The sequence below is a fragment of the Sphingomonas sp. S2-65 genome, assembly GCF_021513175.1.
GTDB lineage: Bacteria > Pseudomonadota > Alphaproteobacteria > Sphingomonadales > Sphingomonadaceae > Sphingomonas.
Genome location: NZ_CP090953.1, coordinates 3677251 through 3732369, shown reverse-complemented (window position 1 = coordinate 3732369; position 55119 = coordinate 3677251). Strand labels below are relative to the sequence as shown.

The 55119-nt window shown below is 66.6% G+C and carries 61 protein-coding genes (2 of these 61 cut by a window edge); 27 read left to right on the top strand and 34 right to left on the bottom strand.

Going from position 1 to position 55119, the window contains the following annotated elements:
* Nucleotides 1-220 carry the end of an ABC transporter substrate-binding protein gene (locus LZ586_RS17735; protein WP_235077619.1) on the top strand. The gene continues 1265 nt to the left of window position 1, outside the view, so only the last 220 of its 1485 coding nucleotides appear in the window; the start codon falls outside the window, past its left edge; the stop codon is at nucleotides 218-220.
* A 22-nt stretch (nucleotides 221-242) separates the two neighbouring features.
* Entirely contained in the window at nucleotides 243-647 is a 405-nt protein-coding gene (locus tag LZ586_RS17730; protein ID WP_235079849.1) for a DUF4112 domain-containing protein, read from the top strand.
* Here the strand turns inward: LZ586_RS17730 and nadC are convergent.
* From nadC to leuC, 13 genes are all read right to left on the bottom strand, one after another.
* Nucleotides 634-1479 (bottom strand): carboxylating nicotinate-nucleotide diphosphorylase, encoded by an 846-nt coding sequence (nadC, locus tag LZ586_RS17725; protein WP_235077618.1) that lies wholly within the window; start codon nucleotides 1477-1479, stop codon nucleotides 634-636. The genes LZ586_RS17730 and nadC overlap by 14 nt on opposite strands.
* 31 nt (nucleotides 1480-1510) lie before the next feature.
* Nucleotides 1511-3385: an APC family permease gene (locus LZ586_RS17720; RefSeq protein ID WP_235077617.1), complete on the bottom strand. Its 1875-nt coding sequence runs from the start codon at nucleotides 3383-3385 to the stop codon at nucleotides 1511-1513.
* A gap of 107 nt (nucleotides 3386-3492) precedes the next feature.
* Complete coding sequence (gene nadA / locus LZ586_RS17715) at nucleotides 3493-4497, bottom strand: quinolinate synthase NadA (protein ID WP_235079848.1); 1005 nt, start codon at nucleotides 4495-4497, stop codon at nucleotides 3493-3495.
* Nucleotides 4498-4569: 72 nt separating this feature from the next.
* Nucleotides 4570-5277 carry a DUF4230 domain-containing protein gene (locus tag LZ586_RS17710; RefSeq protein WP_235077616.1) on the bottom strand — a complete coding sequence of 236 codons (708 nt, stop codon included), beginning with the start codon at nucleotides 5275-5277 and terminating at the stop codon, nucleotides 4570-4572.
* Nucleotides 5259-6116, bottom strand: a complete 858-nt coding sequence (locus LZ586_RS17705; protein WP_235077615.1) for an MBL fold metallo-hydrolase — start codon at nucleotides 6114-6116, stop codon at nucleotides 5259-5261. The genes LZ586_RS17710 and LZ586_RS17705 overlap by 19 nt, the downstream gene beginning before the upstream one ends.
* Nucleotides 6117-6257: 141 nt before the next feature.
* Nucleotides 6258-7871: a M56 family metallopeptidase gene (locus LZ586_RS17700; RefSeq protein WP_235077614.1), complete on the bottom strand. Its 1614-nt coding sequence runs from the start codon at nucleotides 7869-7871 to the stop codon at nucleotides 6258-6260.
* A complete protein-coding gene (locus LZ586_RS17695; RefSeq protein ID WP_235077613.1) occupies nucleotides 7868-8236 on the bottom strand; it encodes a BlaI/MecI/CopY family transcriptional regulator in 369 nt (122 codons plus the stop codon). Before LZ586_RS17695 ends, LZ586_RS17700 begins: the two co-directional genes overlap by 4 nt.
* Nucleotides 8237-8689: 453 nt before the next feature.
* Entirely contained in the window at nucleotides 8690-9022 is a 333-nt protein-coding gene (gene grxD / locus LZ586_RS17690; RefSeq protein ID WP_235077612.1) for a Grx4 family monothiol glutaredoxin, read from the bottom strand.
* A gap of 6 nt (nucleotides 9023-9028) precedes the next feature.
* Nucleotides 9029-9268, bottom strand: a complete 240-nt coding sequence (locus LZ586_RS17685; protein ID WP_235077611.1) for a BolA/IbaG family iron-sulfur metabolism protein — start codon at nucleotides 9266-9268, stop codon at nucleotides 9029-9031.
* A gap of 1 nt (nucleotide 9269) precedes the next feature.
* On the bottom strand, nucleotides 9270-9593 hold the full coding sequence (locus tag LZ586_RS17680; RefSeq protein WP_235077610.1) for a DUF1476 domain-containing protein: 324 nt from the start codon (nucleotides 9591-9593) through the stop codon (nucleotides 9270-9272).
* Between the two features lie 63 nt (nucleotides 9594-9656).
* Nucleotides 9657-10691: an NADPH:quinone oxidoreductase family protein gene (locus LZ586_RS17675; RefSeq protein WP_235077609.1), complete on the bottom strand. Its 1035-nt coding sequence runs from the start codon at nucleotides 10689-10691 to the stop codon at nucleotides 9657-9659.
* Nucleotides 10654-11283 (bottom strand): 3-isopropylmalate dehydratase small subunit, encoded by a 630-nt coding sequence (gene leuD, locus LZ586_RS17670; RefSeq protein ID WP_235077608.1) that lies wholly within the window; start codon nucleotides 11281-11283, stop codon nucleotides 10654-10656. The genes LZ586_RS17675 and leuD overlap by 38 nt, the downstream gene beginning before the upstream one ends.
* Nucleotides 11284-11457: 174 nt before the next feature.
* Nucleotides 11458-12900 (bottom strand): 3-isopropylmalate dehydratase large subunit, encoded by a 1443-nt coding sequence (gene leuC / locus LZ586_RS17665; protein ID WP_235077607.1) that lies wholly within the window; start codon nucleotides 12898-12900, stop codon nucleotides 11458-11460.
* Nucleotides 12901-13053: 153 nt separating this feature from the next.
* Here leuC and LZ586_RS17660 point away from each other — a divergent pair, with 153 nt between their 5' ends.
* A complete protein-coding gene (locus LZ586_RS17660; RefSeq protein WP_235077606.1) occupies nucleotides 13054-13194 on the top strand; it encodes a hypothetical protein in 141 nt (46 codons plus the stop codon).
* A 320-nt stretch (nucleotides 13195-13514) separates the two neighbouring features.
* Here LZ586_RS17660 and LZ586_RS17655 read toward each other — a convergent pair whose 3' ends face one another.
* Nucleotides 13515-14132, bottom strand: a complete 618-nt coding sequence (locus tag LZ586_RS17655; protein ID WP_235077605.1) for a TetR/AcrR family transcriptional regulator — start codon at nucleotides 14130-14132, stop codon at nucleotides 13515-13517.
* A gap of 62 nt (nucleotides 14133-14194) precedes the next feature.
* On the opposite strand from LZ586_RS17655, the gene LZ586_RS17650 reads away from it, so the two are divergent.
* A complete protein-coding gene (locus tag LZ586_RS17650; protein WP_235077604.1) occupies nucleotides 14195-15394 on the top strand; it encodes a 4-hydroxybenzoate 3-monooxygenase in 1200 nt (399 codons plus the stop codon).
* 399 nt (nucleotides 15395-15793) lie between these two features.
* Here the strand turns inward: LZ586_RS17650 and LZ586_RS17645 are convergent, their stop codons facing one another.
* From LZ586_RS17645 to LZ586_RS17635, 3 genes are read right to left on the bottom strand one after another with little or no spacing between them, the layout of a single operon-like run.
* Complete coding sequence (locus tag LZ586_RS17645) at nucleotides 15794-16447, bottom strand: CoA transferase subunit B (RefSeq protein WP_235077603.1); 654 nt, start codon at nucleotides 16445-16447, stop codon at nucleotides 15794-15796.
* Entirely contained in the window at nucleotides 16447-17508 is a 1062-nt protein-coding gene (locus tag LZ586_RS17640; protein ID WP_235077602.1) for an HAD family acid phosphatase, read from the bottom strand. The genes LZ586_RS17645 and LZ586_RS17640 overlap by 1 nt, the downstream gene beginning before the upstream one ends.
* Nucleotides 17505-18212: a CoA transferase subunit A gene (locus LZ586_RS17635; RefSeq protein ID WP_235077601.1), complete on the bottom strand. Its 708-nt coding sequence runs from the start codon at nucleotides 18210-18212 to the stop codon at nucleotides 17505-17507. Before LZ586_RS17635 ends, LZ586_RS17640 begins: the two co-directional genes overlap by 4 nt.
* Before the next feature lie 103 nt (nucleotides 18213-18315).
* Here LZ586_RS17635 and LZ586_RS17630 point away from each other — a divergent pair, with 103 nt between their 5' ends.
* Nucleotides 18316-19965, top strand: a complete 1650-nt coding sequence (locus tag LZ586_RS17630) for a thiamine pyrophosphate-dependent enzyme (RefSeq protein WP_235077600.1) — start codon at nucleotides 18316-18318, stop codon at nucleotides 19963-19965.
* A gap of 38 nt (nucleotides 19966-20003) precedes the next feature.
* Nucleotides 20004-20243, top strand: coding sequence for a hypothetical protein (locus tag LZ586_RS17625; protein WP_235077599.1), 240 nt, complete (start codon nucleotides 20004-20006; stop codon nucleotides 20241-20243).
* 59 nt (nucleotides 20244-20302) lie between these two features.
* Here LZ586_RS17625 and LZ586_RS17620 read toward each other — a convergent pair whose 3' ends face one another.
* The 3 genes from LZ586_RS17620 to thiS form a co-directional block, all read right to left on the bottom strand.
* Entirely contained in the window at nucleotides 20303-20473 is a 171-nt protein-coding gene (locus LZ586_RS17620; RefSeq protein ID WP_235077598.1) for a CsbD family protein, read from the bottom strand.
* An 87-nt stretch (nucleotides 20474-20560) separates the two neighbouring features.
* Nucleotides 20561-21337: an alpha/beta hydrolase gene (locus tag LZ586_RS17615; protein ID WP_235077597.1), complete on the bottom strand. Its 777-nt coding sequence runs from the start codon at nucleotides 21335-21337 to the stop codon at nucleotides 20561-20563.
* Nucleotides 21337-22344: a sulfur carrier protein ThiS gene (gene thiS / locus LZ586_RS17610; protein WP_319938020.1), complete on the bottom strand. Its 1008-nt coding sequence runs from the start codon at nucleotides 22342-22344 to the stop codon at nucleotides 21337-21339. Before thiS ends, LZ586_RS17615 begins: the two co-directional genes overlap by 1 nt.
* A gap of 80 nt (nucleotides 22345-22424) precedes the next feature.
* On the opposite strand from thiS, the gene aroQ reads away from it, so the two are divergent.
* The 13 genes from aroQ (at nucleotide 22425) to bfr (ending at nucleotide 35562) form a co-directional block, all read left to right on the top strand.
* Nucleotides 22425-22859: a type II 3-dehydroquinate dehydratase gene (gene aroQ, locus LZ586_RS17600; protein ID WP_235077596.1), complete on the top strand. Its 435-nt coding sequence runs from the start codon at nucleotides 22425-22427 to the stop codon at nucleotides 22857-22859.
* A gap of 65 nt (nucleotides 22860-22924) precedes the next feature.
* A complete protein-coding gene (gene accB, locus LZ586_RS17595) occupies nucleotides 22925-23383 on the top strand; it encodes an acetyl-CoA carboxylase biotin carboxyl carrier protein (protein ID WP_413777348.1) in 459 nt (152 codons plus the stop codon).
* Between the two features lie 2 nt (nucleotides 23384-23385).
* The gene (gene accC / locus LZ586_RS17590) at nucleotides 23386-24738 is read left to right on the top strand and encodes an acetyl-CoA carboxylase biotin carboxylase subunit (RefSeq protein WP_235077594.1); all 1353 of its coding nucleotides are present in this window, start codon (nucleotides 23386-23388) and stop codon (nucleotides 24736-24738) included.
* Nucleotides 24735-25070 (top strand): arsenate reductase (glutaredoxin), encoded by a 336-nt coding sequence (gene arsC / locus LZ586_RS17585; protein ID WP_235079846.1) that lies wholly within the window; start codon nucleotides 24735-24737, stop codon nucleotides 25068-25070. The genes accC and arsC overlap by 4 nt, the downstream gene beginning before the upstream one ends.
* 10 nt (nucleotides 25071-25080) lie before the next feature.
* Nucleotides 25081-26523 (top strand): phospholipase D-like domain-containing protein, encoded by a 1443-nt coding sequence (locus tag LZ586_RS17580; protein WP_235077593.1) that lies wholly within the window; start codon nucleotides 25081-25083, stop codon nucleotides 26521-26523.
* 26 nt (nucleotides 26524-26549) lie between these two features.
* On the top strand, nucleotides 26550-27383 hold the full coding sequence (locus tag LZ586_RS17575; RefSeq protein WP_235077592.1) for a TIGR00266 family protein: 834 nt from the start codon (nucleotides 26550-26552) through the stop codon (nucleotides 27381-27383).
* Between the two features lie 98 nt (nucleotides 27384-27481).
* Nucleotides 27482-29704: a catalase/peroxidase HPI gene (katG, locus tag LZ586_RS17570; RefSeq protein WP_235077591.1), complete on the top strand. Its 2223-nt coding sequence runs from the start codon at nucleotides 27482-27484 to the stop codon at nucleotides 29702-29704.
* Between the two features lie 378 nt (nucleotides 29705-30082).
* On the top strand, nucleotides 30083-32302 hold the full coding sequence (purL, locus tag LZ586_RS17565; RefSeq protein WP_235077590.1) for a phosphoribosylformylglycinamidine synthase subunit PurL: 2220 nt from the start codon (nucleotides 30083-30085) through the stop codon (nucleotides 32300-32302).
* A gap of 59 nt (nucleotides 32303-32361) precedes the next feature.
* Nucleotides 32362-32733 (top strand): hypothetical protein, encoded by a 372-nt coding sequence (locus LZ586_RS17560; protein WP_235077589.1) that lies wholly within the window; start codon nucleotides 32362-32364, stop codon nucleotides 32731-32733.
* Between the two features lie 57 nt (nucleotides 32734-32790).
* Nucleotides 32791-33465 carry a nitroreductase family protein gene (locus LZ586_RS17555; protein ID WP_235077588.1) on the top strand — a complete coding sequence of 225 codons (675 nt, stop codon included), beginning with the start codon at nucleotides 32791-32793 and terminating at the stop codon, nucleotides 33463-33465.
* A 12-nt stretch (nucleotides 33466-33477) separates the two neighbouring features.
* Nucleotides 33478-34737, top strand: coding sequence for a DUF418 domain-containing protein (locus tag LZ586_RS17550; RefSeq protein WP_235077587.1), 1260 nt, complete (start codon nucleotides 33478-33480; stop codon nucleotides 34735-34737).
* Nucleotides 34738-34816: 79 nt separating this feature from the next.
* Nucleotides 34817-34987, top strand: coding sequence for a bacterioferritin-associated ferredoxin (locus tag LZ586_RS17545; protein ID WP_235077586.1), 171 nt, complete (start codon nucleotides 34817-34819; stop codon nucleotides 34985-34987).
* Between the two features lie 89 nt (nucleotides 34988-35076).
* Nucleotides 35077-35562 carry a bacterioferritin gene (gene bfr / locus LZ586_RS17540; protein WP_235077585.1) on the top strand — a complete coding sequence of 162 codons (486 nt, stop codon included), beginning with the start codon at nucleotides 35077-35079 and terminating at the stop codon, nucleotides 35560-35562.
* A 113-nt stretch (nucleotides 35563-35675) separates the two neighbouring features.
* Here the strand turns inward: bfr and LZ586_RS17535 are convergent, their stop codons facing one another.
* The 7 genes from LZ586_RS17535 to LZ586_RS17505 all read right to left on the bottom strand — a co-directional run bounded on the left by LZ586_RS17535 (nucleotide 35676) and on the right by LZ586_RS17505 (nucleotide 42256).
* A complete protein-coding gene (locus LZ586_RS17535) occupies nucleotides 35676-36740 on the bottom strand; it encodes an acyltransferase family protein (protein ID WP_235077584.1) in 1065 nt (354 codons plus the stop codon).
* Nucleotides 36741-36856: 116 nt separating this feature from the next.
* On the bottom strand, nucleotides 36857-37270 hold the full coding sequence (locus LZ586_RS17530) for an Hpt domain-containing protein (protein WP_235077583.1): 414 nt from the start codon (nucleotides 37268-37270) through the stop codon (nucleotides 36857-36859).
* A gap of 83 nt (nucleotides 37271-37353) precedes the next feature.
* Complete coding sequence (der, locus tag LZ586_RS17525; RefSeq protein WP_235077582.1) at nucleotides 37354-38742, bottom strand: ribosome biogenesis GTPase Der; 1389 nt, start codon at nucleotides 38740-38742, stop codon at nucleotides 37354-37356.
* A 173-nt stretch (nucleotides 38743-38915) separates the two neighbouring features.
* Nucleotides 38916-40238, bottom strand: coding sequence for a PQQ-binding-like beta-propeller repeat protein (locus tag LZ586_RS17520; RefSeq protein WP_235077581.1), 1323 nt, complete (start codon nucleotides 40236-40238; stop codon nucleotides 38916-38918).
* Nucleotides 40235-40945, bottom strand: coding sequence for a tetratricopeptide repeat protein (locus LZ586_RS17515; RefSeq protein WP_235077580.1), 711 nt, complete (start codon nucleotides 40943-40945; stop codon nucleotides 40235-40237). Before LZ586_RS17515 ends, LZ586_RS17520 begins: the two co-directional genes overlap by 4 nt.
* Before the next feature lie 55 nt (nucleotides 40946-41000).
* Nucleotides 41001-41858: a 3-methyl-2-oxobutanoate hydroxymethyltransferase gene (gene panB, locus LZ586_RS17510; RefSeq protein WP_235077579.1), complete on the bottom strand. Its 858-nt coding sequence runs from the start codon at nucleotides 41856-41858 to the stop codon at nucleotides 41001-41003.
* 50 nt (nucleotides 41859-41908) lie between these two features.
* Nucleotides 41909-42256 (bottom strand): ArsC family reductase, encoded by a 348-nt coding sequence (locus LZ586_RS17505; protein WP_235077578.1) that lies wholly within the window; start codon nucleotides 42254-42256, stop codon nucleotides 41909-41911.
* A gap of 105 nt (nucleotides 42257-42361) precedes the next feature.
* Between LZ586_RS17505 and LZ586_RS17500 the strand changes: the two genes are divergently transcribed.
* Nucleotides 42362-42760, top strand: a complete 399-nt coding sequence (locus tag LZ586_RS17500) for a GFA family protein (protein ID WP_235079845.1) — start codon at nucleotides 42362-42364, stop codon at nucleotides 42758-42760.
* A gap of 10 nt (nucleotides 42761-42770) precedes the next feature.
* Here the strand turns inward: LZ586_RS17500 and LZ586_RS17495 are convergent, their stop codons facing one another.
* Both LZ586_RS17495 and LZ586_RS17490 read right to left on the bottom strand, forming a co-directional pair.
* Complete coding sequence (locus tag LZ586_RS17495) at nucleotides 42771-43193, bottom strand: GNAT family acetyltransferase (RefSeq protein WP_235077577.1); 423 nt, start codon at nucleotides 43191-43193, stop codon at nucleotides 42771-42773.
* A complete protein-coding gene (locus LZ586_RS17490; RefSeq protein WP_235077576.1) occupies nucleotides 43178-43780 on the bottom strand; it encodes a hypothetical protein in 603 nt (200 codons plus the stop codon). Before LZ586_RS17490 ends, LZ586_RS17495 begins: the two co-directional genes overlap by 16 nt.
* Nucleotides 43781-43973: 193 nt before the next feature.
* Between LZ586_RS17490 and LZ586_RS17485 the strand changes: the two genes are divergently transcribed.
* Entirely contained in the window at nucleotides 43974-44810 is an 837-nt protein-coding gene (locus tag LZ586_RS17485; protein WP_235077575.1) for an alpha/beta fold hydrolase, read from the top strand.
* 78 nt (nucleotides 44811-44888) lie between these two features.
* Here LZ586_RS17485 and LZ586_RS17480 read toward each other — a convergent pair whose 3' ends face one another.
* Nucleotides 44889-45188 (bottom strand): UBP-type zinc finger domain-containing protein, encoded by a 300-nt coding sequence (locus tag LZ586_RS17480; protein ID WP_235077574.1) that lies wholly within the window; start codon nucleotides 45186-45188, stop codon nucleotides 44889-44891.
* A 167-nt stretch (nucleotides 45189-45355) separates the two neighbouring features.
* Between LZ586_RS17480 and LZ586_RS17475 the strand changes: the two genes are divergently transcribed.
* The 5 genes from LZ586_RS17475 (at nucleotide 45356) to LZ586_RS17455 (ending at nucleotide 49474) form a co-directional block, all read left to right on the top strand.
* Nucleotides 45356-46000, top strand: coding sequence for a sensor histidine kinase (locus tag LZ586_RS17475; protein WP_235077573.1), 645 nt, complete (start codon nucleotides 45356-45358; stop codon nucleotides 45998-46000).
* Between the two features lie 62 nt (nucleotides 46001-46062).
* On the top strand, nucleotides 46063-47622 hold the full coding sequence (locus LZ586_RS17470; RefSeq protein WP_235077572.1) for a sensor histidine kinase: 1560 nt from the start codon (nucleotides 46063-46065) through the stop codon (nucleotides 47620-47622).
* Complete coding sequence (locus LZ586_RS17465; RefSeq protein ID WP_235077571.1) at nucleotides 47619-48266, top strand: response regulator transcription factor; 648 nt, start codon at nucleotides 47619-47621, stop codon at nucleotides 48264-48266. The genes LZ586_RS17470 and LZ586_RS17465 overlap by 4 nt, the downstream gene beginning before the upstream one ends.
* An 87-nt stretch (nucleotides 48267-48353) precedes the next feature.
* Nucleotides 48354-48701 carry a response regulator transcription factor gene (locus tag LZ586_RS17460; RefSeq protein ID WP_235077570.1) on the top strand — a complete coding sequence of 116 codons (348 nt, stop codon included), beginning with the start codon at nucleotides 48354-48356 and terminating at the stop codon, nucleotides 48699-48701.
* Between the two features lie 119 nt (nucleotides 48702-48820).
* Nucleotides 48821-49474: an FABP family protein gene (locus LZ586_RS17455; protein ID WP_235077569.1), complete on the top strand. Its 654-nt coding sequence runs from the start codon at nucleotides 48821-48823 to the stop codon at nucleotides 49472-49474.
* Nucleotides 49475-49490: 16 nt separating this feature from the next.
* On the opposite strand, the gene LZ586_RS17450 is transcribed toward LZ586_RS17455, so the two are convergent.
* Together LZ586_RS17450 and LZ586_RS17445 are read right to left on the bottom strand one after the other, a co-directional pair.
* A complete protein-coding gene (locus tag LZ586_RS17450; protein ID WP_235077568.1) occupies nucleotides 49491-50591 on the bottom strand; it encodes an FAD-dependent monooxygenase in 1101 nt (366 codons plus the stop codon).
* A 3-nt stretch (nucleotides 50592-50594) separates the two neighbouring features.
* On the bottom strand, nucleotides 50595-51776 hold the full coding sequence (locus LZ586_RS17445) for an MFS transporter (protein WP_235079844.1): 1182 nt from the start codon (nucleotides 51774-51776) through the stop codon (nucleotides 50595-50597).
* Between the two features lie 109 nt (nucleotides 51777-51885).
* Between LZ586_RS17445 and LZ586_RS17440 the strand changes: the two genes are divergently transcribed.
* Nucleotides 51886-52782, top strand: a complete 897-nt coding sequence (locus LZ586_RS17440; protein WP_235077567.1) for a LysR family transcriptional regulator — start codon at nucleotides 51886-51888, stop codon at nucleotides 52780-52782.
* On the opposite strand, the gene LZ586_RS17435 is transcribed toward LZ586_RS17440, so the two are convergent.
* Complete coding sequence (locus tag LZ586_RS17435; RefSeq protein ID WP_235077566.1) at nucleotides 52779-55022, bottom strand: xanthine dehydrogenase family protein molybdopterin-binding subunit; 2244 nt, start codon at nucleotides 55020-55022, stop codon at nucleotides 52779-52781. The two genes, LZ586_RS17440 and LZ586_RS17435, sit on opposite strands and share 4 nt — an antisense overlap.
* A protein-coding gene (locus tag LZ586_RS17430; RefSeq protein ID WP_235077565.1) for a (2Fe-2S)-binding protein crosses the window boundary here: on the bottom strand, nucleotides 55019-55119 show its 3' end. The gene runs 361 nt beyond the window's last position; 101 of the gene's 462 nt are visible here — the last part of the coding sequence; its start codon lies beyond the right edge, outside the window — the gene reads right to left on this strand; the stop codon is at nucleotides 55019-55021. Before LZ586_RS17430 ends, LZ586_RS17435 begins: the two co-directional genes overlap by 4 nt.

Here is a 55119-nt window from a genome sequence, read left to right as displayed (position 1 = left end):
CGAGGCTGCAGCATTGATCCTGGCGGGACGTGAAGCCCCCGACCTTACCACGCGCGCGCGGCGTATCGCCGACGCCGATGCCGCGCTTACGGCGGATGCCGCATTCATCCCGATCGCTCAGCCGCTGCGCTGGTCCGCCGTCGCGCTGCGGCTGACCGCCTGGCAGCGGAACACCCGCGCATGGCACCCGTTGACTCATCTGCGTAACGAACAGGAGTAGCAGGGTGACGAAGACGACGCGGATGGGCACCGGAGGCATCGGACGTGTGCCGGTCGGGAAAGATCCGGCCGCGGTCCGCGCGCGGGTCGAAGCTATGGAAAAAATCCTCGAGCGCGGCTTCACCATCCCGGGCACCAGGCAGACCTTCGGCTTGGACGTGATGCTGGACCTGATCCCGGGCATCGGCACCACCGTTGCCGCCGGCATGGGGCTCTACATGGCGTGGGAAGCGCGCAATCTGGGGATGTCCAAGGCTGCGATCGCACGGATGGCCGGCAATGTCGGAGTCGACTGGGCGTTGGGCTTGATCCCCTGGGTGGGGGCGATCCCGGACTTCTTCTTCCGGTCCAACACGCGCAACCTGAAGATCATCAAGCGGCACCTGGACAAGCATCACCCCTCGACGGTGACGATCACGCCGCGCTGAAATCCAGCCCGATATCGGCGGCGGGCGCTGACTGAGTGAGCCGGCCAACGCTGACATAGGTGACGCCGCTTTCCGCGATAGCGCGGATGGTATCGAGGCGAACGCCGCCAGAGGCTTCGGTCGGCACGCGCCCGGCAACTTCGGCAACGGCTTCGCGCAATGTCTCAGGCGGCATGTTGTCGAGCAGCAGGTGCGTTGCGCCCGCCTCGAGCGCCGGCGCGATCTGATCCAGCCGGTCCACCTCGACGATGATGGAAGCGATTCCGGCAGCAACGGCACGGCGTGCAGCCTCCCCCACCGACCCGGCGACCGCGACGTGGTTGTCCTTGATCATCGCAGCGTCCCACAGCCCCATGCGGTGGTTCTGTGCCCCGCCCATCCGCGTGGCGTATTTCTCCACCACCCGCAGCCCGGGCAGCGTCTTGCGCGTATCGAGCAGCGTGGCGCCGCTGCCCTCGATCGTGTCGGCATAACGGCGCGTCAGCGTGGCGATGCCTGAAAGATGCTGAACGGTGTTGAGCGCCGATCGCTCGGCTGCGAGCATCGCCCGGGCCCGTCCACGCAGACGCAACAGCTCCGTCCCCGCCGCAACCCGAACGCCATCCTCTACCAACCGTTCGATCCATACTTCGGGATCGAGCGCGCGGAAGAACGCTTCGGCGATCGGAAGCCCGGCCACGGTGATCGCATCGCGGCTGTCCATCACGCCGGTGAACACCGCATCCTCGGGGATCACCGCAGCGGAAGTGATGTCCCCGACTTCGCCGAGATCCTCGGCAAGAGTCGATTGGACGAAAGCGGCGAGGTCGAAGCGGTCGAGCTGGAAAGTCATGGGGACGCTCCTAGACCAAGCTGCGGCCGGTTCAACCTCGCCAGGGGGCGGTGACGATCATCAGACGTGGGCCAGCATGCTCCATAAGCGCGGCACGCAGCCGATCCGCGCGTCGGCTGTGCAGGATGTGCGCCCACCAGCGCCGATGCACGCGCTCGGGTATCAGGATCGCCACCGACCGTCCCGGCGTCGCCTCGTCGATCTTCGCCACGAGGTCGAGCAACGGCCCATCGATTTCACGATAAGGAGCCGGCACCAGCATCAGACGGGGTGGGGTCATGCCCGCGGCAGTGAGCGGCGCCGCAACCTCGGCCTCATACCGCTCGCGGATCCCGCGCAAATCTTCCTCCTGCTCCGGCCCCTTCAGCCGCAACAGGTGCACCGCCACCACGTCCGGCGACAGCGTCATCGCGAAGCGAAGGGCCCGGTCTGTCATCCGGTTACGGTCCTCGTACGCGACGAGCACGGTCGGCGCGTCGATCTCGTCGACGCTGAACGGACCGGCCGCTTCCAGCTGCCGATCGGCATGCTGGTAGTAGCGGTGCACTCCGACCAGGGCAGCAATGGTGAGCGGCACCGCAAGGGCGACGATCCAGGCACCATCGGCAAACTTGGCCAGCAGGATGATGACCAGCGCCACTGCAGTGGTCACGGTGCCCAGCGCGTTGATCAGCATGCGCCCGCGCTGGCCGCCTTCGCGCAGCCAATGGACGACCATTCCGGCCTGGCTGAGCGTGAAGGTGAGGAATGCGCCGATGGCGAACAGCGGGATCAGCCGATCGGTGATGCCGTCGAACAGGATCAGCAGCCCTGCACCCGTGGCGGTCAGGAACAGAACGCCGACCGAGAACACCAGCCGGCGATCCGACACGGCGAAGCTGCGCGGCAGATAGCCGTCCAGTGCGACGAGCCGGCATACGCGCGGGAAAGCGACGAAACTGGTGTTCGCCGACAGGCAGAGCACCGCCAGCAGGCTGATCATCGCGGCATAATAAAGCACGCCACGGCCGACGATCGCGCCGACGAGCTGCGACAAGACGCTCTGATATCCGGCTGCGGTTTGATCCATCGCGCCCAGACGGTAGCCGTGCGCAACCACGGCGATGCCGATCAAGAGCAGCCCGAGCGACAGGCAGATCACCGTCAGCGTCGCGCGTGCCTGGCGCACCACGGGCTCCTTGAACGCGTCGACGCCGTTGGCGACCGCCTCCACGCCCGTCATCGCCGTGCAGCCCGCGGCAAAGGCGCGCAGCAACAGCCAAAGGCTGGCCGCTTCGGTTGCGCGGCCAAGCTCGGGCGGCGCCACCACAGGCTGTGGATTGCCGCCCGTGGCCAGGATCTGGAACAGGCCATAGCCGATGATGCCGGCGAACGATGCGAGGAAGAGATAGGTCGGGAGAGCGAACAGCCAGCCTGCCTCGCGCGTGCCGCGCAGATTGGCGATCGCGACAAGCGCCAGAATGCCGAGACACAGCCAAAGGGCATAAGGGTGGAGCGACGGAACCGACGAGGTAAGCGCACCCACCCCCGCCGAAATGCCGACCGCGACGTTGAGGATATAGTCGATCATCAGCGCCGAGGCGGCGAGCAGCGCACCGGGTTCGCCTAAATTTTCCTTGGCCACCGTGTATGCGCCGCCATTGGTCGGATAAGCGAGCAGCGTCTGGCGGTATGAAAGGTAGAGGATCAGCAGCAGCGCGATGATCGGCGCGATTACCCAGCCGATATAAGCAAGGCTCGCCGCACCGAGCGGGATCAGGATCGTGAGCGCCGCCTCGGGGCCATAAGAGGACGAGCCGAGCCCATCGAGGCCCATCGCCGGTACGCCGGCCACCCAGCCGATCTTGCGCTGCTCATGCTCGCGATTGGCGAGGCGGCGGCCGAACAGGAGGTCGATCAGCTTCATCGCCAGCCGTAACGGGCTTCGCGCAGCTTTGCTCCGCGCCCGCCAACAAACGGAAGAAAAAGAAGATTTAGCTCACCAGCCTCCCCGACCGACCCTTCCGCCGGGTATCAGTCGCCGGTCACGCGCACCGGCCCAAGATCGCCGTGGCCGACGCTGGAGCTCGCCATCTCGAGCATACGATCGAGGCTCTTCTTGGCCTTCAGCCGCATGTCTTCCTCGATCTCGATGCGCGGATTGAGGTCGCGGAGCGCCAGGTACAGCTTCTCCATGTCGTTGAGCGCCATGTACGGGCAGATGTTGCAGTTGCAGTTGCCGTCAGCACCCGGCGCACCAATGAAGGTCTTCCCCGGCAATGCCTTTTCCATCTGGTGGATGATATGCGGCTCGGTGGCGACGATCAGCGTGTCGCCCGGGAAGCTTTGCGCGAACTCCAGGATGCCGCGGGTCGACCCCACATAATCGGCATGGTCCAGGATGTGCGGCGGACATTCGGGATGCGCGGCGATCGGCGCGCCGGGATGCTGCGCCTTCAGCTTGAGCAGTTCGGTCTCGCTGAACGCCTCGTGGACGATGCACACGCCGGGCCACAACAGCATCTCGCGCTCGGTGACGCGGGTCAGATAGCCGCCAAGGTTGCGGTCGGGGCCGAAGATGATCTTCTGCTCCGGCGGGATCTGCGCGAGTATGCGCTCGGCCGAGGAACTCGTGACGATGATATCGCTCAGCGCTTTCACTTCCACCGAGCAGTTGATGTAGGTCAGCGCGATGTGATCGGGATGCTGCGCGCGGAAGGCCGCGAACTGGTCGGGAGGGCAGCTGTCCTCGAGGCTGCACCCGGCGTTCATGTCGGGCAGCACGACGATCTTGTCGGGCGACAGGATCTTGGCGGTTTCAGCCATGAAGCGCACACCGCAAAACGCGATCACCTCCGCATCGGTTTCCGCCGCCTTGCGGCTGAGGTCCAGGCTATCGCCGACGAAATCGGCCAGGTCCTGCAACTCCGGCTTCTGGTAATAATGCGCCAGGATGACGGCGTTACGCTCCTTGCGCAGCCGCTCGATTTCCGCGCGCAGGTCCAGTCCTGCCATCCCCTGCCCCAGCCGTGCGTCCATGTTCTTGTTCAACCCCGTGGTGTTCCCGCGCGACATGGCCCCAGCGGGCGCGGCGATCAAGTCTCGCGCGGATTACCAGCGGTTCCCGAACACATCGGCGGCGCTGCGCGACGCGTCCCAGACCTCACGGCTGCTGCCCGGCCGCTCGTCAGGGAAATATACCCGCACGCTTGCGTCGATCCCAGCCGCCTTGAGCGGCATGAGGAAGCTGCGCTCGACAGCCCGTCGCGTGGCGTCCTTGGCCAGCTTCATCGGCGTCGCCTCGCGCGCCTGACGGACCAGTTCGGCCTGCCCTGCCTTGCGGTTGGCGGCATCCAGCCGATCCTCGATATCGGTGAAGCGCATCAACATGCCCCCACCATCATATTCGCGCATCGCGTTCAGGTCGACTTCCGGCCCGACGATCTCCACGGGCGGCAGCGTGACGGTGAGCTGCCCGGTATTCGCGTCCCAGCTGACATTCTTCTGCTGGAGCTTCGCCATGTCGATTTCGTAGCGGACCATGCCAGGCATGATCAGCGTCTTCTGCGCGCTCATGCCAAGCCGGCTCTGCTTGGAGGTCACCACTGCGACGTAGCGCGCGGCAAAGGTCGACAGACGGTTCTGCTCGCGCAATCCTTGAAGACTGGCCTGGGCGACCGTCACCGGATCGGGTCCGGTGAATTGCTGCTTCACGCTCTGGCCCAGGAACCAGAAGCCGGCGCCGACCGTGAGTACCAGCGCGAGCAGCAGCGCGACGAACTTCGCACAGCCCCAATTCCTTACGCGGCGATCTTCCATTGGCCGGCCTCCTCTTGGACCAGGCCGCGCCCCTGCAAATCGACAAGATGCGCGAGCACCGATCGCGCCGCTGCACCGGTCAGCCGGGGGTCCAGGCCGACATACATCCGCGCTACCATTGCCCCCACGTCGCGCGTGTCGTCCCGCAACAGCCGCAGGATTTGCCCTTCGCGCTGCTTGCGGTGGCCGAGCAGCCCGCGCACGAACCGCTGCGGGTTCTCGATCGCCTCGCCGTGCCCGGGAAAATAGATGCGCTCGTCGCGCCCCATCAGCTTTTCCAGGCTCGCCATATACGCGCCCATGTCGCCGTCGGGCGGGCTCACCACGGTTGTCGACCAGCCCATGACGTGGTCGCCGCTGAACAGCGCCTGTGCCTCGGGCAGCGCGAACGCAAGATGGTTCGAGGTGTGGCCGGGCGTCGCAACCGCAACCAGGGTCCATCCGGGACCGGCCACGCCCTCCCCATCTTTGAGCACCCGGTCGGGCGCATAACCGATGTCGAAGGCAGCGTCGGCGCGCGGCCCCGCATCCTCCATGGTCAACGGCGCGCAGCCTATCACCGGTGCGCCCGTCGCTGCCCTGAGGACCCCAGCAGCCGGGCTGTGGTCGCGATGCGTGTGCGTGCAGAGGATCGCGACGACCGGGCGCCCGGCGACCGCATCCAGTATGGCCTGCACATGGACAGGATCATCGGGGCCGGGATCGATGATGGCGAGCCCCGATGTTCCGACCAGATAGGTTTGGGTGCCCGTATGGGTGTAAGGCGACGGGTTCGGAGCCAGGATCCGGGTGACGAGCGGATCTACCGCCATCGCAACGCCCGTTGGTACCTCATTCATGCAATCGATGTGGCGGCGAGCGCCGGCGAACGCAAGGCCGACATCATCGCCTCGGCGGAGCTACAGGCTGCTCGGAAGAGCTGTGAGGGGCTGACGGACAGAGCGAGGTCCAGGTCGTCCTGGACCCCATACTTCATCGCATCAGTCGTTTTCCGCCAGATCCTTGGCGATCTCGGACATTGCTTCGTCCAGCTCCTTCAGCGCTTCCGCACGCTCCGCATCTCCGAGCGCGCGATCCGCTTGGATGGCGCGGCGAGCGGAGCCGATGCCCATGCGGGCACCTTCCAAACCGGCCTGCTTGCCTTGCATGGCCATGCGGGTCGCGTGTTCCGTCATCGCCTCGATCCGGTCGGCGCAGATGATCATGACCTTCTTGCCCCGCTCTTCGCGATGAAGAACGGTTTCTCCCGACTTCTCCGCCGTGCCGCACTTGCCGTTTCGAACCTCGGGAACGTTCACGCGGATCGTGCTCAGGTCCGGCATCACCGTCACCTGCTCGGTACCGTCGGAGTATCTGGTGATCACCTTTTCGACCTGCTTGCCGTTCTTGTTGACGCGGACGCGATAGACCTGATGATGCCCTGCACCGGCGGCAGCTTCGGGCGCCGCGGGGGGAGCCGGCGGCTGCGGGGCTTCGGGCGCCCGCGGCGCGGCTGGCGATGATGGCGCGGCGGGCGCTGCCGGCGGCGCAGGCATGTCCTGACTGAGCGAAATGCCGGTGACCGACTCCACCCTGACCTTGATCCGCTCGGCCGCCTGGGTGCCGGATGCGGTGACGCCAAGCGCGGCCAAGGAAACTATCGTCAGGGCGCCCAGTCCAGTGGCGACGCGGCTGGCGGAATTCGTGTGCGTCTTCGAAAGCATGCGCAACCTTCCTTTGACTTCGTTGATCGTGTGCAAGTGGCAAGCCGCCGAGACCGCGCCGCCGTGGGCGGACTTGACGATAGCGCGGCCATAGGCATGGCGCAGTGCCTGGGCGCGCCCGGCGAGCACCAAGGCGTCGCAAGCCATTTCCTGGTCGGCGCGGAAGGCGCGAAACGCCCTCCAGGCCACCGGATTGAACCAGTGAAGGGCGAGCACGACCAGCGCGATCCAGTTGGCGAGCAGGTCGCCGCGGGCATGATGGCCAAGCTCATGGGCGAGCGCGAGATCGCGCTCCTGCTCGTCATAGCGTTCGGCGAAGTCGCGTGGAAACGCGACATATTTGCGAAACACCCCGAAGGCGAGCGGCCCGTGCGCGGCATCGGTTTCGATCACCCGGACGCGGCCCTGCGCCACGGTCCGGTCAACGCGGGCGCGGTTCAGCAGCGTGCGGCAGAAGCGGCCATGCGCGATCAGATGATAGACCAGGAACGCGAGTGCACCGATCGCCCAGAGGCCGAGCAGCAGGACGGCAAGGCTCGGCCCTCCTGAGACAATGGTGGGCGGAACCAGCGCCAGGCTGGCATGATGGTTGCCGATCTGCACGGTCGCCTGCGTCACCGTCTCCGCCACTTCGACCGGAAGCGCCGCCGGGTTGAGCAATCCCACTGCCACTCCGGGGGCCTCCACGACCTGCTGCGTCAGCGGAGAAAAGAGCCTGGTCAGCTGCCAATCGCCAGGCAGTGGCGGCAACATCAGCCGGGCGACGGGCAGCATCCACAGCGCATAGGCCATATAGGGGCCGAAATGACGCCGGACCGGGCCGCGCAGGCCTAGCACCAGCAGCATCAACAAGGTCGTGGCGACAAACGTCTCAAGCGCCCATGCGATCATGACTTCAGCTCCTTCAAGAGGGCCTCGATCTCGGCAATGTCCTGGTCGGTGATCTGGTCGCGCTCGGCGAGGTGCGCGACGAGCGGGGTCAGCTTGCCACCGAACAACCGGTCCATCAGTCGCCGCGACTCGCCTGCGACATAGTCTCCCCGCGCTACCAGCGGCCGATAGCGATATCGGCGGCCGTCCTCCTCATGCGCGATGATATTCTTGGCGAGCAGCCGTCCGAGCAGCGTCTTGACCGTGTTGGCGCTCCAGCTGCGGGTCTCGGGCACGCGCTCCGCCACTTCCTGGGCAGTCAGGGGCGCTTCCTCCCACAGGACCTCCATCACGGCATGTTCGGCTTCGCTGATACGCTCGGTCATGAGTCCCTCTTCCGACTACGCATGTAATCAGCCATGACTACACGCGTAGTCAAGAGGTTTTTACAGACCCGCAGCTTCGACGAACCGTCGGATTAGCTTACAGTTTGGAGATCGCGCAGAACGCCGTTAACCATCGCCCGCCGCAGAAATGCGTGGGTGGGCAAAGTTGGCATGAGGAGTGCAGAGTAAGAGGCACCCGAGCGTTCATCGCTTCATTAGGGTGGGTCGACCAGCTCTCCGGTCTCGCGTCGGCCCACCCGCCCCGGGTGCCCTCACAACCAGCAGAGTTCGCGGGAACCGCGCGTAGCGCCTGGATTCGTTCGCATAGTAAGTCGCCCCGGACCCGGTTCACGGCCCAGCTGTCGCAAGCGTCGCAGCGGGCTAGTTCCCGCCTACGGCTTCACAACACCGGGCCGCGCCGATGGCCGGGGCGACGAAATTCTGGAAAGAGCTTCAGGCCTGTGCCGCCAGCCCGTTCTCGGTCAGCAGCTGCGCGAGTTCGCCGCTTTCGTACATCTCCATCATGATGTCCGAACCACCGACGAATTCGCCCTTCACATAGAGCTGCGGGATGGTCGGCCAGTCGGAGAACGCCTTGATGCCCTGACGAATGCCCTGATCCTGCAGCACATCGACGCTCTCGAAGGCGACGCCGAGATGGTTGAGGATCGCCACCGCACGGCTGGAGAAGCCGCATTGCGGGAATAGCGGGCTGCCCTTCATGAACAGCAGCACGTCGTTCTGCTCTACCAGGCCCTGAAGCCGGCCCTGCACGTCATCGGTCATTTGCATTCACTCCTCGACAGGCGCTTCGGTGGTCAGCTGGAGCGCGTGGAGCACGCCGCCCATGCGCCCGCCGAGCGCAGCATAAACCGCCTGGTGCTGGCGCACGCGCGGCATCCCCTTGAACATGGGGGCGACAACCCGCGCTGCATAGTGGTCGCCATCCCCGGCCAGATCGGTGATCTCGACCCGCGCGCCGGGTATGCCCGCCACGATCAGCGCCTCGATCTCGGCCGCGGCCATGCCCATCTTACTGCGCTTCCATCAGCTGGCGCCGCGCTTCGATGGTCTGCTCGGCAAGGGCGGCACGGATCGCGCCGTCATCGACTTCGACGCCCGCAGCGGTCAGATCGCCCAGCAGCTTGCGGATGACGTCCTCGTCACCGGCTTCCTCGAACTCGGCGTGCACCACGGCCTTGGCATAGGCCTCGGTCTCCTCCGGGGTCAGCTTCATCTTGGAGGCGGCCCACTGCCCCAGCAGCCGGTTGCGCCGGGCGATGACACGAAAGGCCATTTCCTCGTCACGCGCGAACTTCGCCTCGAACGCCCGCTCGCGATCGTCGAAAGTGGTCATGTGCTTTTTCCAACCCTTTAATGCCGTTTCGCCGGAGATAGGGGGGGCAGGAAGGCAAGGCAACTAGCGTTGCTCCGTGCCGGCCGAGCCAGGACCGGATTGCTCGACCGTTATCACCAGCTTCCCGACCGCCTCCCGGTTCGCCATCTTCGCGATCGCGACTCCCGCATCTTCCAGCGCGAAAGTCGCGGTAACGCGCGGCGATATCCGCCCTTCGCTCCAAAGGCTAAACAACCGCTCGACATGCTCGGCGTTCGCCTGCGGGTCGCGCGCGGCGAACGCTCCCCAAAACACGCCGCACACGTCGCAGCTTTTCAGCAGTGTCAGGTTCAGCGGCAGCTTGGGGATGCCGGCCGGAAAGCCGACCACCAGGTAGCGCCCTTCCCAGCCGATCGCGCGCAGTGCCGGCTCGGCATAGTCCCCGCCTACCGGATCGAAGATCACGTCTGCACCGGCCGGTCCGACGGCGTCCTTGAAGGCTTCGCTCAGCGCCTTGGACTGCGCCTTGTCGAACGGTGCGCGAGGATAGATGAGGACCCGGTCGGCGCCTGCGTCGCGCGCAGCCTGCGCCTTCTCCTCCGACGAGACTGCCGCCACCACGGTGGCACCGAACGCCTTGCCCAGTTCGATCGCGGCCAGGCCCACGCCGCCGGCGGCTCCGAGCACCAGCAAGGTCTGCCCCGTGCGCAACTGCCCCCGGTCGAGCAGCGCGTGGATGGCGGTGGCATAAGTGAGCAGCAACGCCGCCCCTTCCTCGAAGTTGCGCTCGTCGGGCAGGCGAAACAGCTGATCCGCGCCGATCGCGACCTTTGTGGCCAAGCCGCCATGGCCGATGACGGCGATCACGCGGTCGCCCACCGACCAGCCGGTGACGCTCTCGTTGACGGCCTCGATCACCCCGGCGATCTCGCCGCCGGGGGCGAAGGGGCGGGTTGGCTTGAACTGGTATTTGTCCGCGATGATCAGGACGTCGGGATAGTTGATCGCGCAGGCGCGGACCGAGACCAGTACCTGGCCCTTGCCCGGCACCGGATCCGGCACATCGGCCAGGGTTAGAGTTTCAGGTCCGCCCGGCGCCCGTGACAGTAATGCTCGCATCCCCGCCTCCTACCGCGATCCAGGGCCGTTCGTCGGCGACGCCGGCCTCGAATTTCGAAATCGCGGTATCTTGTGCCAGCGTCAGGCCGATCTCGTCCAGCCCTTCCAGCAGACATTGGCGGCGGAACGGATCCAGGCTGAAGGCGAAGCGGTCCTGATAGGGAGTGGTGACCGTCATCGTCTCGAGGTCGACGGTGATCGCGTCGGTTCTCGCCACTTCGACCAGGCGATCCACCGCTTCCTGCGGCAAAACCACCGCGACAATGCCGTTCTTGAACGCGTTTCCGGAGAAAATGTCCGAAAAGCTCGGCGCGATCACTGCCTTGACGCCCATGTCGGCGAGCGCCCAGGCGGCATGTTCGCGGCTCGACCCGCACCCGAAATTGTCGCCGGCGACGAGCACCGGCGCGCCGGCATAGCGGGGATCGTCGAACACGTTGCCCGGCTGCGCGCGCACCGTCTCGAACGCGCCCCTGCCCAGCCCTTCGCGCGTAGTGGTCTTGAGCCAATGCGCGGGGATGATGATGTCGGTGTCGATGTTCTTGGCGCCCCACGGATAGGCGCGCCCCTCGACCTGGCGGACGGGCTCCATGTCAGGCTCCTTGAGACGCCGCAGCGCGAAGCCCGGCGGAAATCAGCGTGTGGTGGGCGTGTCCGAGGACACGGGTGCCCGCTTGCCCTGCGCCGAAGCATAGGCGGCGGCACAGCCGCTCAGGACGGTGCCGATGATGAGTGCGTAGAGCGCCCGCTTCATGTGTAAAACCCCTCACGCGTCCGCCGCCATCAAGTCCCTGACGTCGGTCAAGCGCCCGGTCACCGCCGCCGCCGCGGCCATTGCCGGCGAGACGAGGTGTGTCCGCGCGCCCGGACCCTGCCGCCCTACGAAATTGCGGTTCGAAGTGGAAGCGCAACGTTCGCCGGCCGGCACCTTGTCCGGGTTCATCGCCAGGCACATCGAGCAGCCGGGCTCGCGCCACTCGAAACCGGCCTCGACGAAGATGCGATCCAGCCCCTCGGCCTCGGCCTGGCGCTTCACCAGCCCGGAACCCGGCACGATCAGCGCCTGGCGCACGCGGTCGGCGACATGGTGGCCCTTCACCACCGACGCGGCGGCGCGCAGATCCTCGATCCGGCTGTTGGTGCAACTGCCGATGAAGACATGCTCGATGCCGATGTCCTGCATCCGGGTGCCCGCGGTGAGGCCCATATAGTCGAGCGACTTCTGCGCCGCGACGCGCTTGGACGGATCGGCGAAGCTTTCGGGATCGGGCACCGCGCCAGTGATCGGCACCACATCCTCGGGGCTAGTGCCCCAGGTGAGCGACGGCGCGATGTCGCTGGCGTGGAGCCGCACGGTGGCGTCGTAGCGCGCGCCGGGATCGCTCGGCAGCGTGCGCCAATAGGCCAGCGCCTTGTCCCAAGCCTCACCCTTGGGCGCGAGCGGCCGGCCCTTGAGATAGTCGAAGGTCGTCTCATCCGGCGCGATCAGCCCCGAACGGGCCCCACCCTCAATCGACATGTTGGACACGGTCAGTCGCCCCTCGACCGACATCGCGCGGATCACTTCGCCGGTGAATTCGATGACATAGCCGGTGCCGCCGGCCGCGCCGATCCTGCCGATTATCGCAAGCACCACATCCTTGGGGCTGACGCCGTACCCCAGCGTCCCGTCGACGCGGATCTCCAGGGTCCTGGACGGGCTGAGCAGCAGCGTCTGAGTCGCCATGACATGCTCGACCTCGGACGTGCCGATGCCGAACGCCAGCGCGCCGAGCGCGCCGTGCGCCGAGGTGTGGCTGTCGCCGCAGACCAGCGTGGTGCCTGGCAGCGTGAAGCCTTGTTCGGGACCGACGACATGCACGATCCCCTGCCGCGCATCGAGCGCGTCGATATACGGCACGCCGAATTCGGCGACGTTGGCGCGCAACGCGGAAAGCTGATCCGCGCTGGCAGGGTCGGCGATCGGCAGCGGCTGTCCGTTCGCGTCGACCCGGGCGGTCGTCGGCAGATTATGGTCGGGGACCGCCAGCGTGAGATCGGGACGGCGCAGCCGGCGCCCGGCCGCACGCAGCCCGGCGAAAGCCTGCGGACTGGTGACTTCGTGGACGAGGTGTCGGTCGATATACAGCAGGCAGGTGCCGTCATCCCGGCGTTCGACGACATGGTCGGCCCAGATCTTCTCGTACAAGGTGCGCGGTTGCGTGGACATGCGCCGCGCTTTAATACAAACGTTCGCAGGGGCAACCCATCACGCAATTATCAGAGGGCTGCTCGTTGGGCATTTTGCCTTGTGGGCCGCGAGGAAAGTTGCGGACTAATAGCGGCCATTGCCGGGCGCGCAACGCTCGGGCAGGTTGCTGGCGTGACCGACGCCCGGGCCTTCCCGATCAGCAGCCTCCGCCATGTCATCGACGGCGGCGACGTGACAAACGAAGAGCTGGACGCCGGCATCGCCGACCCGGCGCGGCTGCGAGGCGCTGAGCGGAAAGCATGGCTTGCCTGAGCTACTGGGCCGATGACGACGACATCCGGGCGAAGGACCCAGCCTATGCGCCATCACGCAGGCGGCAGCTTTCTAAGCTGCTAGACGATTTGGCACATGAGAAGGACAGGTAACGCCCAAACCCGAACGTTCAGGTAGGCAATCTGTGTTCCCGAAAGCAGCCATTCGTTTAGCGCAATCATTCCCGTTTCTTCATCTTCGAAGTGCAATTTCGGGAAAGAGCAATCGGGAACAGATCCTGGGAAACGGATGCCCCGGACGCCTGTAGGCGCGATCGGCAGGGCGACTTTCCCACTACGGGTTCGTTTGTGGGATTGCGGCTAGGAGAGATCAAAGCGCGCGATCAGCAATTCGGCGAGGAAGTCAGCCTGTCGGAGAAGGTGGTCCCTCGCTCGCCGCTCGTCAGTCGCTCGTTCAGTGAAACTGGTGATGAGGATGGCGATCGTCTCAACCGTGAAGTCAAGCGCGTCGGGGACGCGCGCGCCCAGAGCGTCGGTAAGGAAGCCATTGAACAGGGCGGTCCCACGCGCCAGCAGCGCCTTGAACTCGGGCGTGTCATGCAATTCTACGGAAGCGGCGCGCATTCCGCGCCGCAGCTCCGCCTCTGCCGCTTCGACCAGCATCAACTCCCGCACAAATGCTCGCAGTCGGTCCGCAGGACTCGCGTCTCCGCTCGTTAGGATGGGTTCCAAGCGCGCAAGCTGCTCGTCCCATGTACGTTGGACGATGTGGAAGAGCAGCGCCTCCTTGTTCGGGAAGTACTGATAGAAGGATGCGACGTTCACTCCGGCGCGCTCGGCGACCTTGTTGGAGGTGAAATCCGCCAGGCCACCACGGCTCAGAATGTAAGTAGCCGCCTCTACGATCGCCGCCACTGTGGCGATCGAGCGGGACTGCCGCGGTTGTTTTTTCGAGGCGATATTGGGTTTGCGCGGCATGCACCCGGCTCCCGATCCGTATGTGATTAGCGAATGCAAGCCATAGCTTATATATTCGCAGCATGGAAATCACACAGGAAACCGCCATGCCGATCACCCAAGAAACGCCCGTCGTTATCATCGGCGCAGGGGCGGCCGGGCTAACGCTCGCGATCTTCCTGCATACCGCAAACGTGCCGTGTGTCGTCCTTGAGCGACGTGATCGCGCCTATATTGAGGTCCGGCAGCGTGCCGGCGTAGTGGACGCTCGTGGGGTCAGGATGTTCGAACGGTGGGGTCTTGCCGATCGCCTCCTCGCTGGTCCCGTTGCGCAGACGATCGACTACCGCATTAACGGAGTTGGCCGCGTTTTTGAGATTGCGGGCGACGACGGCAGCGAAGGCCGCTTCTGCACCCAGCAGATGCTGGTCAACAATCTGCTACGCGAATTAATCGACGTGCGAGGCGGCAACGTCCAATTTGACGTGACCGACGTGACGATTACCAACGAGGAGGGCCAGCGACCGAACGTCCGCTATGTACAGGATAAGCAGGAGCACGTCGTCGATTGTAGCCACATCGCCGGTTGCGACGCCGATCGGGGCGTCAGCCGGGCTTCCATTCCCGCAGGCGTCCTCACCACCATCAGCCATGAGTTCGGATATGCGTGGCTGGCAGCGCTGGTGGAAGCTCCCGTCGTCGAGCATCCGATAATGGCCGCCAGCGATCACGGCTTCGTTGCACAGCTTCCACGCGGGCCGCAGCGAAGCCGCTATTATCTCCAGTGCGAGCTGAGTGACGGACCAGAGGACTGGTCCGACGAGCGAATTTGGGATCAAATCCGCTTGCGCCTGCAGGACGACACGATTGAGAATGCGGCCGCCCTTGATCGGGAGGTGGTGCCGCTCCGCTCCGTGGTTCATGCGCCGATGCAGTTCCAGAACCTCTATCTGGCGGGCGACGCCGCCCATCTCGTGCCACCCACGGGGGCCAAAGGCATGAACATGGCACTCTACGATGTCGACGTGTTGGCGCAGGCACTGGTGAGCGCTGTGCGCGATCAGGACGGTTCGGCGCTTGCCGACTACTCCGCTACGGTTCTGCCCCGCGTCTGGAAATATCAGGAGTTCAGTGCCTGGATGACCGACACCATGCACGATGGTGGCAATGCTACGCAGCACGGGGTCTTTCGTCAGATGATAGCCCGTGCCCGGCTAGACGATCTGTTTAGTTCGCCCCTAGCTGCGCGGCTTCATAGCGACTTCCAGCGCGGAATGGCATAGCAATACGGAACCCTTCGCCACTCCTCCTGATGCTAGGCTTGTTCCCAAAATAGCATCCTCTTTGGGAAAGGGGACGCCGCCCTGAACGGCGGTTATCGCCGTCCGCCTTCTCAAAGGCCACCCGTCCGCAATCCACCCACTTCAAGACGAACCAATTTACTGGCAAAATAGGATTTGCCCTGCTGTTGTTCTTTTTATGTTCGTTCAGCCACATCCGCTACGGGCCGCTCGGGCACTCAACAGGCCGCAACTTCCTCAACATCAACGTCGCCGGAAAACCCCGAAGGGCCGCAGAAATCCTGTACTTCCTCAACCAACCAAAAGGTTGGTTGAGGCGAATCCTACGCGCTGGTCTCGCCTGGCCCGTTCGCGGGAGCGCCCTGTTCGGTGCGCCCCCGCTCAGGCGGAGATGGGGGCCGCCAGCTCGAAATTCGCACTGGTCTTGGCCGCGACTTCTTCGGCGGTCACGCCCGGGGCCAGCTCGACCAAGCGGAACGGGCTGTCGTGATCGGGGCGCTGGAACACGGCAAGGTCGGTGATGATCATGTCGACCACGTTCCTGCCCGTCAGCGGCAGGGTGCAGGCCGGGATGAACTTGGGGTCGCCGTTCTTGCTGGTGTGCTCCATCACGACGATGATCTTCTTGACGCCCGCAACCAGGTCCATGGCGCCACCCATGCCCTTGATCATCTTGCCCGGGATCATCCAATTGGCGATGTCGCCGGTCTCCGACACCTCCATCGCCCCGAGCACGGTCAGGTCGATATGCCCGCCGCGGATCATCGCGAAGCTGTCGGCGCTGGAGAAATAGACCGACTGGGGCAGCTCGCTGATGGTCTGCTTGCCCGCGTTGATCAGGTCTGCGTCTTCCTCGCCCTCATACGGGAACGGACCGATGCCGAGCATCCCGTTCTCCGACTGAAGCGTCACTTCCACGCCCGCGGGGATGTGGTTGGCGACCAGTGTGGGGATGCCAATGCCGAGATTGACGTAGAAGCCGTCCTGCAGCTCGCGCGCGGCGCGCGCCGCCATTTCGTCCCGCGTCCAGGGCATCACTTCTTCTCCTGTGGATCGGTCCAGCGCACGGCGGGCGGGAACACCTCGTCCATGCCGCCCTTCAGGCCCGTGCCATAGACGGGATTGGGCAGCATGAACCAGCCGGCGCCCCAGAGCGGCGCGACCAGACTGGCGCCGACGCTGCTACGGCGGGCCTGGACGCCGAGTTCGGGCGCGTTGAACAAGTCGCTGAAGTCGCCGAGCTGGTCGCCGGCCAGAGCGACGATGCAATAGCGCTCGGCGATGCGGGCGCGGCGGGCATCCTTGCCGCTCGGCTCGCCCTCGCCGCGCAGCCACAGCGTGTCGCCGAGGGTGGCGGGTCCCAGCCCCGCACGATCGAGTGCGGCTATCGTCTGGGGCGCAGTGGCGGCGGAGCGGTTCGAATTGAACACGATCGTGAAGCCCTCGCGGCGGGCGGCGGCCAGCGCCTCGGCGGCGCCGGGCACCGCCAGCATCTGCTCGACGCCGGTTTGCTCCCACCGGCTCCAGCGCGCGGCGTCATAGCCGCCGCCGCGCTGCGCCGTGTCGGCTTCGTAGCCGAGATTCTGGAGCACGGTCTCGTCGATATCGAGCACGACCGCCATCGGCCGCTTGCCGCAGGTCTCGAACTTGGGATTGTCGAGGGTGGAGCCCGGCGAGAGCGCGACCGACTTCGCCTGGGACTTGTCGCGCAGATAGCCGATCTCGACCCGAAGATAGTTCCACAGCCCCTGATAGGCCTGAAAGCTGAGCGCCGCGGCTTCGCCCGAGCCATAGAGATACTGCATCTCCGGCGGCACCGTGGCCGAGGCGGCGCGCGCCGGCAGGCTGCCGTCGGGCGCCGGTAGCTGGTTGAGCGTCGTGACCGTGACGCGCTGGCCGTCTGGCGTGACGATGCTCTTGCCCGGCTTTGGCGCCTCCGCCTTGCGCTTCGCGCCGCGCTCGCGCTTGTTCGCGCTGTCCTGGCGTGCCTTGTAGAGGCCGCCCGCCGCGGCGACCGGCACTGCCGCGGCGATGCAGCCCGACAGCACAAACGCCGCGCCCGCGAGCAAGGCCGCCGAAGACCGCAGCACGCTCATGCCGCCGCCCGGGGCCGCACGGTGCGGAACTCGATCTTCTTGTCGTACGGCGCGCCGACGATCAGCCGCTTCACATAGATGCCGGGCAAATGGATCTGATCGGGATCGAGGCTGCCGACCGGCACCACTTCCTCCACCTCCGCGACGCATACCTTGCCCGCGGTCGCCATGGGCTGGTTGAAGTTGCGCGCGGTCTTGCGGAACAGCAGGTTGCCGGCCTCGTCGGCCTTCCACCCCTTGATGATCGACAGGTCGGCGCGGATCCCGCGCTCGAGGATATAGTCCTCACCGTCGAAGCTCTTCACTTCCTTGCCCTGCGCCACCAGCGTGCCGACTCCAGTCTTGGTGTAGAAGCCGGGGATGCCGGCACCGCCGGCGCGGCAGCGTTCGGCCAGGGTCCCTTGCGGGCAGAACTCCACCTCCAGCTCGCCGGAGAGATATTGCCGCTCGAATTCCTTGTTCTCGCCGACATAAGAGGAGATCATCTTCTTGACCTGGCGCGAGCGGAGCAGCTTGCCGAGGCCTTCATTGTCGATGCCGGCATTGTTGGAGGCGATGGTCAGGTCCCTGGTCCCCGCCGCCTGGATCGCGTCGATCAGCCGCTCAGGGATGCCCGACAGGCCGAACCCGCCGGCGCAGATGGTCATGCCGTCGAACAGCAATCCCTCCAGCGCCGCGGCTGCGTCCGGGTAAAGCTTCTTCATGGCCGTCCTCTCCTGAACCCAGGCGGCGATAAGCCCGCGCCAGAGCTAGCGTCAAGCGGCGGCGGCCCTTCCGTTTTGCAGACAGCGCGGGTTAGGATGGCGCATGACCGAACTTCGCAACGGCGGCCGCATCCTTGTCGACAATCTGGTGGCGCAGGGGTGCGACCGGATCTTCCATGTGCCGGGCGAGAGCTTCCTGGCGGTATTGGACGCTCTGGTTGACGCCGACGACATCGATCTGGTCACCTGCCGGCAGGAAGGCGGGGCGGCGTTCATGGCGTGCGCCGATGCAGCGATGACCGGACGGCCCGGCGTGTGCTTCGTCACGCGGGGGCCGGGGGCGACCAACGCGTCGATCGGCGTGCATGTCGCGATGCAGGATTCGCAGCCGATGCTGCTGTTCGTCGGCGATGTCGACCGAAGAATGCGCGATCGTGAAGGTTTCCAGGAAGTCGACCTGCCGGCGATGTTCGCGCCGCTGGCGAAATGGTCGACGCGGATCGAGGATGCGCGCCGGATCCCCGAGTACGTCGCACGCGCTTGGAATGTCGCAATTAGCGGACGGCCCGGGCCGGTGGTGATCGCGCTGCCCGAGGACATGCTGCTGGACGCAGTCGAGGCAGTGGACCGCCCGCCCCTGCCCCGCCTCAACCAGGCACCCGACGCGCGGGCGATGCAGACGCTCTCGGCGATGCTCGACGGCGCGCAGCGGCCGGTGGCGATCGTTGGGGGTGCGGGCTGGAACGCCGCGGCAGGCGCGCAGTTCGCAGCCTTTGCCGAGCGGCGCGGCATTCCCGTCGCGACGGCCTTCCGCCGGCAGGACGCGCTGCCCGCCGACTGCGCGGTCTATGCCGGCAATCTGGGCTATGGTCCCAATCCCAAGCTGGTGGCGCGCATTAAGACCGCCGACCTGCTGCTGGTCGTCGGCGCGCGGCTGGGCGAGGCGACGACCGACGGATACACGCTGATCACCCCCGATCATCCCGGACAGACACTGGTCCATGTCCACCCCGATCCGAGCGAACTGGGCCGAGTCTACCAGGCCGATGTGGCGATCTGCGCCGACATGCCGAGCTTTGCCGGCGCGATCGCGCTGGAGAATCGCGGCACGCCCTCGCGGCTCGGCGCCGAAGCGCATGCGGAGTGGCGCGTCTGGTCGACGCCGCAGCCGCGCGAGGGCGTCGCGCTCGATCTGGGCCAATGCGTCGCGGCGATGCGCGAGGCGATGCCGGCCGACACGATCATCTGCAACGGCGCGGGCAATTTCTCCGGCTGGTGGCACCGCTATTGGCATTACGGTCCGCAACCCTCGCAGCTGGCGCCGACCGCTGGGGCGATGGGCTATGGCGTGCCCGCCGCAGTCGCCGCGGCCCTGCGGGCGCCTGAGCGCCAGGTGGTGGCGGTGGCGGGTGACGGCGATTTCCTGATGAACGGCCAGGAACTCGCCACTGCCGTGCAGCACGGCGCGAACCTGCTGGTGATCGTCGTCGACAATGCCGCCTATGGCACGATCCGCATGCACCAGGAGCGCGAATTTCCCACACGCTTGTCGGGCACGACCTTGCGCAATCCCGACTTTGCCGCGCTGGCCCGCGCCTTTGGCGGCTGGGCGGAAACGGTGGAGCGGACCGAGGCGTTCGCGCCCGCACTGGCCCGCGCGCTGTCGCAAAGCGGCGTGCGCCTGCTCCACCTCAAGACCGATGTCGAAGTGATCACTGCGGCAACCACGATCGCCGCCATTAGGAATCGCTGAACCCTCCCCCGCTATGATGCGGGCGGAAGGAGACATGCATGTCGTGGCGTAGCGTACATATCGGCAAGGAAAACGACCAATTCGCGCTCAATGGCGTGAGGGTGTGGCAGCAGGAATGGCGCTGGCTGAACGGCCAGACCGTGCGCCTGCCCAATCCGCTCGATTCGTCGCAGACCGAGTCGTTCTCCGTCTGCGAGGTCGGCCCGGCGCGCAGTCCGGTGCGCTTCGCGGCGGCCCGGCTGCCGAGCCGGCTCTGGGCCTTCTACGTCAACGACTGAAACGAGAAGAGGCGGCCCGTTTCCGGACCGCCCCTTCCCCTGCGTAAGCACGTATCAGGTCAGATGTCGTCGCCGAGCGCGCCCTTGACCTTGCCGGTGAACTGCTCGCCCTTGCCCTTGAGCTGCTGCGCGGCGCCTTCGTCGCGCGTCTCGGGGTTCGGCGACTGCTGCTTCACCTTGCCGACGAGTTCGTCGACATTGCCTTTGATCTTGTCGGTAAGTTCACCCATGATCATTCTCCTGGCTGCGGGGCCGGCACCCTGTTGGCGCTCTTGCATCCCGTTGCAGAAGATAACGGCCAGGCGCCCGCAGGGTTCCTAACGCTTCGCCGCGGCCACCGTATCGAGAAAGCCGGTCACGGCCTTCCACGCCGGCTCCGCGCCCTCGGGATTGCGTTCGCGCAGCAACGTCGAGGAACCATGGAAGCCGCCCAGCTTGGGCACGAACTGCACCTTGGCCTGGGCAGGCGCCGCATCGATCACTGCGCGCGCCCCATCGATCTCACGCCCTTCCTGCGCGGAGGTGACGAACACCGGCGTACGGAGCTTGGCCGCCGCCCGCGCGAGGAGGTGCGTGTCGTCGAAATACTCGCCCGGGGAGAAGGCCAGCACCGCGGCGACGTCCCCGGGGCGATCAGCGGCGAGCAGGACGGCGAGCGAAGCCGAATAGCTGCTGCCCCACAGGATCACCGGCAGCTTCTGCCGCTTCGCCCAGTCGAGCGCCGCGACGAGGTCGGGCATGGCATCGAGATAGCCGACGCGCTTGCCCAGCCGTTGCGCGGTGGCATTACCGCCGAACAGGGCGCCGCCCCGCCGCTGGTCGATCCGCAGCGAAGAATAGCCTGTCTGCGCCAGCCGCGGCGCAATCAGGGCATATTCATCCTTGCCGGAATCGTCCTGGTGGAACAGCAGGATCAGCGCGCGGGGATGTTCGACCTGGGTATAGACGCCATCGACTCGCACCCCGTCCGAGGTGGTCAGGGTCACCGGCTCGGCGGCGACGCGGCCGACGCTGTTGGTGCTGCCGCCATTCTGGCCGGGCTGCGGGTTGCACGCCCCCAGCGCCAGCAATCCGGCGAGCAGCGCCGTGCGCATCAGATCAGGCCGGCCAGCGGGCTCGACGGATCGGCATAGCGGCGCTTCCCCATGCGCCCGGCGCGGTAGGACAGCCGCCCCGCCTCCACCGCCGCCTTCATCGCCGACGCCATCATGATGGGATCCTTGGCTTCCGCGATCGCCGTGTTCATCAGCACGCCGTCGCAGCCCAGTTCCATAGCCACCGCCGCGTCGGACGCCGAGCCGACGCCGGCATCGACCAGCACCGGCACCTTGGCACCCTCGACGATCAGGCGGATCGTCACCTGGTTCTGGATGCCCAGGCCCGACCCGATCGGCGCGCCGAGCGGCATGATCGCCACCGCGCCGACATCCTCGAGCCGCTTGGCAGCGATCGGATCGTCGACGCAATAGACCATCGGCTTGAAGCCCTCCTTGGCCAGCACTTCGGTGGCGCGCAGCGTCTCGACCATGTCGGGATAGAGCGTGCGGGCTTCGCCGAGCACTTCGAGCTTCACCAGCTCCCAGCCGCCGGCTTCGCGCGCCAGCCGCAGCGTGCGGATCGCGCTGTCGGCATCGAAACAGCCGGCGGTGTTGGGCAAATAGGTGATCTTCTTGGGATCGATATAGTCGGTCAGCATCGGCGCGGTCGGGTCGCTGACGTTCACGCGGCGCACCGCCACCGTGACGATCTCCGCGCCGCTGGCTTCCACCGCCGCCGCGTTCTGGGCGAAGTCCTTGTACTTGCCGGTGCCGACGATCAGCCGCGAGCGGAAGGTCTTGCCCGCGACGCTCCAGCTATCGTCCGCAGTCACCGCGCCGGCATGGTCGCCGCCGCCCACGAAATGGACGATCTCCAGCTCGTCGCCATCCTCGACCAGCACTTCGCCCAGAGTCGAGCGCGGCACGACTTCGAGATTGCGCTCCACCGCGATCTTTTCCGGCACCAGTCCCATCTCTTCGGCGAGCTTGAGGATGGTGAGGCCGGCGGTGACACGCTTGTGCTCGCCATTGACGCTGATGGAGACGGTACCGTCGGTGTGCATGAACCAGCCTTGAAATTTGATCGGGGACGCTGGGTCATATAGGGTCCGCCCCGCTGAAGCCGCAACCGAAAGGCAACTCCTTGGCCGACACGATCTATGTCCTCAACGGTCCCAATCTCAACCTGCTGGGGCTGCGCGAGCCGGAGATCTATGGCCATGACACCTTGGACGACATCGCCGGACAGATGGAGGACCGGGCGCGTGAGCTCGACCTGGTGATCGACATGCGCCAGTCCAATCATGAAGGGCATCTGATCGACTGGCTGCACGAAGCGCAGGCGCGCGGCGTGCAGGCGGTGATCCTCAATCCGGGCGGCTACACGCATACCTCGGTCGCGTTGCACGACGCGATTCGGAGCATCACCACGCCGGTGATCGAAGTGCATCTATCCAATCCACATGCGCGCGAGGACTTCCGGCATACCAGCTTCGCCGGTCGTGCCGCGCGCGGAACCATCGCCGGCTTTGGCGCGCTCAGCTACATGCTCGCGCTTGAAGCCGCCGCGCGACTCTGACAGAGGGCGCGGTTTCATTCGTACAAAAAGGGTCGTCTGTGGCCGAGAACAATAATTCAGGGGCGATGCAGGTGGATATCGAGCTGGTACGTCAGCTCGCCGCCGTGCTCGATGATACGCAGCTAACCGAAATCGAAGTGGAGGACGGCACCCGCCGCGTCCGCGTCGCGCGCAAGGTGCAGGCGGCACCCGCCGTGCACATGGCGCCGGCGCCGCAAATGGCGATGCCTGCTTCCGTGGCACCCGCAGCGGCACCGAGCGAAGTCGGCGCGCCGGCGCCTGCGGCCACGCAGAACGCAGTCAAGTCGCCGATGGTCGGCACGGCCTATCTGAAGCCCAATCCGGAGGCGAAGACCTTTGTGAGCGTGGGCGACAAGGTCGCGGCCGGCGACACGCTGCTGATCATCGAGGCGATGAAGGTGATGAACACCATCAACGCGCCCAGCGCCGGCACCGTCAAGGCAATCCTGGTCGAGAACGGCCAGCCCGTCGAATTCGACCAGCCGCTCGTGGTCGTCGAGTAAGCATGCCGCAGATCAAGAAGCTTCTGATCGCCAACCGAGGCGAGATCGCGCTGCGCATCCACCGCGCGTGCCACGAAATGGGCATCAAGACGGTGGCAGTGCATTCCACCGCCGATTCCGACGCGATGCATGTGCGCCTGGCGGACGAGGCGATCTGCATCGGGCCGCCCCCTGCGGGTGAGAGCTATCTCAACATCCCCAACATCATCTCGGCAGCCGAAATTTCGGGCGCGGACGCGATCCATCCGGGATACGGCTTCCTCTCGGAGAACGCGCAGTTCGCCGAGATCGTCGAAGCGCACGGGCTGCTGTTCGTCGGTCCCAAGCCCGAGCATATCCGCACGATGGGCGACAAGATCGAGGCCAAGCGCACCGCCGGCGCCCTGGGCCTGCCGCTCGTCCCCGGCTCGGACGGGCCGATCAGCGACCTGGCCGAGGCCAAGGAGATCGCGGCGCGCGCCGGCTATCCGGTGATCATCAAGGCTGCCTCTGGCGGCGGCGGGCGCGGCATGAAGGTGTGCACGTCCGAGGACCAGCTCGAAACGCTGATGCAGCAGGCGGGCAGCGAGGCGAAGGCCGCGTTCGGCGACGCGACCGTTTACCTCGAGAAATATCTCGGCAATCCGCGCCACATCGAGTTCCAGGTGTTCGGCGACGGCAATGGCAACGCCATCCATCTGGGGGAGCGCGACTGCTCGCTCCAGCGCCGTCACCAGAAGGTGCTGGAAGAAGCGCTGTCCCCGGTCATCACGCCCGAGGACCGCGCGCGCATGGGCGGGATCGTCGCCAAGGCGATGGCCGACATGGCCTATCGCGGCGCCGGCACGATCGAGTTCCTGTGGGAAGACGGCGAGTTCTACTTCATCGAGATGAACACCCGGCTTCAGGTCGAGCATCCGGTGACCGAGATGATCACCGGCATGGACCTGGTGCGCGAGCAGATCCGCGTTGCCGAGGGGCATCCGCTGTCGGTGAGGCAGGACGAGATCGAGTTCCGCGGCCATGCGATCGAGTGCCGCATCAATGCCGAGGATCCCAAGACCTTCGCGCCCTCGCCGGGCAAGGTCACCTATTTCCATGCGCCCGGCGGCATGCACGTGCGCGTCGATAGCGGGATCTATGCCGGCTACAAGATCCCGCCTTATTACGATTCGATGATCGCCAAGCTGATCGTCTTCGGCCGCACCCGCGAGGGCTGCATCCGGCGGCTGCGGCGCGCGCTCGAGGAGTTCGTGGTGGAAGGCGTGAAGACCACCATTCCGCTGCACCAGGCGCTGCTCGACGAGCCCGACTTCCAATCGGGCAACTACACGATCAAGTGGCTGGAAGAGTGGCTGGCGAAGCAGGACGCGTGAAGGCGACGATCTACCATAATCCACGCTGTTCGAAATCGCGCGAGGCGTTGGCGATCCTGAAGGACGCCGGCGCGCAGGTGGAGGTGGTCGAGTATCTCAAGACGCCGCCGTCGCGTGAAAAACTGGCGGAGCTGTACGCGCGGGCCGGGATGTCGCCGAGGGCCGGGCTGCGGATGGCGGAGGATGCCGCCAAGCCGCTTAAGGCGGCGGACGCGGACACGATCCTGGACGCGATGCTGGTCGATCCGTTGCTGATCGAGCGTCCGCTGGTGGAAACCGAAAAGGGCGTGCGGCTGGGCCGGCCTCCTGAGAAGGTCCGCGAAATCCTGTGACTCGCGCACGGTGAGCATCGCACGTCCGGGCGATACCGCATGGCGTATCGAGCAGGCCACCCGCGCGTCGGTGATCGTCGACGCCGAGGATTATTTCCGCGCGGTCCGCGACGCCATGCTCGAGGCCAAGCACCAGATCCTGCTGATCGGCTGGGACTTCGATGCGCGCATCCGCCTGGCCGAGGCTTGTGACGCAGCGCCGGGGGCGCCCGAACAGGTCGGGCCGTTCCTGACCTGGCTTGCCCGGCGCACGCCGACGCTCAACATCTATCTGCTGCGCTGGGACATGGGGGCGCTCAAGTCGTTCGTGCGGCCCAGGACGATCGCGACGATCGCGCGCTGGATGCTCCACCCGCGCATCCATCCGCGGCTTGACGGGCATCACCCGCCCGGCGCCTCGCACCACCAGAAGATCGTCGTGATCGACGACTGCCTAGCCTTTTGCGGCGGCATCGACATGACCGCGGGCCGCTGGGACACCCGCGCCCACCGCGACGACGAGCCGCGCCGCGCCAATCCGGGCCGCAAGCCACACGCGCCCTGGCACGATGCCACCACCGCGCTGCAGGGGCCGATCGCCAAGGCACTGGGCGAGCTCGCGCGCGACCGCTGGGCTCTGTCTGGCGGGCCGGAGATCGCGCCGCCGCCGGCGTCCGAGCTGTGCTGGCCGCCGATCCTCACGCCGCATTTCGAGAACACCCCCGCGGCGATCTCGCGCACCCAGCCCGAGTGCAAGGGCGCCGAACCGATCCACGAAATCGAGCAACTCTACCTCGCGCTGATCGCCAGCGCGCGGCACACGATCTATGCCGAGAGCCAGTATTTCGCGTCGCGCCGGATCGCCGAGGCGATCGCCCGCCGGCTCGACGAGCCCGACGGTCCCGAGATCGTCATCGTCAACCCGACCCAGGCCGATGGCTGGCTGGAGCAGCTGGCGATGGACACCGCCCGCGCCCGGCTGGTCGAGGCGCTGCATCAGCGCGACCGCCATGGCCGGCTGCGCCTCTACCACCCGTTCACCGCGGGGGGGCAGCCGATCTACGTCCATGCCAAGGTGCTGGTGGTCGACGACCAGGTGTTGCGCATCGGCTCGTCCAACTTCAACAACCGCTCGCTGCGGCTCGACACCGAGTGCGACGTGACGATCGAGGCGCGCGACGATGCCATGCGCACCAGCATCCGGGGGATCCGCGAGGGCCTGCTCGCCGAGCATCTGGGATCGACGCCCGAGGAAGTCGCCGCCACCATCGAAGCCAAGGGTTCGCTGATCGCCGCGATCGAAGCGCTGCGCGAGCGCCCCGGGCGAACGCTGCGGCCCTATCAGGTGCCCGACCTGACCGCGGTCTCCGCGTGGCTGGCCGAGAACGAGGCGCTCGACCCCGAAAACCCCGAAGACCTGTTCGAGCCGGTGGCGAGCGGCGGGCTCTTTCGCCGGCTGCGCAAGCCGCGGTAAGAGGGCGCATCAACAAGGAGCCGATCATGCCCCCCAGCCCCTGGCAGCACCATCGCAACACCGGCCTGGCCGACGATATCGACTTCGAGATCAAAGGACAGGAACTTCAGTTCGTCGAGATCGAGCTCGATCCGGGCGAGAGCGCGGTGGCCGAAGCGGGCGCGATGGTGTGGAAGGATGCTTCGGTGACTATGACCACCGTGTTCGGCGACGGCAGCGGCGGCCAGGGCGGCGGCTTCATGGGCAAGCTGCTAGGCGCCGGCAAGCGGCTGGTGACGGGGGAAAGCCTGTTCACCACCGTCTTCACCCATGAAGGCCGCGGCAAGGCGCGCGTCGCGTTTTCCGCCCCCACACCCGGCGCGATCCTGCCGATCAAGCTCGACACACTCGGGGGCACGCTGATCTGCCAGAAGGACAGCTTCCTCGCGGCGGCGAAGGGCGTGTCGATCGGCATCCACTTCCAGCGCCGCGTCATGACCGGTCTGTTCGGTGGCGAAGGCTTCATCATGCAGCGGCTGGAGGGCGATGGCTGGGTGTTCGTCCAGATGGGCGGCACCGTGGTCGAGCGCGTGCTGGAGCCCGGCGAGGAACTCCATGTCGACACCGGCTGCATCGCGGCGTTCACGCCCAGCGTCGATTTCGACCTGATCGCGGCTGGCGGGGTGAAGAGCATGATCTTCGGCGGCGAAGGCGTGTTCTTCGCGCGCCTGACCGGGCCCGGCAAGGTGTGGATCCAGTCCCTTCCCTTCGCGCGGCTCGCCGGCCGGATGCTGGCGGCGGCAGGGAGCCAGGGGGGCGGGAACCGGGGCGAAGGCTCCGCACTCGGCAGCCTGGGCGACTTCATCGGCGGCAATCACTGATCGACCGCGCCAATCGGTCTGACCGACGTAGATCGTTTTGCGCGCCCGGTTTCTAGGCCTACGCTGCGCGCAACATGACGGCAGAGAGGAGCCTCCCGATGGACGCGATCACCGAGACGAGCCCGATCAACGATCCCAAAAAGCAGCCCGAGGCGCTCCGGCGCCTGCTTGGCCAGACCAGCCGCGACTGGTGGCCCGAGCAGCTCAGCCTGGACATCCTCACGCAGAACGGGGTTTCGCCGAACCCCTACGGGCCCGACTTCAACTATCGCGAGGAGTTCAAGAGCCTCGATTATTGGGCGGTCAAGGAAGACCTGAAGGCGCTGATGACCGACAGCCAGCCCTGGTGGCCGGCCGATTACGGGCATTACGGCCCCTTCTTCATCCGCATGGCGTGGCACTCGGCCGGCACCTATCGCACCGGCGACGGTCGTGGCGGCTCCTCGTCGGGCTCGCAGCGCTTCGCGCCGCTCAACTCCTGGCCGGACAACGGCAATCTCGACAAGGCTCGTCGCCTGCTCTGGCCGGTCAAGCAGAAATACGGCGCCAAGCTCAGCTGGGCCGACCTGTTCATCCTGACCGGCAACGTCGCGATCGAATCGATGGGCGGCCCGACCTTCGGCTTCTCCGGAGGGCGTGAGGATGTGTTCGAGCCCGAACGCGACATCTATTGGGGCACCGAGCAGGAATGGCTCGGCCAGACCCGTATCGACGAGGAAGCGGGGCTGACGCTCGAGAACCCGCTCGCGGCGATCCAGCACGGCCTGATCTACGTGAACCCCGAGGGTCCGGGCGGCAAGCCCGACACCAAGGGATCGGCACGCGATCTGCGCGAGACCTTCAGCCGGATGGGCATGAACGACGAGGAGACCGCAGCGCTTACCGCAGGCGGGCACACCTTCGGCAAGGCGCACGGCGCGGGCGACGCGTCGAAGGTCGGCAAGGAGCCCGAAGCCGCAGACATCGCTCAGATGGGGCTGGGCTGGGCCTCCAGCCACGAAACCGGACTGGGCGACCACACCATCACCTCCGGCATCGAAGGCGCATGGACCCCCACCCCTACCAAGTGGGACATGACCTATTTCGACAATTTGCTCGACCACGAATATGAGCTGGTGAAGAGCCCCGCCGGCGCCAATCAGTGGCAGCCGGTCGGCAATCCCGAGGAGACCCAAGCGCCGGCGGCGCACACCCCGGGCAAGAAGGTCGCGACGATGATGACGACCGCCGACAAGGCGTTCAAGGACGACGTGAACTATCGGGCGATCCTGGAGAAGTTCCGCGCCGACCCGGCCTATTTCGCCGACGCCTTCGCTCGCGCCTGGTTCAAGCTGACGCACCGCGACATGGGTCCCAAGAGCCGCTACATCGGCCCCGAAGTCCCGCAGGAGGACCTGCTGTGGCAGGACCCGCTCCCCGCCCCCGCGCGTGACGCGATCACTCCGAACGACGCCGCGGGCCTGCGCCTGCTGATCGCCAAGGCGGGACTTTCAGTGTCCGAGCTGGTCACCACCGCCTGGGCATCGGCCTCCACCTATCGCCAATCGGACCGTCGCGGCGGCGCCAATGGTGCGCGCATCCGCCTGGCCCCGCAAAAGGATTGGGAGGTCAACCGGCCCGAGGAACTCGCCCGCGTCCTCAAGGTCTATGAAGGCATCAAGGCCGAGTTCGAGGCCAGCAACGCGCAAGGACGCAAGGTCTCGATCGCCGACCTGATCGTGCTCGGCGGCTCGGTCGGCATCGAACAGGCGGCACTCGCCGCCGGTCACGCCGTCGAGGTGCCCTTCACGCCGGGCCGTACCGATGCCAGCCAGGAGCAGACCGATGTCGAGAGCTTCGCGGTGCTCGAACCCAAGGTCGACGGCTTCCGCAACTATCTGTCGACGCGCTTCAGCGTGCCGACCGAGGAGCTGCTGGTCGACCGCGCCCAGTTGCTCGGCCTCTCGGCGCCGGAGATGACGGTCCTCGTCGGTGGCCTTCGCGTGCTCGGCGCCAACCATCCCAAGGCCGAGAAGCACGGCGTGCTCACCACCCGTCCGGGCACGCTGACCAACGACTTCTTCATCAACCTTCTCCAGATGGCGACCAGCTGGAAGCAGGTCTCGGACGAGAGTGACCAGGAGTTCGTCGGGACCGATCGCCACACCGGCGAGCAGGTCGGCACCGCATCGCGCACCGACCTGGTGTTCGGATCGAACAGCCAGCTGCGCGCGATCTCGGAAGTCTATGCGTGCGACGACGCCGGACAGAAGTTCGTCCGCGATTTCGTGGCGGCATGGGTGAAGGTGATGAACGCCGACCGGTTCGACCTGCTGGATTGACCGCCAAGTAATCCTCCCCTGCAAGGGAGGTGGCAGCGCGCAGCGCTGACAGAGGGGTATCGCGCTATCGACAGCGGGATACCCCTCCACCACTCGCTAGCGCGGTCCCCCTCCCCTTGCAGGGGAGGATCTAACTGCCGCTACAGTTCGATCTATGCGACGCTCATCTTCAATCCTCCCCCCGGAGGGGGAGGGGAACCAGCGAAGCTGGTGGAGGGGTAGTACCCACGAGCGCGACGGCTTGAGGAGACTACCCCTCCGTCACGCTATGCGTGCCACCTCCCCCTCCGGGGGAGGATTTTTTGTCGGTGCTGGTTCGGAGGCCTCGATCACACGGACAGGTGACGCAGGCGAAAGCCCTCGCTATGGGCTCCAGCCATGACTCAGATCACCCCAGAGACCGTCGCCGAGCACGGCCTTTCCCCCGAGGAATATGAGCGCGTCCTGAAGGCGATGGGCCGCGAGCCCAATCTGACCGAGCTGGGCATCTTCTCGGTGATGTGGTCCGAGCATTGCAGCTACAAGTCGAGCCGCATCCATTTGAAGAAGCTGCCGACCACCGGTCCGCAGGTCATCTGCGGTCCCGGCGAGAATGCCGGCGTGATCGACATCGGCGACAACCAGGCCGCCATCTTCAAGATGGAGAGCCACAACCACCCGAGCTACATCGAGCCCTATCAGGGCGCGGCGACCGGCGTCGGCGGCATCCTGCGCGACGTGTTCACCATGGGCGCGCGCCCGATCGCCAACATGAACGCGCTGCGTTTCGGCCGTCCCGACCATCCCAAGATGCGCCACCTGATCGCCGGCGTCGTCCATGGCATCGGTGGCTATGGCAATTGCGTCGGCGTGCCGACCGTCGGCGGCGAAGTGAACTTCCACCCGGCCTATGACGGCAACATCCTGGTCAACGCGATGACCGTGGGCGTCGCCGATCAGGACAAGATCTTCTATTCCGCCGCGTCGGGCATCGGCAATCCGATCGTCTATGTCGGCTCGAAGACCGGCCGCGACGGCATCCACGGCGCGACCATGGCCTCGGCCGATTTCGGCGAGGACAGCGACGAGAAGCGTCCCACCGTCCAGGTTGGCGATCCCTTCACCGAGAAGCTGCTGATCGAAGCGTGCCTGGAGCTGATGGCCTCCGACGCGATCGTCGCGATCCAGGACATGGGCGCGGCCGGCCTCACCTCTTCCTCCGTCGAGATGGCGTCGAAGGGCGGCGTCGGCATCGAACTGGTGATGGACGACGTGCCCCAGCGCGAAGCGGGCATGACGCCCTATGAAATGATGCTGTCGGAGAGCCAGGAGCGCATGCTCATGGTGTTGAAGCCCGGCCGCGAGGATTTCGCCGAGGCGATCTTCCGCAAATGGGAGCTCGACTTCGCGGTGATCGGCCATGTCACCGATACCGGCCGCATGGTGCTCAAGTGGAAGGGCGAGACCGTCGCCGACATTCCGCTCGCCCCGCTGGCCGACGAAGCGCCGCTTTACGACCGCCCGCATGTGCCTACGCCCAAGCCGGCCGAGCTTACCGACGTGCCCGAGAGCATCGACCCCGCTGCCGACCTGCTCAAGCTGATGGGCTCGCCCGACATCGCCAGCCGCCGGTGGATCTGGGAACAGTATGACCACATGGTCGGCGCCGACACCGTGCAGCGCCCGGGCGGCGATGCCGCAGTGGTTCGCGTCCACGGCACGCAAAAGGCGCTGGCGATGACCACCGACTGCACGCCGCGCTATTGCTTCGTAGACCCGGTCGAGGGCGGCAAGCAGGCGGTGGCCGAGGCGTATCGCAACCTCTCCGCGGTCGGCGCCACGCCGCTCGCGGTGACCAACTGCCTCAACTTCGCGAACCCGCAGCGCCCCGAGATCATGGGCCAGATCGTCGGCTGCCTGGAAGGCATGTCGGAGGCGTGCCGGACGCTCGACTTCCCGATCGTCTCGGGCAATGTCTCGCTCTACAACGAGTCCAAGGCGACCGGCGGCGGCTCGGCGATCCTGCCGACCCCCGCGATCGGCGGCGTCGGCCTGCTCAAGGACTGGCAGAAGAACTGCACGATCGGCTTCAAGGGCACCGGCGACATCGTCATCGCGCTCGGCGAGCGTGCCGGTCATCTCGGCCAGTCGATCTGGCTGCGCGAGATCCATGGCCGCGAAGAAGGCCCGCCGCCCGAAGTCGACCTGATGATGGAGCGCCGCGTCGGCGCATTCGTCCGCTCGGCGATTTCGACCGGCTGCATCACCGCATGCCACGACGTCGCCGATGGCGGCCTGGCGGTCGCGCTGGCGGAAATGGCGCTGGCCTCCAACATCGGCGTGATCATCGACCAGCCCCAGCCCTTCGGCATCGCCGGATCGCTGTTCGGCGAAGATCAGGGCCTGTATGTCGTGACCGTCAAGGACGAGGCGCTGGCCGACTTCCTGGTGGCCGCCGACAAGGCGGGGCTGGTCGCCGATCCGATCGGCCGCACGATCGCCAATCGGCTTATCTTCGAGCTGGAAGAAGGCGACTTCTGCGTCTCGATCGCCGACCTGCGCGCTGCGCATGAGGGGTTCTTCCCCGCACTGATGGGCGAAGACGCCGCGTTGGTCTGACGGCCGGGGGTGCCTCCGGCTCGTTCGCGCGTTAGGTTCGGACGAGAGGGAGATACCAGATGGCCGCAGACCGCGCATTCGCCGGACAGCTTGGGCTGAAGCCCGGCATCCGCTGCTGGTTCCACGACCTGCCCGACGCGCTGCGCGCGCGGCTCGATGCCGATGCGCTCGGCATCGAGGAGCAGCCGACTGCCTCGGACGGGCTGCAATGCGCGCTGTTGTGCGTCGAGGACATCGAAACGCTGCGCCGCCAATTGACGGCGGTGGCGCCGCTGCTGGCGACCAATGCGTTTCTGTGGATCGTCCGCGCCGGAGACGTGGCGCAGCACGCGGCGACGATCGCGGACCTGGCAGATCCGGTAAACCTCGTAGTGGCCGAAACTTGCAGATTTGATGACAAATGGTCAGGAGTGAAGCTGACCGCAAGATGACGTCACGAGTCTCCGGCTCCAGTTCCAAGCGTTGCACAAGCGGGTTCAGGAGATCGGATGAACGACCAGGCGACGCTTCCTTGGCAGCCCTATGCCGTATTGAGTGACTCGGAACGCATCGGCCGCGCCCGCAGCTTTCGCGATGCAATGGGTTCGCGGCGCAGCTGCCGCGCCTTCCAGGACGCGCCGGTACCGCGCGAGGTCATAGAAGCGGCGATCCAGGCCGCTGCCTCCGCTCCCAACGGCGCCAATCGCCAGCCCTGGCATTTCGTCGTGGTATCCTCCCCCGAGGCCAAGTGCGCGATCCGAGTCGCCGCCGAGGAAGAAGAGCGCCGCTTCTATGAGGGCCGCGCCGGCGGCCAGTGGTTGAGCGCGCTGTGGCCGCTCGGCACCGGGCCGGACAAGCCGTATCTGGAAACCGCGCCGTGGATCATCATCGCCTTCGCGCAGCGCTGGGGCGGCACCGGCGAGGACGATCAAGAGCAGAACTATTATGTGACCGAGAGCGTCGGCATCGCCTGCGGTTTGTTGCTCGCGACGCTGCACCAGGCAGGTCTCGCCACGCTGGTGCACACGCCCAACCCGATGCGCTTCCTCAACCGCGTGTGCGGCCGCCCCGACCAGGAAAAGGCGGTGATGATGATCGTCACGGGACATGCCGCCGGGAACGCGCGCATTCCGCGCAGCGCGCTCGAGAAGAAGCCGCTGGAGCAGATCACCAGCTGGCTGTAGCGCGGGCTCCGCATGACGGCGACGCCCCCCCTCTCCTCGCACGCGCAGCGGTTCGCCTCGCTCGACATCATCCGCGGCGTCGCGGTGCTCGGCATCCTGCTGCTCAACATCGTCGGCTTCGCCATGCCAGGCGCGGCGTACGAGAATCCGCGCGCCTATGGCGGGTGGCACGGCGCCGACCTGCTCGTCTGGGGGGTGAACTTCGTCTTGTTCGACGGCAAGATGCGCGGGCTCTTCTCGTTCCTGTTCGGCGCCTCGCTGCTGCTCGTCACGCAGCGGGCGGAGGCGAGCGGGCGCGATCCGGCGCGGGTGCACTATACCCGCATGGCCTGGCTGCTGGTGTTCGGCCTGGCGCATCTCTGGCTGGTATGGGACGGCGACATCCTTGCGCATTACGCCCTGATCGGGATGATCGCCTTTCCGCTGCGCCGGCTACCGACCGAACGGTTGGTCGTGCTGGGGCTGTTGCTGGTCCTCGCGGCCATGGCGATGTTCGCGCTGATCCCGCTGCAGGTGTGGACGCTGGAGCACGCCGCGCCCGGTATTGCCGCGACGCCGGCCCATATCCGCCAGCTCCAGGGCTTCGCCGACACCTTCGGTACTCCGTCTCCCCAGGCGATCGCCCGCGAACTCGCGCGGTACCGCAGCGGCTATGCCGACATCCTCCAGGCTCGGTTCGCCGAAAACGCCACGATGCCGCTTACGATGCTGTTCTTCTACGGCCCGGAAACGCTGGCCTATATGCTGCTCGGCATGGCGTCGCTGCGCAGCGGCATGCTCACCGGCACGTGGCAGCGGGAACGCTATCGGCGGTGGCTGCGGTCGTGCTGGGGCGTTGCGATACCCGCGGGTTGCATCCTGGCCGGCTGGCTGATCGCCAGCGGGTTCGGCTTGCTCCCGGTGACGCTCGCCGGCCTGACGCTCACCGCGCCGTTTCGCCTGCTGATGATCCTGGGCTGGATCTGCCTGCTGCAGCTGGTCCTGCAGCCCGGCCGGGGGCTTGCCCTCCATCTGGCCGCAGCGGGGCGGATGGCGTTCACCAACTATCTCGTCACCAGCCTGATCTGCACCACGGTCTTCTACGGCTATGGCCTGGGCTGGTTCGGGCAGCTCTCGCGCTGGCAGCTTTACCCGGTCGTCTTCGCGGTGTGGGCGCTGATCCTGCTCTGGTCCAAGCCGTGGCTCAGCCATTTCCGATTCGGTCCGTTCGAGTGGATCTGGCGCAGCCTTGCTCGGGGCGCGCTACAACCAATATGGCGAACCGCTTTCTAATAGCTGCGATTGCTTCGCAATAGGCTTGCGAATCGGTCTCATTAGCCGTAGATCACTCACAAACCGGCGTGAGGGTTCGATGGTCGTTTGCGTTTGCAATGGTATTCGGGAGCGGGACGTACGCGAGGCGGCGCGCAGTGGCGCCAGCAGCGCGTGCCAGGCCTATCGCAGCTTGGGGCTGGCAGCGAAGTGCGGTCAATGCGTGCCCTTCGCCCGCGAGATCATCCGGGACGAACGCGCGGCTGCGTGACGTTCGCAACTGAAGAATCGCGGAAATCCGCGGTTTTCGCGTGCTCCTTTTGCCGCTAGACTGTGCCCGTTTCCAACAGAGGTGCAGTGATGAAGGGTGACGCGAAGGTCGTCGAATATTTGAACGAGGTGCTCAAGAACGAGCTCACGGCGATCAACCAATATTGGCTGCACTACCGCCTGCTCGACCATTGGGGCGTGAAGAAGCTCGCCGAACTCGAGCGCCACGAATCCATCGACGAGATGAAGCACGCCGATTGGCTGGCGGAGCGCATCCTGTTCCTCGACGGCCTTCCCAATTTCCAGCTGCTGGGCCGTCTGCGCATCGGCGAGACGGTCGAGGAAGTCCTCCGCGCCGATCTGGCGGTGGAGATCGAAGCGGTCGCCGTCCTGCGCGACGCGATCCAGCATGCCGAGGCGGTCCGCGACTATGTCAGCCGTGACCTGTTCCGCCGCATCCTCGACAGCGAAGAAGAGCATATCGACACGCTCGAGCGCCAGTTCGACATGATCGCGCGCATGGGGATCGAGAACTACATCCAGCTCAACAGCAAGCCCGAAGAACCGCACGGCTGACGAACACGCCTGCGCCGGCGCCAGAGCCGCCGCAGGCGAGGTCCGCACCTGCATCTGACCCACGCCCTCGATCCGTTCAAGCAGCCCCGGCCAGGCGGTGCCGCTTACCACCGCTAGGCATGCGGCAGCCAATTGCGCCCGCGCACCCGTGCGCCGCTGCCCCACAGCGGCAGCCGGGCGTTCAGAAAGCGTCGTGCCGGGGCCTCCACCCGCAAATAGCTCCACGTCGCCAACAGCAGCAGTATCGGCACCGCCACCACTGCCGGGAAGTCGCCCTTGGTCGCCAGGAACAAGGGCTGCTGCCAAAGGTACAGCGAGAATGACAGCGTCCCCAGCCTAGTCAGCACCGGCATCGACAGCAGCCGCCGGAAGGCGGGCACCGCAAAGGGGATCATGTTCACCGCCATCCCGGCGAACAGCGTGGTCCCCGCCAAACGGAGGGGCGTCAGCGCACCTCCCGCAGGCATGCAGGCCACCGCGCACACCAGGCACAACGGCGACAGCAGCGCAGCGGCGGCGCCGCCCTGCCCGTCCGGCACGCGTGCGATTGCCAGGCGCAACGCGAACGCGAACAGCACCGAGGCTGCCCGCACGTCGGAGCGCCAGAAGAGATATACGGGGTCAGGTACGCCGTCGTAGAAGCGCGCGGCTCCGTTGATCGCCATTGCCACCGCCAGCAATAGGGCGATCGCGGCGGCCAGTGGCGCCCGTCGCCTGGAAGCAACCGCGACCAGCACAAGCAGCAGGTAGCTATGCTCTTCCACCGCGAGCGACCAGCTATGCTCGAGTAGCGGCGCTGGCTCAGCGAGATAGTTGCTGAAGAACAGCAGCGTCGCCATTGGGCTCTGCCACGAAACCGCGGCGCCGCCGACCAGCGCGGCAATGGCCATCCCCAGCGTGACCACGCCGGTATACAGCGCCAGCAGCGGCAGGACTCGCGTGCCCCGCCGCGCCACGAAGGTTGCGAGCGGCTGGCGGCGAATGACGAGCAGCTCGGCCATCAGCATGCCGCTGAGGACGAAGAACATTTCGACGCCCAGCGGCGCCAATCGTGCGAGCTGCGGCACGAAATGCCCCGCCAGCACCATCAGGATGCACAGCCCGCGCCAGCCGTCGAGCCAAGGCGTGTGGCCCGCGGGCGCCGCAAGCGCGGCCCACAAGGCCCGGAGCCGGTCCAACCGATCTGGCGGGGGCGCGGGTTCAGCCGGCAGCGATCCGGAGCATACGCTGGCGTTCAGGGGTAGGTCACGGTTGCCGAGAGCGTCGGAGGTCACCTACCTGCGCCCGGCCGCAATCAGCCGGCGACCGGGCGGCGGCCAAAGCCGGCAGCGGGCCGGCGCACCGCCAGCGGATTGGAATCGCGCTCGAGCAGCGCCAGGGTCGCTTCGAACAGCGGGCGCAGCCGGACGACATGCTCCAGCGCTTCGGTAGGGGTCTCATGCTGCTCGACGCAGTCGCGAGCGATGGTTTCGATGGTCTCGGCCAAGTCGGCGAGCGGGTCCGCGCCGAACTGGCGGGCCTCGCCCTTCAGCGTGTGGGCCGGGATCACCAGCGCTGCGGCATTCTGTGCGCGCATGGCGTCTTCGATGCGCGACACCGACTTCACGCCGTCCTCGCGGAAATAGCCGAGGATGCGCACGAAATTGACGCCGAGTTCCGCGCGCGCCTGCCCGAACGCGGCCCAATTCACCAGCGGATCATTGTCCATTCCACTCACTACCCCATTCGCCCCTTTTCGAGATGCAGGGTTATAGTTCAGCTCGGGTAAACAGGCCGTTGATGCGGCTGGATTTACTCCTTGCCGCGGTCGCGGGCACGGTCCTGATCGAAGGGGTTCTTCGGCGCGCGCAGCGTAAGGCGGACGGGCACCGCGCCGAAATCGAATTCCTTGCGCAGGCTGTTGATCAAGTAGCGCTGGTAGCTGACGGGCAACAGATCGACACGCGTACCGAACAGCACGAAGCTGGGCGGACGCGACTTGTTCTGGGTGACATAGCGCGGCTTGATCCGCTTGCCGCCAGGTGCGGGGGGCGGATTGGATTCGATCGCGCGCTCGAACCAGCGGTTGAGCTGGCCGGTCGAGACGCGCCGCGACCAGGCTTCGCGGGTCTCGAACGCGACCTTCATCATCGTGTCGAGGCCCTTGCCGGTAATCGCCGACACCGTAAGCAGCGGCACGCCCTTCACTTGTGCCAGACCTTCGTCCAGCGCACCCTTCACTCCGTTGAACAGGCTGGAGGCGTTCTCGGCCACGTCCCACTTGTTCATGACGATGATCAGCGCGCGGCCTTCCTGGAGGACGCGGTCGGCGATCTTCAGGTCCTGAACCTCCAGCCCGCGCGTCGCGTCGAGCAGCAGTACCACAACCTCGGCGAAGTCGATCGCGCGCAGCGTGTCCATGACCGACAGCTTTTCGAGCTTCTCCTCGACCCGCGCCTTTTTGCGCATGCCCGCGGTGTCGATCAGCCGCACCGGGCGGGTGCGCTCCTCGAAATCGGTCCATTCCCAGTCAACGGCAATCGAATCGCGCGTGATCCCCGCCTCCGGCCCGGTGATCAGCCGATCCTGCCCCAACAGCCGGTTGATCAGCGTCGACTTGCCCGCGTTCGGCCGGCCGACGATCGCGAGCTTCAGGATTGCGTCAGGAGAATCGGGATCCTCCTCGGGTTCCGGCTCCTCTTCGCGCTCCAGATAAGGCCGCAATGCTTCGAACAGATCGACCACGCCCTCGCCATGCTCCGCGGAGAAGGGGATCGGATCGCCGAGGCCCAGCGCCATCGCCTCGATGATGCCGGTCTCGCCCGCTCTGCCCTCGGCCTTGTTGCCCATCACCACGATCGGGCGGTCGGTGCTGCGCAACCAGCGGGCGATTTCCTCGTCGAGGGGCGTGACGCCGGCCCGCGAATCGATCACGAACAGCGCGACGTTGGCGTCCTGCACCGCCGCTTCGGTCTGCGCGCGCATGCGGCCGGGAAGCGTCGCCACATCGTCGTCCTCATAGCCCGCGGTGTCGATCACCCGGAACTCCATGCCCAGCAGCGTGGCATCGCCCTCACGCCGGTCGCGCGTCACGCCGGGCTGATCGTCGACCAACGCCAGCCGCTTGCCGACCAGGCGGTTGAACAGCGTCGACTTGCCGACATTAGGGCGCCCGATAATGGCGACGGTGGGAAGAGGCATGAAAAACAACTCACTCCCCTTCCTGCGTGCAGGAAAGGGCTAGGGGTGGATGCGCGCGTATGTGCGCCTGATAGACTGAAGCAACGGATCAATAAAGTAGCGGGCAGGACACCAGGTCCTGCCCGCTACGATAGCCCACCCTTCGATCCTGCTGCATGCAGGACGAGAAAACGTCAGCGATACGCCGACAGCGTACCCTTGCCGTCCAGCACGTACAGCGTGTTGTTGGCGACGACTGGCGGCAGCGTCACCGGCGCCTTCACATCCATGGTCGACAGCACGCTGCCGTCCTTGGGCGAGGCGAAGACCAGCTTGCCGTCCGAATTGCCGAGCACCAGCTTGCCCCCTGCCATCACCGGGCCGGTCCAGGTGATCAGCCCCGTGGACTTCTTGGCGTTACGATACTGCCCCATGTCGGCGATCCAGCGGATCTTGCCGCTCCCGCGCGACAGGCAGATCAGACGCGCGGCGTCCGTCACCACGAACACCCACTCGCCCGCGACCCAGGGGGTCGAGATGCCGGCTATGTTCTGTTCCCACATGCGGTTGCCGCTGGCGAGATCGATCGAGATCATGCGCCCGCCCTGCCCGACCGCGAACACGCGGCCCTGGTCGATCACCGGCGCGGCGTCGATATCGGACAGCGTCGAGACCGAGGTCGAGATGCTGGTGCGCGACAGCACTTCGGACCACAGCGAGCGGCCATTCTCGTAGCGGTACGCGTTGAGCTCGCCCGAGGAGAAGCCTGCGACCACGGTGCCCTGGGCTGAGGCCGGCGCCGCGACGCCGAACACACCCTGCGATTCGATACTGGCGGACCCGGTCCAAGACACGTCGCCCGCCTCCTGGGTCAGCGCGAACAGCTGGTTGTCCTGCGTCACCACATAGACATTGCCGCTCGCCAGGGTCGGCGCACCACGCAAAGGACCGCCGGGGCGCTTGCGCCAGATCTCCTTGCCGTCGGCCGCGTTCAGCGCGACGACGTCACCCAGTCCGTTGGTTGCGAACAGCCGTTCGCCCTCGACGCTCACGCCGCCACCGAAGCGCGCGGGCTTGTTGCCCTCGTCCTTGGCGGTGTTCGCCCGCCAGCGCTCGGCGCCGGTGTCGGCCGCCATCGCATGAACGACACCGCCGGTATCGATCACGTACAGGGTGTTGCCCGCGATCACCGGAGAAGCGGCCAGCCGCTCGCGCGCGCTCGGCTTGGCAACGTCCTTGCTCCAGGCGCGCGACAGGCTCTCACCGAGCGCGAGATGCCCCATGGACTTGGCCGCGTTGCCACCAGGCTGCGTCCAGGCATCGTTCGCCGCCGCCTCTGGCAGCAGCACGTCTACGCCCGCCAGCGACGCATCCGCGGCGATGTCGTTCTCCGCCATCAGGATCGGCACGCGCTCGCCCAATACGGGCGTCTTCTTGCCGGAACCCTTCAGGACGCCGCAGCCGCTGACCAGCGCGAGCGCCGCCAGGGCGGTGCCCACCCTCAACTTGGTATTCATCGAGCCTTGGTTTCCTTCGACTGATCGATGGCGTCTACGCCCAGTACACCCGCCAGCTGAACCGCGCGTTGACGAAGCGAATCGGGTACCTTGTCGCCCGCCTGGGCGATCTGGCCATACAGCTTGCCGGCTTCCGCGCGGTTGCCGGTCTTGAGATAGGCCGAGGCGACCAGTTCCCCGGCGGTGCCGAGCCACGGCGAGTTCGGATCGGTCAGCGGCTTCAACCGCTGGATCACGACTTCGGGCTTCAGCGTATCGAATTCGGTGACGGTCTGGCGGACCAGCGCGAAGTCGCGGAACGGCTTGGGATAGTCGTCCTCGCTCGCCACTTCGGCGAACTTGGCGGCCGCAGCCTTCGCATTGTTCTTCTGGAGCAACAGGTTGCCCTGCGCGATCTTCGCCATTGCGGCATAACCGGCGTCGTCGTCGGCAGCGACTGTGTTGAGCGCGGCCACGGCCTTGTCGGTCTGGCCTTCCTCGGCCAGGCGCACCGCGGCGTCATAATGCTCGCCCTGCGTTCCCGCGGCCATCCGGTTGTGGTGCTGCCAATACAGGAAGCCCGCCAGCGCGATCAGCGCCAGCACCACCGCGCCGATGATCCACAGACCATAGCGGCGGAAGATCTGCACCGCCTGCTCGCGGCGATATTCCTCGTCGACCTCACGCAGAAAGGTCTGGTCAGTCGTACCGGAAGGGGGAAGCGCCAAGATCAAACTCCATGGGTGTCGTGCGGCGGAACTCTAGTGTCGCTCGCCTAGTCGTTCAATCGCGCGCCGCATAGACCTGATCGGGCCCGGGAAAGGCCCGGGACCGGACATCGGCGGCATAGGTCTCAACCGCGGCGGAAATGCGGCCAGCCAGATCGTCGAACTTCTTCACGAACTTGGGCGTCCGCTCGAACAGCCCGAGCATGTCCTCGGTGACCAATACCTGCCCGTCGCAGGTGGTCGACGCGCCGATGCCAATCGTCGGGCAGGCGACCTTTTGCGTGATCTCGGCGGCGATCGGCTCCACCACGCCCTCGATCACCAGCGCAAAGGCGCCGGCCTCGGCGATCGCGACCGAATCCGCGACCAGCTTCGCGCGCTCTGCGTCGCTGCGCCCGCGCGCGCCATAGCCGCCCAGCACGTTGATCGCCTGGGGTGTCAGCCCGACATGGCCGATCACCGGGATGCCGCGCTCGATCAGGAAGCGCACGGTCGGCGCCATCGCCGCCCCGCCCTCTAGCTTCACCGCCGCGGCGCCGGTTTCCTTCAGCAGCCGGGCCGCGCTGGCGAAAGCCTGCTCGGGCGAGGCCTCATAGGTGCCGAACGGCATGTCGATCGCCACCAACGCGCGATAGCTGCCACGCACCACCGCTGCGCCGTGCGCCGCCATCATCTCCAGCGTCACCGGCACGGTCGAGGGCAGGCCGTAGATCACCTGCGCCAGGCTGTCCCCGACCAGCAGCATGTCGCAATGCGGGTCCATCAGCTGGGCCATGCGGGTCGTGTAGGCGGTCAGCATCACCAGCGGCTCGCCGCCCTTGCGCTTGAGCACGGCGGGCACCGTCACGCGCTTGGTAGGGGTGGGCGTAGGCGTCGCGCGGCTGGTAGCGCTGTCGAGCGTATAGGTGGACATGGCCCCTCCCTAGCGCGGAAGCTGCGTGCCAGCCAGCCTCGCCCCTCCGCTCACAGCAGCGCCTGCCCGAACCGGTCCGGCGCGAACCCGACGAGCAGCCCGCCGGGATATTCGACCACCGGCCGCTTGATCATCGATGGGTTCGCCAGCATCAACGCCTGGGCCTTTTCCGCATCGATGTCCTGCTTGTCGGCATCTGGCAGCTTGCGAAACGTCGTCCCCGCACGATTGAGCAGCGGCTCCCACCCGACCAGCGCCACCCAGCGCGCCAGCCGCGCCGCATCGATCCCCGCCGACTTGTAGTCGTGGAAGCCGTAGGCGACGCCATTCGCGTCCAGCCAGGCACGCGCCTTCTTGATCGTGTCGCAATTCTTGATGCCGTATACGGTGATCGTCACGTCTCATCCTCGGTGTTCATCGGGGCGGATGCGACGATAGCGCCCGGCGCGCGAAATGCAGCCCGCCATGGCGATGATCCAGCCGCCGAGGTAGACTTGTTCGAGATGATCGAGCGACTCGCCACCTGCCGCTGCGAACAACTGCGGGCGCGATGTACCGGCGAGCCGGTGCGCGTGTCGGTATGTCATTGCCTGGAGTGTCAGAAGCGTAGCGGCAGCGCCTTTTCCGCGCAGGCACGCTGGCCCGAAGATCAGGTCGAAATAACCGGTGCCTACAGCGAATGGTCCCGGACCGGCGATAGCGGCGGCCGCGGCACTTTCCGCTTCTGCGCGGAGTGCGGCGCAACCGTGGCCTATGTGATAGACCGCATGCCGGGCCTGATCGCGATCCCGGTCGGCGCCTTTGCCGACCCGGATTTCCCGTCGCCCGCCTTCTCCGTCTACGAAGCGCGCAAGTACGGCTGGGTCGCCATAACCGGCGCCGACGTCGAGCATCACCAATAGCGGCCGGCGCTTAGTCGTTCAGGAAGCGTCCGAGCGTCACCACTGGCTGGCGCTCCATTCCCAACGCCTGGTAGAACCCCAGCGCCGCTTCATTGTCCTCGCGGACCATCAGCTGAACCTTGGGGCATCCCCGCACCTTCAGCCACGCCTCCGCTGCGGCCATCAAGGCGCGGCCCAGCCCGGCGCCGCGATGAGACAGGTCCACCGCCAGATAATAGATCCAGCCGCGATGTCCGTCGAACCCCACCATGACGCTGCCGACGGCCTGGGCAGCGTCGCGCGCCACCAGTACCGCCGCGGTCTGCGTGCGCAGCGCCAGCGTGAAGTCGGCGGCGGGATCGTTCCACGGCCGGGTCAATCCGCAAGCACGCCACAGCGCGACGACTTGGTCCGCATCGCCCTCACTCGCTTCGCCGATCAGCGGAACAGGCACGTCGTCCCCGCCCAGAGCTGCGTCACGCGCCCGGTCTCGCCGCTCGCGCTGAGCAGGCCCGACATGCCGCCCGACCGGAACTCGACGCCTAGGCTTGAATCCTCGACATCGACCTTGATCGAGCGTTCCATCTCGCCGCGCGTCGTGCCGATGCCCACCCCGCTCATCGTGGTGAAGCGGCCCGGAAATGCGTCATCGACGTCCCAGCCGACGAACTTCGCGTCCTGGAAGAACAGCGTCAAACCGCCTTGATAATCGACGCTGTCGAGTGCCCCGGCCGGGCATTCGGGATTGTTCGTCTGGTTCTCGGGCTTACCCAAGGTGGCGGTCGCCGCCCGCAGCACCTGATCCCGCGACATCGCGAATGCCAGCTGCCGAGCCGATCCGGTACCTTGCACCACCCTCAGGCCGTCAGGCGCCAGGCTCAGGCCCGGCGACGCCTGCGCGGCGGCGCTGGCGTTCCCCTGTGGAACGAAGATGTCATCGGCGTTGGTGCCGCCGACCGCCTGCTCCGACTGGTTCGGGACGTCGGGCGCGCCGCAGGCTGACAGCGGCGCCAAGAGGATGGCAATTGCAATGCGTTTCAATGGTTTTCCTCCCCTGGGTCAATCTCGCACCATCGGCCCTGGCGCACAACCGCGCTGGCGCAGACGGGCTGAACCCAGGGTGAGCAGCCAAGCGCGCTCGCCCGAAACCTCCGTATGATATCCCGCGCGCGTATCTGCGGGATAGGTCTCGGTCGAAGGGCGGTGGTTCCACTTGCCCGGATGGAGGAAGAGCATGGCTTACATCACCACTGCCGACGGCGTAGATATCTTCTACAAGGATTGGGGTCCCAGGGACGCGCAGCCGATCGTGTTCCACCATGGCTGGCCGCTTTCGTGCGACGACTGGGACACGCAGATGCTGTTCTTCCTCGGTGAAGGCTTTCGCGTCGTCGCACATGACCGCCGCGGCCATGGCCGCTCCGCGCAGGTGAGCGCAGGGCATGACATGGATCATTATGCCGCCGACGCCTCGGCGGTCGCCGAACATCTCGACCTGAAGAATGCCGTCCATATCGGGCATTCCACCGGCGGCGGTGAAGTGGCGCGCTATGTCGCCAAGTTCGGCCAGCCGCAGGGCCGTGTCGCCAAGGCGGTGCTGGTCAGCGCGGTGCCGCCGCTGATGGTCAAGACCGACGCCAACCCGGACGGAACCCCAATCGACGTGTTCGATGGCTTCCGCGAGGCGCTGGCCGCCAATCGCGCGCAGTTCTTCCTCGATGTCGCGACCGGGCCGTTCTACGGCTTCAACCGCGACGGCGCGACCGTGTCGGAGGGAGTGATCCGCAACTGGTGGCGCCAGGGGATGATGGGCGGCGCCAATGCACATTACGAGGGCATCAAGGCGTTTTCGGAAACCGACCAGACCGCCGATCTCCAGGCGATCACGGTCCCGACCCTGGTGCTGCAGGGCGACGACGACCAGATCGTCCCCTATGCCGACGCTTCGCTCAAGCAAGTGGAACTGCTGCAGAACGGCACGCTCAAGATCTACAAGGGCTTCCCGCACGGCATGCTCACCACGCACGCCAACGTGATAAACCCGGATCTGCTCGCCTTCGTGCGCGGCTGACCCCAGGCGGCCCTATGGAGAAGGGAGCGGATGGCATCCGCTCCCTTCTTTGCGTCTGGGCTCGTTGAGCCTGCCGGGTCAGTAAAACCGCGGAATAGGTCCGCGCTGGGGCGTCTGGTCGGGCAGTTCCACTTCGACATCGTCGACATAGCACCATCCCCAGCCCTCGGGTGGGTCATAGCCCTCGATGATCGGGTGGCCGGTGGCGTGGAAATGGGCACGCGCGTGGCGGTGTGGCGACTGGTCGCAGCAGCCGACGTGGCCGCATGCGCGGCACAGCCGCAGATGCACCCATTCGCTGCCGATCTTCAGACACTCTTCGCACCCCTTGGCGCTCGGGGTCACGTCGCGGATCGTTCCAATATGCGAGCACGGCATCAATGCATCTCCTTCGTGGTTGCAGGCATCGGGTCTTCCGCGTTCCGGAGGCTGGAGCCATCATACACAGGTGTTGCCTGCCAGCGAGGCATGCAAACCTGCGTATGATGGCGCAGCGCATGCGCTTGGGTTCAGGTGCGGCATCAGCCCCATCGAGGATCGGCACGATGCACGCGACCACAGCACCCCATCCGGCACCGCCGCAGGCAACGGTCCTGCCCGGCACAATGATGCCCGGCGCGGCAGACGAGGTGAACCACCGGATGGCCAACCACCTTCAGCTTCTTGCCGCTCTGATCGCCGTGGAGGCGCGCGGCGTATCGGATCCCGAGGGTTTGGCGGCGCTCGAGCGGACGCAACAGCGCATCGCCGCGATCGGTGGCGTGCATCGGCACCTGTATGCCGGCGGCACCGGCGAAGTCGACATGGGCGACTATCTGGAAACGCTCGGTGAGCAATTGTCGCTCAGTTGCGCCCGTCATCGCCGCGTCCTGGTGGACGCCGAGACGGTGCCGGTGACGAGCGCCACCGCGTCGTTGATCGGCATCCTGGCGACCGAACTGGTCACCAACGCCTGCAAGCACGCTTATGCGGCAGGCGAAGCGGGCGGGATACTGATCGGGCTGCGCCGGCTTCCCGGCGGAACGTGCCGATTTACGGTGGAGGATCGGGGTCGCGGAACCCGTGGGCACACGGGCCGGACCGGTCTCGGCACCCGACTGATCGACGCGAGCGTGGCTAAACTCGGCGCGGTCGCAAGATGGGAGGACGCTTGCCCAGGCACCCGCTTCCGCATGGATGTCCGGTTCTGAGTCGAACGGACTTTACCTGCACAGGCTTGCGATCTTCCGTCTTGTCCGCCAGCGTAATGGAGATGGGATGGCCATTGCGGTCGTTGCGGGAGGCGGCAGTGCGCGGGGACGGGGTTGCGGCGCCATGGCTGGCATACGCGCAGATGGGGGTCGCCGCGCTGCTCGCGCTCGGCGTGTTCGCGCTCGACATATTGAGCCCGCTGCAAGGCGCAGTGGCGGTGCTGTACACGATCGTGGTGCTGATCGTCGCGCGCGAGCAGCGGCGTGGCGCGGTGCATGCCGCGGGCGCGATCTGCGCGGGCCTGGCGATCCTAGGCTATTGGATCAGCCACAGCCATGACGGGCTTGGGTCACCGGCGATGCGGCTGGCCGTCAGTCTGGTAGCGATCGCGACCACCGCCCTGCTCTGCGCGCGGCAGATCACCGCCTCGGCAGAGCGCCGCCGTGCCGATGCGCGCTACGGCACGATCTTCAACGCCACGGGCTTCCCGATCTGGGAATCAGACTGGTCGCCGGCCTATGCGATGCTGCGCGCCGGCGAGCCCCCCAGCCTCGACATGGTCCAGCGCGCAGGGGGCGCGTCGTTCATCCGCGACGCGAACCAAGCGGTCGCGGACCTGTTCGGCTATGCGGATCGCTCCGAGCTGATCGGCGCCAACATCATCAGCCATCATACTGCCGCCGCGCAGACCGCGCAGACCCGTATTTTCGAAAAGCTGCTGCGCGGCGAAGCGCCGATCGAGGAGGAAGTGCAGTTCCGAACCACCTCGGGCGAGGTGATCGACGTGGTGCTTCGCGTCACGCTGCCTCCAGATCACCAAGGCTGGAAATCCGTCCTGATCACCGCGCTGGACGTGACCCAGCGCAATCGTGCGCAATCGCGCCTGGCGGAGTCGCAGGCCGAGCTGACGCACATGGCGCGGGTGACTACGCTGGGGCAGCTTGCGGCCTCGATCGCGCATGAGGTCAACCAGCCGCTATCGGCGATCATCACTTATGCGAAATCCGGGACGCGCTGGCTTGCGCGGGAAGCATCGGAAGCGACCGAAGTTGCCGACTGCCTCGACCACATCGCCGCCAACGGCACGCGCGCGGCCGATGTGATCGCGCGGATCCGCGATCTTGCGCGCAAAGCCGACCCGCAGCAGGAGGTCGTGCAGGTCGCGCCGCTGATCGCCGACACGCTGGCTATCCTGGAGCGTGAGCTCAGCGCAGGCGACGTGACGATGCGCGTCGCTTGTCAGGAAGCGCTGCCCGATGTGCGCGGAGACCGGGTGCAGCTACAGCAGGTGCTGATGAACCTGTTGCTCAACGCCAAGCAGGCGATGGCGGACACGCCGGTCGAGCGTCGCGCCCTTTGCATCGACGCTCGGCATGACGGCACGCACGTGCTGATTGACGTCAGCGACTGCGGCGTGGGGCTGGCGGGCACCGATCCTGAAAGCCTGTTCCGCCCGTTCTTTACCACCAAGCAAGAAGGGATGGGCATGGGCCTGTCGATTTGCCGCTCGATCGTCGAGCAGCATGGCGGGACGCTGGCGGCGGTCGGCAATACCGATGGCGGCGCCACCTTCAGCTTCCGCCTGCCCGTTCTGGAGACCCACGAAAGGATCGCCGCATGACCCCGGCACCAGAGTGCATCTGCGTCATCGATGACGATGCCGAAGTCCGCGGCTCGATCGGCAGCCTGTTGCGGTCGAGCGGGTACGACGTCCGCCTGTACGATGGTCCCGCCGCCTTCCTCGCCGCAGGCGCGCCGGACGTCCCTTCCTGCCTGGTGCTCGATATCCGCCTGTCGGGGGAAAACGGCCTGGACTTCCAGGAACGCCTTGCCGGCCACGGCGTGGCGTTGCCGGTGGTGCTGATCACCGGACATGGCGACATCCCGATGACCGTGCGCGGCATGCGCGCCGGCGCCGTCGACTTCCTCCCGAAGCCGTTTGGCGACGAGCAATTGCTGGCCGCGGTCGCCGCCGCGCTGGACGTGGATCGCTCGCGCCGAGCAGAGGCTGCGGGTGCAGCGGCACTTACCGCCAACTTCGCGGCGCTCACGCCGCGCGAAAAGGAGGTGATGGGCCTAGTCGTCACCGGGCTCATGAACAAGCAGGTGGCGGCAAGGCTGGAACTCAGCGAAATCACAGTCAAGATCCACCGCGGCAATGTGATGCGGAAGATGGAGGCACAATCGCTCGCCGACCTGGTGCGCATGGCCGAGCAGCTCGGCGTTCGCGACGAGAGCATTCACCGATATAACACGTCCGTATGATGGCGGGTTCGCAGGAACGCCCCCATATCAGCGTCTTGCCGGCGGTTCGCCCGGCTTCGGAGTTCTGCGTTGCCCCAGTCCAGATCAGTGGCGATCGTCGATGACGATCCCGGCGTCCGCGGCAGCATCGCCAGCCTGGTGCGGTCGGCGGGAATGGTCGGCGAGCAATTCTCCGACGGGTTCGCGCTTCTCGCCAGCGGCGATCTGGAGGCGATCGACTGCATCGTCACCGATCTGCACATGCCAGGCATGGATGGCCGCGCACTGCAGCTCGAGCTGGGTCGCCGCGGCTGCCACCAGCCGCTGATCGTGATGACTGCGTTCCCCACCCCGGCCGCACGCGACGAGATGCTGGCAAGCGGGGCTCGCGCCTTTCTGACCAAACCCGTCGATCCCGACGCGTTGCTCGAGGCAATAGAGCAGGCGATCGGCTAGCGGCATCTGCGGCCCGCGCATATCTAGGTATAGATGCGCGGTTCAGCTGCCGGCCTAGACTTGCCAGCGGACGGTGGCCGGCCTGGCCGCGGTCCGCTCCTCGATCAGGGACACGGATCATGACCTCAGCGCCGCACGATATCTTCACCGAGCCAAGCGATGTCGATCCCGACACACTCGCGAATCTGGGGCCCCTGCGGCGGCTTGCCGGCCGCTGGCGAGCTCGCAAGGGCGTCGACCTCAATCCCAAGGCCGAAGGTCCCGAGCGGCGGGTCTTCATCGAGACCATCGACTTCCAGCCGATCGATCCGCAAGCGAACGGACCGCAGCTGTTCTACGGCCTGCGCTATCACCTCCACATCACCACCGAGGAAGAGGACATCACCTTCCACGACCAGGTCGGCTATTGGCTGTGGGAGCCCGCGACCGGCCTCGTCCTCCAGACGGTGGCGATCCCGCGCGGCCAGGTCGCCATCGCAGCAGGTCAGGCCAAACCCGATGCGGACGAGATCATCGTGTCGGCCAAGCGTGGCGAGACGGAATACGGCATCTGCTCGACGGCGTTCCTGGAACAGGCGTTCCGCACCGACAGCTACCGGATCACGCTCACCTTCCATGCCGACGGCACGTGGAGCTACGTCACCGATACCGAGCTGATGGTCGAAGGCCGCGACGCGCCCTTCAATCACCAGGATCGGAATACGCTGCATCGGATCGGCGAGGCGCGGCCCAATCCCTGGGCCGCGATCCTGGCAAAGCGCGCGGCGGGCTGAGGCCCTGGGGCACCTCTCAAGCGAGAGAGGCGCCCAACCTGCGGCCATATCCGACGATGGCCCTTCCCGCCTGCACGCGCTCGGCCTCGAACGCGGCGCGCGCCTCGGGCGTCCATCCCCGCTCGACCGCCAGCGCCAGCGCCATGGCATCCCCTGCAGCTTTGGCGACGCCCATCGCCGTGTGCGGCCGCGCGACGAACGCGGCATCCCCGATCAACGCGAGACGTCCGTCCGCCATCCGCGGTGCTTCCATGTCGAAGATCGCCTGGGCAAAGGGCTGTGGTTCGGCTGCGAACACGTCGGCAAACGCGGCGGGCAGCAACTGGCGTGCCGCTACGAGGAGTGCGTCCCTTGCCTGTGCGGACACGCCGCCCGGGGCCAGCGAGAACGGGTGTGTGCGCCCCTCTGTGTCGGTGAGCGTCCGCGCAAGATCCACGGTCCTGCGATACCAGACCGCGTTGTAGCGACGCTCGCCAGGCTCCAATTCGCCCTGCGCGCCGGCCACGGTGTAACCGAGCGCCTGCCCGCCGGGCATGTGAAAGAAGGCGAAGCGGCCGGACAGAATGTCGGCCGCCGAGGGCGGCAGAAGCTGTTCGGGCACAAGGGCGCGCCACGCGACATAGCCGGCATAGGTCGGCCCCGGATCGCCGGGCAGCATCGTCCTGCGTACTGCCGAACCGATGCCGTCGGCACCGATCACCAGGTCCGCCTCGACATGCTTGCCGTCGCCGAGCTCCAGCCACGCCGCTTTGGCATCCTGGCCGGCAGCCACAACCGCCTGGCCAAGATGATAGCCCTCGTCGTCGATCAGCATACGAACGGCGACATAGAGGTGATCCCAGGAGACCTGCATCTGGGGCCGCGGGTCGCGCTGGATCACCGCGCCGCTGCGCTCGAGCGCGATGCGCTCGCGCGCGACCACCCCCAGCCGACTCACCTCGTCCAGGCCCAGGGTTCGCAGCAACACGAACACTTCCTCCTGGGCGACCAGTCCGGCCCCACGGCCTTCCAGTCCGCTGCGCGACCGTTCGAAGACGAGGACCTCATGGCCGGCGCGGCGCAGGAGCGCGGCCGAGAAGAGGCCCGCCATCGAGCCTCCCGCTATGGCGATGCGCATGGCTCAACCCTTCCGCTTGATGCCGGCGAGCTGGATCAGCACGCCCGCCGCCGACAATGCGCCACCCAGGATCGTGACGGCGGTCCAGCCGTTCGCGCTCCACGCCCAGGTCGCGGCCGCCGACCCGCCGGCGCCACCGAGGAACATCGCCCCCATGAAGATCGTGTTGAGCCGCGCCCGCGCTTCGGGCCGCAGCGCGTAGACGATGTGCTGGTTCGACACGAGCGCGCTCTGCACGCCGAAATCGAGCAGGATGACGCCGACCACCAGTCCGGCGATCGAACCCCACAGCCCGAACACCGCCCAGGCGGCAAGCGTCATCGCCGCGCCCAGCAGGATCACCAGCTTGGGCCCGCGACGATCGGCGACGCGTCCGGCGACAGGGGCCGCCAGCACGCCGACTGCGCCGACCACGCCGAACAGGCCGGCCACGTCGGCGCCCAGTCCGAAGCGCGGCTCCTGCAGCCGCAGCGCAAGAACCGTCCAGAAGACGCTGAACGCGCCGAACAGCAGCGCCTGGGTCACCGCCGCCTTGCGCAGTGCGCCGAACTCGCTCCACAGACCGCCCAGCGAGTGGATCAGCCCCGCATATCGCAGCTGCGAGTCAGGCACGCTGCGCGGAAGCCGCACGGCCATGACTGCGCCGGCGCCGAGCGCCATCGGCACGCCCAGCCAAAACATCGCGCGCCAGCCGGCATGGGTGGCGACGAAGCCCGCCAAGGTCCGGCTGAGCAGGATACCGCAGAGCAGGCCAGCCATGACCGTTCCGACAGTGGCGCCACGCCGCTCGGGAGTGGCCAGATGGGCCGCCAACGGCACAATCTGCTGAGCGACGGTGGCCAACACGCCGACAAGCAGCGAAGCGGCGATGACCATACCCGCATCGGGCGCCACCGCCGCGATGGCGAGGGCGACCGCCAGGCCGATGAACTGCACGACGATGAGCCGCTTGCGCTCGATCAGGTCGCCGAGCGGCACCAGCAGGAACAGCCCGGCCGCATAGCCCAACTGCGTGGCGGTCGGCACCAGCGCGGTCATCGATCCGGGAAGATCGCGCTCCATGATCCCGAGCATCGGCTGGTTATAATAGATGTTAGCCACTGCCACGCCTGCCGCCGCGGCCAATGCGAAGGTCAGCCCTCGGCCAAGCTCGGCCTGAACTGGTGTGTCTCCATCCTGTGCCATCGTCGTCACGCAAACCTCCTGCTTCAGCGGCGCTTCGGCTGTCATCTGGGCCTGATCGCCTCACAGCATAAGTAGCGCTTTTCGCAAGGCCGGCTTATCATCCAAAGATATGATCGACCTGGCCGACCTCGCCGTACTCGTCGAAGCCGTGCAACAAGGCAGCCTGTCGGCGGCCGGTCGCCGGCTGGGCCTCACACCGGTCGCGGCTTCGCGCAGGCTCGCCGCTCTCGAGGCAGAGCTTGGCGTGCGGCTGGTGCATCGCACCACCCGATCGCTGTCGCTCACCCCGGAGGGCGAGGCATTCCTGCCGCATGCCGAGGCGATGCTAGACCATGCCGAGGAGGGCCGTGCTGCCGCTGCGCCGGGGGCGGCCGATGTCTCGGGCGTGCTCCGCATCGCAGCCTCGGTGCCGTTCGGCCGCAAGGTGGTGACGCCGATGCTGGCCGGGTTCCTCCGGGCACATCCACGGTTGCGGGCCGAGTTGCGGCTGAGCGACGCATTGGTCGACGTCGCCGCACAGGGGGTGGATGTGGCGCTGCGATTCGGCGAATTGCGCGACAACGGGCTTGTCGCCCGCAGGCTCGCGGACAACCCGCGCAGCCTCTACGCATCGCCCGGCTACCTTGCCGAACATGGCAGCCCGACGACGCTGGACGACCTGCGGCGTCATGCCTGTCTTACCGTCCCGGGATCGACTCACTGGGCGTTCGAGCGCCATGGCCGCGCGGTTCGCCAGGCGGTCGGCGGCCGTTTCGTCGCCGACAGCGTCGACGCATTGCACCAGGCAAGCCTCGACGGACTGGGGATCGTGCTTCTGTCCGAATGGAACGTGCGCGACGACGTCGATGCCGGACGGCTCGCGCCGATCGGCCTTGTCGACGCGGCTGTTCCCGACCAGGGCATTTGGGCCGTGCTGCCGACGCGGCGCTTTCTTCCCCGCCGGACCCGCCTGTTCCTGGATGCGTTCGCCGCGCACCTGGCAGCGGCACCCGCGCCGGAGCCTTAGACGCCGATCGCCGCCTTCAGTCGAACAGGCGTGAGCGGCATGGCGCGCAGGCGAACGCCCGTGGCATCCGCGATGGCATTGGCGAGCGCGGCTGAGGTCGGGCCCTGCGCTGTCTCGCCGGCGCCGAGAAACGGCATGCCCGGCCGGTCCATCACTTCGATCTCGATCGATCCCGGCGCTTGGTCGAAGCGAAGAATGGGATAGCTGCCCCAGTCGAAGCCGGTGCGCTTGCTCTCGTCGAAGGTCATTTCCTCATGGATCGCCCAACTGAGCGACTGAAGGATCCCGCCCTCGACCTGGTTGCGAATGCCATCGGGATTGGCCGGCTGGCCAGCATCGACCGCGGCGGCGACGCGGTGGATCGTGATCTCACCGGTTTCGCGCTCGACTTCGATCTCCATCGCGATCGCGCAAAACGCGCCCTGGTTCTTGTAGCGCGCAAAGGCCATCCCGCACCCACGCCGGCCGTCTCCGTTCGGGCGCCGCTCCCATCCGAAGCGCCGTGCGGCGGCCAGCATCACGTCTCGCGCACGCGCGTCGCACATATGCGCCAGGCGGAACGCCAATGGATCGACCCCGCCCGCCAGTGCCAATTCGTCGAGCATCGATTCCAGGCTGAAGATGTTGAGGTGCGCGCCGAGTGATCGCAGTGCCGAAACGCGCAGCGGCATCTCCGGCACGAAGTGATAGCGCACGTTCATGTTGGGGAAGTCGTACAGGGGATTGGCGTTCCGGTCGCCGTCCCCTTCGGGCATCGGGATCGGCTTGGCTTCCTGCATCGGAAAGCCGCGAGCGACCTCCTGGGCGACGGCATAGCCGCCTGCCTTGACCGGACGGTTGTTGTGGGAATTGCTCCACACCCCATAGTCCCAACTCGAAATGCGTTTGTCGGGGCCGATCGACGCCTCGACTTCCGTCACCATCGCACAGCCAAGCGGCTCCCAGCCGAATTCCTGCTCACGCATCCATTGCAACCGGATCGGCCGTCCCGGCATCGCCATCGCGATCGACGCGGCTTCGGCGGTGACGTCGTCGGCACCATTCTGGCCGTAGCAGCCTGCCGAGGCCGTATGGATCACGCGCACCTTTTCAGGCGGGAGCCCGACGAGTTCTGCGGTGGCGCGCTGCATGTCGAACACGCCCTGGCTGTGCGACCAGAGAGTCAGCGTGCCGTCGCGAAACAGGGCAACCGCGCACGAGGGACCGATCGAACCATGGCTGTACCAGGGCCGGCTGTACTGCGCCCGTACGGTGTGCGTGGCGGGGCGATCTCCGTCATGCGTGTCGAGCACGATGATCTCGCGGCTGGGTAGTGCTTGAAGATGGTGCACCCCATCGGCGACAGGAAGCGGCGGGCGGGTGCGCAGATAGTCGCTGGCCTGCGCGACCCGCATCGCTTCGATCGCCTGCCACTCTTTCTGCGCGACGACCGCGACGAAGGCGCCATCGCGTACCACCTTGACCACGCCCGGCATCTTCGCCGCGGCGGCAAGCTGCGGCGCGGCCAGCCGGGTTCCGTAGCTCGGCCCGCGCACCACGCGGGCGTGGAGCATGCCAGGCAGCCGCAAGTCCTGGAGATACGCCGCGCCACCGGTCAGCTTCGCGGGGATGTCGACCCGCGGCAGGGAGCGACCCAGCGTCCGATACTCAGCCGGGTTACGCCTGGGGGCATCCGCCACCGCCTCGACATGCAGCGACAATGCCGCGGCAAGTGGTCCATAGCCAAGCCGCCGGCCGTCGGGCGCTACGACGTGGCCGTCGCCGGTGGTGCTGAGCGTATCGGTCGCCACCTTCCACTCGCTTGCCGCCGCCCGGGTCAACAGCATACGGACATTGGCGGCGGCACTGGCGATCGCCGTGCCGCCGTCCTGCATCGAATGGCTGCCGGCGGTCAGACCTTCGTCGGGTGTGCGCGCGGTATCGGCCGTGATCAGGGTGATCGCGCCAGCCGGCAGATCGAGCTCCTCCGCGGCCACCTGAAGCAGTGCGGTGCGGATGCCCTGGCCCAATTCCGCCTTGCCCGAGAATATGGTCGCGGTTCCATCTGGCGCGATCCGGATCCACGCGTCGAGCGCGGGGGTGTTCTTCAAGCTGCCGGGAAGATCGGGCCGCTTGACCTTCGGCGCCCCGCCCCCTTCGCCGCCGCCAGCCAATTGCGCGACGGCCCGACCGCCAAGACTAAACGCCACCAGCAGGCCGCCGGCTGCCAGGAGTTCGCGCCGGTGCAGCTTCGCGTTCATGCCGACGTCCCCGATGCGCGGCGGATCGCACGCAGGATGCGCATGTGCGTGCCGCAGCGGCACAGGTTCGGCTGCATGTGCGTCCGGATCTCCGCCT

Coding starts and splice junctions, on each gene's coding strand:
- LZ586_RS17475 (WP_235077573.1), top strand. CDS start 45,356: ATGCACGCGACCACAGCACCCCATCCGGCACCGCCGCAGGCAACGGTC.
- der (WP_235077582.1), bottom strand. CDS start 38,742: ATGCCTCTTCCCACCGTCGCCATTATCGGGCGCCCTAATGTCGGCAAG.
- LZ586_RS17640 (WP_235077602.1), bottom strand. CDS start 17,508: ATGAGCGTGCTGCGGTCTTCGGCGGCCTTGCTCGCGGGCGCGGCGTTT.
- LZ586_RS17550 (WP_235077587.1), top strand. CDS start 33,478: ATGACGGCGACGCCCCCCCTCTCCTCGCACGCGCAGCGGTTCGCCTCG.
- LZ586_RS17685 (WP_235077611.1), bottom strand. CDS start 9,268: ATGGGCATGGCCGCGGCCGAGATCGAGGCGCTGATCGTGGCGGGCATA.
- LZ586_RS17500 (WP_235079845.1), top strand. CDS start 42,362: ATGATCGAGCGACTCGCCACCTGCCGCTGCGAACAACTGCGGGCGCGA.
- LZ586_RS17620 (WP_235077598.1), bottom strand. CDS start 20,473: ATGGGTGAACTTACCGACAAGATCAAAGGCAATGTCGACGAACTCGTC.
- leuD (WP_235077608.1), bottom strand. CDS start 11,283: ATGGAGCCCGTCCGCCAGGTCGAGGGGCGCGCCTATCCGTGGGGCGCC.
- nadA (WP_235079848.1), bottom strand. CDS start 4,497: ATGGACGCACGGCTGGGGCAGGGGATGGCAGGACTGGACCTGCGCGCG.
- LZ586_RS17485 (WP_235077575.1), top strand. CDS start 43,974: ATGGCTTACATCACCACTGCCGACGGCGTAGATATCTTCTACAAGGAT.
- LZ586_RS17700 (WP_235077614.1), bottom strand. CDS start 7,871: ATGATCGCATGGGCGCTTGAGACGTTTGTCGCCACGACCTTGTTGATG.
- LZ586_RS17720 (WP_235077617.1), bottom strand. CDS start 3,385: ATGAAGCTGATCGACCTCCTGTTCGGCCGCCGCCTCGCCAATCGCGAG.
- LZ586_RS17450 (WP_235077568.1), bottom strand. CDS start 50,591: ATGCGCATCGCCATAGCGGGAGGCTCGATGGCGGGCCTCTTCTCGGCC.
- accC (WP_235077594.1), top strand. CDS start 23,386: ATGCCGCAGATCAAGAAGCTTCTGATCGCCAACCGAGGCGAGATCGCG.
- LZ586_RS17695 (WP_235077613.1), bottom strand. CDS start 8,236: ATGACCGAGCGTATCAGCGAAGCCGAACATGCCGTGATGGAGGTCCTG.
- grxD (WP_235077612.1), bottom strand. CDS start 9,022: ATGACCGATGACGTGCAGGGCCGGCTTCAGGGCCTGGTAGAGCAGAAC.
- leuC (WP_235077607.1), bottom strand. CDS start 12,900: ATGTCCACGCAACCGCGCACCTTGTACGAGAAGATCTGGGCCGACCAT.
- LZ586_RS17680 (WP_235077610.1), bottom strand. CDS start 9,593: ATGACCACTTTCGACGATCGCGAGCGGGCGTTCGAGGCGAAGTTCGCG.
- LZ586_RS17615 (WP_235077597.1), bottom strand. CDS start 21,337: ATGCGCACGGCGCTGCTCGCCGGATTGCTGGCGCTGGGGGCGTGCAAC.
- panB (WP_235077579.1), bottom strand. CDS start 41,858: ATGTCCACCTATACGCTCGACAGCGCTACCAGCCGCGCGACGCCTACG.
- LZ586_RS17560 (WP_235077589.1), top strand. CDS start 32,362: ATGGCCGCAGACCGCGCATTCGCCGGACAGCTTGGGCTGAAGCCCGGC.
- LZ586_RS17635 (WP_235077601.1), bottom strand. CDS start 18,212: ATGAAGAAGCTTTACCCGGACGCAGCCGCGGCGCTGGAGGGATTGCTG.
- LZ586_RS17545 (WP_235077586.1), top strand. CDS start 34,817: ATGGTCGTTTGCGTTTGCAATGGTATTCGGGAGCGGGACGTACGCGAG.
- LZ586_RS17470 (WP_235077572.1), top strand. CDS start 46,063: ATGGGATGGCCATTGCGGTCGTTGCGGGAGGCGGCAGTGCGCGGGGAC.
- LZ586_RS17575 (WP_235077592.1), top strand. CDS start 26,550: ATGCCCCCCAGCCCCTGGCAGCACCATCGCAACACCGGCCTGGCCGAC.
- LZ586_RS17520 (WP_235077581.1), bottom strand. CDS start 40,238: ATGAATACCAAGTTGAGGGTGGGCACCGCCCTGGCGGCGCTCGCGCTG.
- LZ586_RS17630 (WP_235077600.1), top strand. CDS start 18,316: ATGACCGAACTTCGCAACGGCGGCCGCATCCTTGTCGACAATCTGGTG.
- LZ586_RS17555 (WP_235077588.1), top strand. CDS start 32,791: ATGAACGACCAGGCGACGCTTCCTTGGCAGCCCTATGCCGTATTGAGT.
- LZ586_RS17655 (WP_235077605.1), bottom strand. CDS start 14,132: ATGCCGCGCAAACCCAATATCGCCTCGAAAAAACAACCGCGGCAGTCC.
- LZ586_RS17625 (WP_235077599.1), top strand. CDS start 20,004: ATGTCGTGGCGTAGCGTACATATCGGCAAGGAAAACGACCAATTCGCG.
- katG (WP_235077591.1), top strand. CDS start 27,482: ATGGACGCGATCACCGAGACGAGCCCGATCAACGATCCCAAAAAGCAG.
- LZ586_RS17705 (WP_235077615.1), bottom strand. CDS start 6,116: ATGAATGAGGTACCAACGGGCGTTGCGATGGCGGTAGATCCGCTCGTC.
- thiS (WP_319938020.1), bottom strand. CDS start 22,344: ATGCACACCGACGGTACCGTCTCCATCAGCGTCAATGGCGAGCACAAG.
- LZ586_RS17675 (WP_235077609.1), bottom strand. CDS start 10,691: ATGCGAGCATTACTGTCACGGGCGCCGGGCGGACCTGAAACTCTAACC.
- accB (WP_413777348.1), top strand. CDS start 22,925: ATGCAGGTGGATATCGAGCTGGTACGTCAGCTCGCCGCCGTGCTCGAT.
- LZ586_RS17435 (WP_235077566.1), bottom strand. CDS start 55,022: ATGAACGCGAAGCTGCACCGGCGCGAACTCCTGGCAGCCGGCGGCCTG.
- LZ586_RS17455 (WP_235077569.1), top strand. CDS start 48,821: ATGACCTCAGCGCCGCACGATATCTTCACCGAGCCAAGCGATGTCGAT.
- LZ586_RS17480 (WP_235077574.1), bottom strand. CDS start 45,188: ATGCCGTGCTCGCATATTGGAACGATCCGCGACGTGACCCCGAGCGCC.
- LZ586_RS17465 (WP_235077571.1), top strand. CDS start 47,619: ATGACCCCGGCACCAGAGTGCATCTGCGTCATCGATGACGATGCCGAA.
- nadC (WP_235077618.1), bottom strand. CDS start 1,479: ATGACTTTCCAGCTCGACCGCTTCGACCTCGCCGCTTTCGTCCAATCG.
- LZ586_RS17730 (WP_235079849.1), top strand. CDS start 243: ATGGGCACCGGAGGCATCGGACGTGTGCCGGTCGGGAAAGATCCGGCC.
- LZ586_RS17710 (WP_235077616.1), bottom strand. CDS start 5,277: ATGGAAGATCGCCGCGTAAGGAATTGGGGCTGTGCGAAGTTCGTCGCG.
- LZ586_RS17650 (WP_235077604.1), top strand. CDS start 14,195: ATGGAAATCACACAGGAAACCGCCATGCCGATCACCCAAGAAACGCCC.
- bfr (WP_235077585.1), top strand. CDS start 35,077: ATGAAGGGTGACGCGAAGGTCGTCGAATATTTGAACGAGGTGCTCAAG.
- LZ586_RS17440 (WP_235077567.1), top strand. CDS start 51,886: ATGATCGACCTGGCCGACCTCGCCGTACTCGTCGAAGCCGTGCAACAA.
- LZ586_RS17645 (WP_235077603.1), bottom strand. CDS start 16,447: ATGCCCTGGACGCGGGACGAAATGGCGGCGCGCGCCGCGCGCGAGCTG.
- purL (WP_235077590.1), top strand. CDS start 30,083: ATGACTCAGATCACCCCAGAGACCGTCGCCGAGCACGGCCTTTCCCCC.
- LZ586_RS17445 (WP_235079844.1), bottom strand. CDS start 51,776: ATGGCACAGGATGGAGACACACCAGTTCAGGCCGAGCTTGGCCGAGGG.
- LZ586_RS17530 (WP_235077583.1), bottom strand. CDS start 37,270: ATGGACAATGATCCGCTGGTGAATTGGGCCGCGTTCGGGCAGGCGCGC.